This window comes from Achromobacter agilis, from assembly GCF_900496965.1.
Lineage (GTDB): Bacteria > Pseudomonadota > Gammaproteobacteria > Burkholderiales > Burkholderiaceae_B > Achromobacter > Achromobacter agilis.
The window spans coordinates 112,222-167,829 of record NZ_UFQB01000013.1; the positions used below are offsets into that span (position 1 = coordinate 112,222).

A 55,608-nucleotide genomic window follows, 5' to 3' on the forward strand; every position below is an offset into this window, starting at 1 on the left:
ACGCTGGCCTGGGCGCTGGACGGCAGCCAGCATGAGCGGACCCTGGCCGATGCCTTGGAAGGCCGCGATCTGGTCTACGGCTATCCCGAGGAACTGGCCAGCCAGATCGCGGACCGCATGGCGTTGTCGGGCGCGGGCCGGGTGCCCATTCTGGACCGGGAGAGCGGCAGGCTGGTGGGCATCGTCGGACGTAAGGACCTGTTCCGGTCGCGCGCCCGCCGGCTGCGCGAAGAAAGCCAGCGCACCGCCTATTTCCGCCGGCCGCCGCCTTCGGGCGCCTGACGTCCGGAAGCCTCGGGCTGCCCGCCCACGCCCGGATCGCGCGGATTGGCCGCGCGCAATTGCCACAGCACGTCCAGCACATGCTGCGTGGCCCGCTCGACCTGTCCGGCGCGATGCGCGATCCCCAGCGGACGCCATAACGCGGGCCGCAGCGGGCGCATGATGATGCGCGGATCGGGCTGAGGCGCCGTGGCTTCGTGCGGCAGCAGCGTGGCGCCGTAGTCCGCGGCCACCAGGCTTTTGATCGCGTCGTTGTAGTTCAGCTGGATGCGCGGGCGCGGATTCAGGCCGGCGGCGGCGAACCATTCGGCCGTCAGGCGCGACAGCCGCGTGCTGGCATCGTTCAGGATCAGGGGCCGCTCGGCCAGCCAGGCCGGGGCGATGCGCGCGGGCGCGCGCCAGCTGGCGGGCAGGAAGGCCATGACCGGGTCGCGCCGCCACGGCCGCAGCACCAGGCCGTTCAGGGGCGGCTGCGGCAGCGCCACCAGCCCCACGTCCAGGGATCCGTCGGCCAGGCGCAGCAGGGTTTCCTGCGACGTCAGCACGGCGACCTGCACGTCGATGCCGGGATGGTGGCGTCCCAGTGTTTCCAAGGCCTGCGGCAGCAGATGGGCGATGGCGCCGGTCGAGGCGCCCAGCCGCACGCGTCCGGCCAGGCCCTGTACCTGGCGTTGCACGTCATCGAGCGCCTGGTCGGCCTCGGCCAGCAGGCGGCGCGCGCGCTCGAGCAGCGTTTCACCGATGGGCGTGGCGCGGATCTGGCCGCGCTTGCGGGTGAGGAGCGGCGCGCCGATGCGTTCCTCCAGGTCAGCCACGTGCAGGCTGACGGTGGGCGGGGCCAGGTGCAGGACTCGGGCGGCCTCGGCGAAGGAGCCCAGGTCCGCGATGGCGACGAGGGTACGGAGGCGGTCCAGGCTGATTTCACGCATGGGGTCTCGATCGATCGTTCAGTAGAACTGAATTGAACGATCATGATATTCGACTTTTGTTATGTCGCGTATCGATCGATGATGGCGTCTGCCATCCGCACACCTCTCTGATCCAGGAAGATCGCGCCATGACCAAACCTCTTGTTTTCATCGACGGCGACCAGGGCACCACGGGCCTGCAGATCCATGAACGCCTGCACGGGCGAGCCGACTTGCAGCTGGTGACGCTGCCCGAGGCCGAACGCAAGAACCCGCAGCGCCGCGCCGAGGCCATCAACGCCTGCGACGTGGCGATCCTGTGCCTGCCCGACGAGCCGGCGCGCCAGGCGGCGGCTTCCATCGTGAATCCGGCGGTCCGCGTGATCGACGCCAGTTCGGCGCATCGCACGGACGCGGGATGGGTGTACGGCTTTCCCGAAATGAATGCGGACCAGGGCCGGCTGATTGCGCAGGCCCTGCGCGTGAGCAACCCGGGCTGCTATCCCACCGGCGCCATCGCGCTGCTGGGCCCGCTGGTCCGGGCAGGCCTGGTGCCGGCCGATTACCCGGTGGCGGTGCATGCGGTATCGGGCTATTCGGGCGGTGGGCGCGCCAGCGTGGACGCCTACGAAGGGCCCGGCGGACCGCAGGGGCCGGCGTTCCAGCTTTATGGGCTGGGCCTGGCGCACAAGCACACGCCGGAAATCGAACGGCACGCCGGCCTGACGGCGCGGCCGGTCTTCGTGCCCGCGTACGGCGCCTTCCGCCAGGGCATCGTCCTGACCGTGCCGCTGCAATTGCGCCTGCTGCCGGCGGGCGTGGACGGCCAGCGCCTGCATGAATGCCTGCATCGGCACTATGCCGGCGCGGCGCACGTGCAGGTGGTGGCGCCCGAGGACGCGGCGGGGCACACGCACCTGGATCCGCAGGCCTTGAACGGCACCAACGATCTGCGCCTCGCGGTATACGGCAATGCGCAATATGGCCAGGTCCTGCTGACGGCCGTGTTCGACAACCTGGGCAAGGGAGCGTCCGGCGCGGCCGTGCAGAACCTGGACCTGATGCTGGCCGCGATGGGGTAACGCCGGCAGGCCCGGGCCGGCTACCTGCCGGCGCCGGGCGTGCGGATCGCTTCCAGGCGCTGGGCCAGCGAGGCCGTGGACAGCTCGCCGACCCGTAGGCCGGTCAGGCGTCCCTGCGGGTCCAGGAACAGCGTGGCGGGCAGGCCGCGATTGCTCATCGCGCGCGACGCCTCGCCAGCGGGGTCGACCAGCACGTTGCGCAGCGTCGGCGCATGCCGCTGCAGGAAGCGCGCGATGTCCTCCGGCGATTCGGCCTGGTTCAGGAAGACGAAGTTCACGTCGGGATGCGCCGCCTGCGCCGCGGCGAACGCGGGCATTTCGCGCCGGCAGGGCGGGCACCAGCTCGCCCATAGATTGATCACCGTGGGCTTGCCCTGGAACGCGGCAAGGGTGGCGGGCGAGCCATCCAGCTGCTGCAGGGCCAGGGCGGCCAGTTCAGGCCGCGCCTCGGGCGCGGGCGCCAGCCAGCGGCCGCCGCCGATCCAGACGGCGCTGGCCAGCGCAAGCGCGCCAAGCAGCGCGGGCCGCGGCGCCTTGCGGCGGATCGCCGCCAGCAGCGCATAGGCCCAGGCCGCGCCCAGGCCGGCCATGCCGGTCCAGCCGCCGTCGCGCAGGTCCAGGATCCGCAGCAGGTTGGGCTGATAGTGTTCGCGGTATTGCCAGACGAAGGCAAGGCGCGCCACGGCCAGGCCGATGATCAGGGCCCGCCAGAGCACCGTGCCGAGTTCGGCGGAGCGTGCGCGGCCGAAAAGGCGCGCCGCCAGCAGCCCGGCCAGGGCGGCCGCGGCCAGCACCGCGAGTTCGGTGGGAAAAACCAGCGGTCCGATGCGGATGGCCGGGCTCATGCGCCGTCCTTGCCGGGCGCGGCGGTCCTGGCCGCCGCGCGGCCTGTGTCGTTGCGGTCGATATCGATGCCCATGGCTGCCGGTCGTGTCGTGAATCGACCGGCAAGCCTAGCATGGCCCGGCTACAGCGCCGCCACCAGCCTTTGCATGAAGGCATCGCACTCGGCCAGTTGCGCGCGGGAGATGTATTCGTCCGGCTTGTGGGCCTGCACGATCGAGCCCGGGCCGCACACGACCACGGGAACGTCCAGGTGACGGGTGAACAGCCCGCCCTCGGTGCCGAAGGCGACCTTGGTCTTGGCGGCGCCGGCCGGCAGCAGGGATTCGACGAAACGCACCGCCTCGCTGGCGAGGGGCGTGTCCAGGCCCGGGTAGGCGTTGACCTCTTCGATCCGGATGTCCGCGGCGGGCGCATGCAGGCGGGCCTGCTTGCGGATGTCGTCGGCGGCCTGGCGCAGCGGAGCCAGCAGGACGGCCGGATCGTCCTGCGCCAGGTGGCGGATCTCGAAATCGACCACGCATTCGTTGGGCACGATGTTCAGCGCGCGGCCGCCGTGGATGCAGCCGGCGTGGACCGTGGCGTAGGGCACCTCGTAGGCGGAGTCGCGCGCGCCGCGGGCCCGTAGGTCATCTTGCAGCGCGCGCATGGCGCCGACCAGGTCGCAGGCCAGGTGGATGGCGTTCAGCGCCCGCGGCGCCAGCGCGGAATGGCCCTCGAGCCCCAGGCAGAGGGCGCGCAGGGCCGCTTTTCCCTTGTGGCCGGTGGCGATGCGCATGGACGTGGGCTCGCCGACGATGCACAACGCGGGCCGGCCGGGCGCCATTTCCATGACCTCCAGCAGCCGGCGCACGCCGACGCAGCCGATTTCCTCGTCATAGGACAGCGCCAGCTGGAGCGGCCGGCGCAGCGTCCGCCCGCTGGCCTGCACCATGGCGTTGACCGCGCAGGCCACGAAGCCCTTCATGTCGGCCGTGCCCCGGCCGTACAGCAGGCCGTCGCGCGCCGTCAGCGCGAAGGGCGGCAGGGTCCAGGCCTGCCCGGCCGCGGGCACCACGTCCGTGTGCCCCGACAGCAGCACGCCGGGCACGCCCGCCGGGCCGACCGAGGCATACAGATTGGCGCGCGTGCCGTCGTCGCTGCGCACCAGGGTGGAAGCGATGCCGTGCGCGGCCAGCAGGTCGCGCACGGCTTCGATCAGCGCCAGGTTGGGCGTGAGCGTCACCGTGTCGAAGGCGACCAGCCGCGCCAGCAGCGCCTCGGAGGGAGTCGGCATGGCGCGATCCTCAGCCCGGAATGACGGCGGTGACGTCGATTTCGACCAGCCATTCCGGCCGGGCCAGCGCCGAAACGATGATGCCGGTGGAAACAGGGAATACGCCCTTGAGCCAGCGGCCCACGACGTTGTAGACCTCTTCACGGTAGCGCACGTCGATCAGATAGACGGTGAGCTTGCAGATGTGGGAGAGCTCGCTGCCGCATTCCTCAAGCAGCATCGCCACGTTGGCCATGGCTTTTTCGGCCTGGGCGGCGACGTCGCCCACGCCTACCGATTCCCGGGTATCCAGATCCTGGCCGATCTGGCCGCGCAGGAATACCGTGTTGCCGGCGACCACGGCCTGGCACAGGTCGTTGTCCAGCCGTTGTTCGGGATAGGTTTCGCGCGTATTGAATTTGCGGATGCGGGTGTGGGCCATGTCTGGATCCTGATGGGTGGGGGGCCGGGCGGTCGCCCGCCCGGGCGTCAATGGGGAAGAATCTTGGAAAGGAAGCGGCGGGCCTGCGGGCTGGCGGCGTCGCGGAAGAAGCGGTCGGTGGGGCTGTCCTCGATGATGGCGCCGTCCTCCATGAAGACCACGCGGTTCGCCACGCGGCGCGCGAAACCCATCTCGTGCGTCACGACCATCATGGTCATGCCTTCTTCGGCCAGTTCCACCATGACGTCCAGCACCTCATTGACCATTTCGGGGTCGAGCGCGGAGGTCGGCTCGTCGAACAGCATGGCCATCGGGTCCATCGACAGCGCGCGGGCGATGGCCACGCGCTGCTGCTGACCGCCCGATAGCTGCCCCGGATGCTTGCCCGCATGTGCCGACAGCCCGACGCGCTCCAGCAGCGCGCCGGCCTTGCCGCGCGCGGTGCCGACATCCCGTCCCAGCACGATCTGCTGCGCCAGCGTCAGGTTGCGCAGGATGTCCAGATGGGGGAACAGCTCGAAGTGCTGGAACACCATGCCGACCTTGGTGCGCAGCTTGGGCAGGTCGGTGGCTGCCGTTACGGAGGCGCCGTCGATCAGGATGTCGCCGCCCTGGATGGGCTCCAGCGCGTTGACGGTCTTGATGAGCGTGGACTTGCCGGAGCCCGACGGCCCGCAGACCACCACGATCTCGCCCTTGTCGACGCGGGTCGAGCATTGCTTGAGCACGTGGTGGGCGCCGTAGTACTTGTCCACCCCGCGGATCTCGATGATGGGTGCGGGCGCGTTCATTTGTCGTAGTGCCCCGCGCGGATGGAGGCGCCGATGAGGTTCAGGATCAGCCGGCCCGCCGTGATGCACGTAATCTGGTTCAGGTCTTTCTCGGGCTGGATCTCGACGATGTCCATGCCCACTACGCGGCCCTTGCGCACCAGCCCGTGGATCAGCTTGCGGGCCTGGAGGAAGGTGACGCCGCCGGGCGCCGGGCCCGCCACCGCCGGCATGATGGTCGGGTCCATGCCGTCGGCGTCGATCGTCAGGTAGTAGTTGCCGCCGTCGGGAATCCGCTCCAGCACGGCGTCCATGCCGATGTCGTGCAGTTCGTAGGCGGTGACCAGCTCGGCGCCGTAGGCGCGCGCGGCCTCCATTTCCTCGGGCCGGCCGCTGCCCTGGGCGCGCAGGCCGATCTGGATGATGCGGTCCACATGCGCCATTTCGGATGCGCGGCGGATCGGGCTGGACAGTCCGTCGCGCACCCCGTTGACGTCGTCGCGCCAGTCCAGGTGGGCGTCTATGTGGACCAGCGTGATCGGGCCCTTCTGGTCCAGGCCGCGCAGGATGGGCGTCGTGATGCCGTGGTCGCCGCCCAGCACGATGGGCACGGCGCCCGCCGCGGCGATGCGGCGCACGGCCGTCTCGGCTCGTTCGTAGTGTTCGCCGCGCGGCTTGGACAGGTCCGGGATGATGTCGCCGCAGTCCACGAAGCGGATGTCCTCCCGGCCCTGCAGCAGCGGGCCGTCGATGTCGAAATCGTAGTGGCCCGGGCGGCGCACGACGCGGTCGGTGGCCTGGCGGATCGCCGTCGGCGCATTGGTCTGGTCGTTGCTGAAGTCGGCGGCCGAGTAGGGCGAGCCGTAAGGCATGCCCAGGACGGCGATGTCGGCCTGCAGATTGTCCAGGTCGAGCGCCAGCGTGGAATACAGCAGGGTCGGGTGGCCGGTGCGGGGAGGGACCGTATAGGTGCTCATGTTCTCGTTTCCTTTGGGGGGTGAAGGGTCAGGCCTGGCGCGCGCCGCGGCGCGCCAGGGTTTCCAGGCGGCGTCCCGCGCCGGCCATCAGCACGCTGCACAGCCAGTAGATGAGCGCGGTCGTGCCCAGCACTTCGAGATAGGCGAAGGTGTTGGCCGTGAGCAGGTTGCTCTGGTAGGTCATTTCCGGCAGGCTCATCACCGAAAAAATCGCCGAGTCCTTGAACATCATGATGACCAGGCTGGTGGTGGGCGGGATGAGGAAGCCGAACAGCTGGGGCACGACGATGTGGCGCTGCGTCTGCCAGTAGGTCATGCCCAGCGACAGGGCCGCGCTGCTCTGGCCGCGCGGCACGCTCTTGAGCGCGGCGCGCAGGACCTCGCAGAAATAGCCGCCGGTGTAGAAGGCGGTGCAGCCGATGGCGACCGACATGGCCGAGGCCGGCACGCCCAGCTTGGGCAGCCCGAAAAACGACAGGTACACGAGGATCAGGTACGGGATGTTCCGCACCAGCTCCACGTAGGCCAGCGCCACGGGCCGCAGCAGCGTGTGGGATTGGGCGGCGTAGGCCGCCAGCGTGCCGATCAGGATGCCCAGCGGTATCCCGATGAGGCTGACCAGGGCTGTGATCCGCAAGCCTTTGAGAAGGACGGGAACGGATTGCCCGACGAGTGAGAAATCAATGGGCATTGGGCAGCATCCTCGACACGCGGCGCTCGCACAGGCGCGAGGCGGCCGACAGGCAGAAAAGAATGATGAAGTACACGGCGGCCGTCACCGTGAACACCTGCAGGGGCAGGTCGCTTTGCAGCGTGGCGTTGCGGGCCACGGTGGCCAGTTCCGGCACGGCGATGATGGACATCAGCGAAGAGGCCTTGAGCAGGATGGTGAGTTCGCTGGTCAGCGGCGGGATCGCGCGATAGAACACCTGCGGCAGCAAGACGTGGCGCCAGATCTGCCGGCGGCGCATGCCGAGCGCCCGCGCCGCCGCGACCTGGCCGGGCGACAGCGTGCCCAGCGCGCCGCGCAGGATTTCCACGATGTACGCGCTGGTGTTACAGGCCAGCGCGCCGATACCGGCCGCCAGCGGCGATACCGAGATTCCCAACACGGGCGGCACCACGTAGTAGGCGATCAGCATATGGATGAGCGCGGGCGTGCCGCGGATGGCGCTGACCCACAGCATGACCAGCCCGCGCAGCGGCCCGTAGGGAGACAGGCGCGCCAACAGCAGCGCGACGCCCAGCCCGGTGCCGATGGCGAACGCAGCCACGGATGCCGCGAGGGTGATCGCCGTGCCCGAGACGACGCCGTGCAGGAACGGCGCGAGCGCGCCGTTCTGATTCAGCCATTCCAGCATGGGGGTTCCGCTCAGATAGCGCCGTCAGGCAGATAGTTGGCGCGCGGCGTGTCCATGGGGGCGCCGAACCACTTCTTCTGCAGCTCCAGCAGCTGGCTGCTCGCGCGCAGTTCGTCGAAGGTATCGTTGATGAACTGGCGGATTTCGAGGTCTTTCGGGTTTGCGACCCAGGCCAGCAGCTTGGGCTGGCCGATTTCACCGGCGATGCGGAACGCGCCGGGCTGCTTGCGCATCTGGACGGCGGCGATGTTCGAGGGCATCAGCGCCACGTCCACCGTCTTGTTGGCCAGCGCGTTGGAGACGTCGGGATAGGCCTGGAACAGCTTGGTGTCGGCGTAGCCTTTGCCGTTCTTCTCCTTCAGCCGCTTTTCGAACTCCTCGGCGACTGGCTGGGAAGACGATCCCATCTGCGTGCCGATGATCTTGCCGGCGATGTCCATGTCCTGCTTGATGGACCCATCGTCCACCCGCACCATCAGCACCGAGCGGACCACGCCGACGGGCTGGGTGAAGGCGAAACGCCTGGCGCGTTCCGGGGTGATGCCCACGCTGGTCGCGACGAAGTCGAATTTGCGCGACATCAGGCCCGGCAGCAGGCCCTGGAACGGCAGGTTCATCTGTTCGAGCTGCACGCCGAGCTTGGCGGCCATCAGCTGGAGCACGTCGTGCCCGTAGCCGACCACCTGGCCGTTTTCGACGAATTCGAACGGTTCGTAGGCGGCCTCGGTGCCCACCGTCAGCTTTCCGCGCTTCTTGATATCGGCCAGCGAGCCGCCCTCGGCGAATGCCAGCGAGGGCAGGGCCAGCGTGGCTCCGGCTGCGAGCGTGGTCGCGACAAAACGCCTTCTGGACAGGTTCTGCATGATTTTTCCCTTGTATGTCGTCATGGTTGCCGCGCTGGGCCGGCGGGTCTCCGGAGAGCCGCCGCCGGGGTCTTCGCCCCTTGGCACCAGTGCTGGGCAAACTGTATCTGCCACAATGGGTTGTTAAAAATGATTTTTTTAGTGGTATGGTTTCAAAAACCGATACCTTTCAAAAAGAAACGATCTTGTCCCGTCCCGAGTTCACCGAACGCGACCTGCGCTCGCTGCGCATCTTCTGCGCCGTGGCGCAGGCCAACGGCTTCGCCGCGGCGGAAAAGCAGTTGCACATGTCCAAGGCGTCCATCAGCCGGCATGTGCGCGAGGTCGAGGAAACGCTGGGCGTGCGGCTGTGCGACCGCGGGCCGTCCGGTTTCGAGCTGACCCAGGCGGGCAAGGTTGCGCTGGAACTGGCGCGCGACGCGTTGAAGTCGCTGGAACGCATTCGCCCCGAGATCGACGCGATCCGCGGCGTGCTGTCGGGAACCTTGTCCATTGGCATGGTCGAGCACGTCATCACCGACGCCGCCTGCCACATCCCGGTGGCGCTGGCGGCCTTGCGGGAAGAGGCACCGGACGTCAAGGTGGAACTCACCGTCATGACGTTCAACGACCTGGATCAGGCGCTGCGCGAACGGCGGGTCCAGGTTGCCATTCGCGGCATGTACCGGCGCGAAAGCGGGTTCAATTACCAGCGCCTGTTCATCGAACGGCACCGGATCTTCGCCGCCCGCGGCAGCGTGCGCCACGCGCGCGGACTGCCGCTGGTATACCGGACCCATCCGTTCGTGCACGATGCGCTGGGCGCCTATGGCTTCACCCGCGGGCCCGAGGCCACGGGACTGGAGGCCATCGCCATACTGGTCTCGACCGGGCACTACGTCGGCCTGCTTCCCCAGCATTACGCGGATTCGGTGTCGCGCCGCCACGCCTTGACGCGCCTGCCGGGTGGGCCGGCGTACGAAAACACGATCTGCGCCATCACGGAGGTCTCGCGCCCCGCTTCGCGGGCGGTGGAATTGTTTCTGCGCCTGCTCGAGCGTTTCCACCCGCCGCAATAGCGAGCGGCGCCGGCGGGCCTCGATGCCTCAGGGCGGCGGGGAGGCTAAAATACCGGCTCGCGGCTTTTACCGGCCTCCCGGCTTTCTTCATTCCAGCGCCTCGGGCGCCCATAACTATGAAAAAACTGACTGCAGTTCTTCTCGTGTCCGCAACCGCGATGCTCACGGCTTGCGGCCCCGGCGACAACGCGCCCACCGCCGGCGCGCAGGCGCCCGCCGCCGCCAAGAAGGTCGTCGTCGGCCTGGACGACAACTTCCCGCCCATGGGCTTCCGGGACGCGAACAACCAGATCGTCGGTTTCGACATCGATATGGCCAAGGAAGCCAGCAAGCGCCTGGGCCTGGAAGTCGAATTCAAGCCGATCGACTGGAGCGCCAAGGAAGCCGAGCTGAACGGCAAGCGCGTCGACGTGCTGTGGAACGGCCTGACCATCACCGAAGAGCGCAAGAAGAACATCAGCTTCACGTCGCCGTACATGGCCAACCATCAGATCATCATCGTGGGCAACGCTTCCCCCGTGAAGCTCAAGGCCGACCTGGCGGGCAAGGTCGTCGGCGCCCAGGACGGCAGCAGCGCCACGGACGCCATCGCCAAGGACCCGGTGGCCGCGCAGATCAAGGAAGTGAAGAAGTTCGGCGATAACGTCACGGCCCTGATGGACCTGGCCGCCGGCCGCCTGGACGCCATCGTTGTCGACGAAGTGGTGGGCCGCTACCTGATCAGCAAGCGCGCGGGTGAATACCGCGTGCTGGACGAGAACTTCGGCACGGAAGACTACGGCGTCGGCGTGCGCAAGGACGACACCGAACTGCTGGGCAAGCTGAACACGACGCTGGATTCGATGAAGCAGGACGGCACCGCCGGCCGCATCGCCACCCAGTGGTTCGGCGCCAACATCATCAAGTAAGCGGCAGGAGACGCCCGCGGCCGGCCGCGGGCGTCTCGCCCTGTTTTCGCAGCCCGCCGCAGCGCCAGCGCGCGCCAGGCGGGCTTGCTCATGATTCCCTGTTGCCCTGGCGGCGCGAACCCACTGCATGGACTACGTACTCTCCCTATTGGGGCCATTGGCGCAAGGCGCGAAAGTCACCTTGACGCTGTTTTTCATCACGCTGGCGCTGGCGGTCCCGTTGGGGCTGGTGCTGGCGCTGGTGCGGATATCCAAATGGAAGCTGTTGAGCCGCCTGGTCAACGGTTATATCTGGCTCATGCGCGGCACGCCGTTGATGCTCCAGATGCTGTTCATCTATTTCGCGCTGCCGTTCGTGCCTGTGGTGGGCGTGCGCCTGCCGGACTTTCCGGCCGCCGTGGTGGCCTTCGCGCTGAACTACGCCGCCTACTTCGCCGAGATCTTCCGCGCGGGCATCCTGTCGGTGGACCGCGGCCAATACGAGGGCAGCAAGGTGCTGGGCATGACGTACCTGCAGACCTTGCGCCGCATCGTGCTGCCGCAGATGGTGCAGCGCGTGCTGCCGCCCATGAGCAACGAGACCATCACGCTGGTCAAGGACACCTCGCTCATCTACGTGCTGGCGCTCAACGACATCCTCCGCACGGCGCGCGGCATCGTGCAGCGCGACTTCACGACCACGCCGTTCCTGGTCGCCGCGGCCTTCTATCTCATCATGACGCTGGTTCTGACGTGGTTCTTCCAGCACATGGAAAAGCGCTATGCCAAATATGACCAGTAACCCGCGGCCGGCTGCCGGACGCCCCGTCATGATCGAGGCGCGCGACATCGTCAAGTCGTTCGGGCCCCACCGCGTGCTCGACCGCGTATCGCTGACGCTGGGGCAGGGCGAGGTAGTGGCGGTGATCGGCCCGTCCGGCTCGGGCAAGAGCACGTTCCTGCGCTGCCTGAACCACCTGGAAACCATCGACGAAGGCAGTGTCGAGGTCGAGGGCGAGACCCTGGCCCGGGCGGTCGCCGGCGGCCGGAGCCAGTACGCAGGCGACGCCGACGTGCGCCGCATCTGCCGCAAGATGGGCATGGTGTTCCAGTCGTTCAACCTGTTCCCGCACATGACCGTGCTGCAGAACGTCGTCGAGGCACCCATCACCGTCAAAGGCATGGCGCGCTCGGAGATCGTGCCCAAGGCGGAAGAACTGCTGCGCAAGGTCGGGCTGCTGAACAAGCGCGACAACTACCCGGGGCGCCTGTCCGGGGGCCAGAAGCAGCGCGTGGCGATCGCCCGCGCGCTGGCGATGGAGCCCGACATCATGCTGTTCGACGAACCCACGTCCGCGCTGGATCCCGAACTGACCGGCGAGGTGCTGCGCACCATGAAGCAACTGGCCGACGAACGCATGACCATGCTCGTCGTCACCCATGAAATGGGGTTCGCGCGGGAAGTCGCGCATCGCGTGATCTTCATGGACGAAGGCCGGATCATCGAGGAGTCTCCCTCGGCCGACTTCTTCCGCGCGCCGCAGCAGGCGCGCAGCCGCGAGTTCCTGGCGCATATGCTCTGAGCCGCGCGACCGGTCGACACCCGCCCATGCCCGCCGCTCCGTCCGACAAGCCGCTGCTCCGCCTGCGCGGGCTGTACAGCCCGCGGCTGTTGCCCGTCAGTCTGGACCTTGCCGCGGGCGAATGCGCGGCCGTCATGGGCCCGTCGGGAGCGGGCAAATCCCTGTTGCTGCGTCAGGTCGCCGACCTGGACCCGGGCCACGGCGAGGCCGAACTGGCCGGCCGGCCGCGTTCGCGCATGCGCGGCTTCGAATGGCGCCGCCAGGTCATGTACTGCCAGGCCGAGGCCGGCTGGTGGGAAGACCAGGTGGCGCCGCATTTCGCGGACCGCGCCAAGGCGGCCGCCATCATGGGCCGGCTGGGCTTGCCCGAGGACAAGCTGGACGCGCTGGTGAACGAGCTGTCCACCGGCGAGCGCCAGCGCCTGGGGCTGGTGCGCGCCCTGGCGCTCGATCCGCGCGTGCTGCTGCTGGACGAACCGACGGCCGCGCTGGACCAGGCGGCGACGGCGCGCGTCGAGGCGGAATTGCGGCGCTACCTGGACGGCGGTGCCGCCATACTCATGGTTACGCACAGCGCGGACCAGGCGCAGCGCATGGCGCGCCGCTCCTGGCGCATGGAGCAGGGCAGGCTGGAGCCGCTATGGACGTGATCAGGTTGCAGGCGCTGGATCTGGCGGTGGCGTCGTTGCTGGTGGTGCTGAGCGCGGGAATTTCCTTCGCGCTGCGCCTGAACATGCAGCGGCAGGTTCTCTGGGCGGCGGCGCGCACGGTGGTGCAACTGCTGCTGGTGGGCCATATCCTGCGCCTTGTGTTCGCGCACGCCGCGCCCTGGCTGACCGCGCTGGTGGTAGCGGTGATGATGGCCCTGGCCGCCCGCGAGGTGGCCTCGCGTCCCAAGGCCAGGCTGGCCGGCGGCGGCAATGGCTGGGTCGGGGCGATGGCGGTGGCGGGAACCACGGTCATTACCGTGCTGTTCATCCTGAATACGGCGCTGCGCCCGGACCCCTGGTACGACCCGCGCTACACGATCGCATTGATCGGCATCGTGCTGGGCAGCGTGCTCAACGCGGCCAGCCTCGCGCTGGACGGCATGCTGTCCGGAGTGCGCCGGGAAAAGCTGGCGATCGAGGCCCGGCTGGCGCTGGGCACGCCGGCGCGGCAGGCGTTCTCGTCGCTGCTGCGCGAGTCCGTGCGGCGCGGCATCGTGCCCAGCATCAATCAGATGTCGGCCGCCGGCATCATTACCTTGCCGGGCATCATGACGGGCCAGATCATCGCTGGCATGGATCCGATAGAGGCCGCGAAGTACCAGATCCTGCTCATGTTCCTGCTGTGCGGCGCGAGCGGCATGGCGGCGATCGGCGCGGCCTACGGGGCCATGCGGCGCCTTACCGACGAGCGCGGCAGGCTGCGCCTGGACAAGCTGCGGTAGGGCAACCGGAACGCGGGCGCGCCGAACCAGGCCGCGGCAAACAAAAAGGCCGGCAGCCCCACAAAGGGCTGCCGGCCTTTTCCATTGCTTCGCCGCCGTTTAGGCGATGGCGGCGAGCGCCTTGTTCAGCGTGGCGCTGGGACGCATCGCCTGGCTGGCGCGGGCTTCGTCCGGCTGGTAGTAGCCGCCGATGTCGAGCGGCTTGCCTTGGGCAGCCTTCAGTTCGGCCAGGATGGCGTCCTCGCCGTCGGCCAGGGCGCGGGCGGCGGCGGCGAACTGTGCAGCCAGTTCGCGGTCGTCGGTCTGCGCGGCCACGGCCTGGGCCCAGTACATGGCCAGGTAGTAGTGGCTGCCGCGGTTGTCCAGGCCGCCGACCTTGCGCTCGGGCGACTTGTTCTCGTCCAGGAACTTGGCGGTCGCTAGGTCGAGGGTCTTGGCCAGGACCTGCGCGCGGGCGTTGTCATACGCCTTGCCCAGGTGATCCAGCGAGGCGGCCAGGGCCATGAATTCGCCCAGCGAATCCCAGCGCAGGAAGCCTTCTTCCAGGAACTGCTGCACGTGCTTGGGCGCCGAGCCGCCCGCGCCGGTTTCGAACAGGCCACCGCCGGCCACCAGCGGCACGATCGACAGCATCTTGGCGCTGGTGCCCAGTTCCATGATGGGGAACAGGTCGGTCAGGTAGTCGCGCAGCACGTTGCCGGTCACCGAGATGGTGTCCAGGCCGGCACGGATGCGCTTGAGCGAGAACTTGGTGGCTTCGACCGGGCTGAGGATGCGCAGATCCAGGCCGCTGGTATCGTGGTCGTTCAGGTACTGCTTGACCTTGGCGATGACCTGGGCGTCGTGGGCGCGGTTTTCGTCCAGCCAGAACACGGCGGGCGTCTTGCTGGCGCGGGCGCGGGCGACGGCCAGCTTGACCCAGTCCTGGACGGCGGCGTCTTTCGTCTGGCACATGCGCCACAGGTCGCCGGCCTCGACGGCCTGCTCCAGCAGCACCTTGCCCGACGCGTCGGTCACGCGCACGGAGCCGGCGGCAGGAATGACGAAAGTCTTGTTGTGCGAACCGTATTCTTCGGCGGCCTGGGCCATCAGGCCCACGTTGGGCACGCTGCCCATCGTGACCGGATTGAAGGCGCCGTTGACCTTGCAGTCTTCGATCACGGCCTGGTAGACGCCGGCGTAGCTGCGGTCGGGGATGACGGCCTTGGTGTCCTGCAGTTCGCCGGCGGCGTTCCACATCTTGCCCGAGTCGCGGATCATGGCGGGCATGGAGGCGTCGACGATCACGTCGCTGGGCACGTGCAGGTTGGTGATGCCGCGGTCGGAGTTGACCATGGCCAGCGCGGGCAGCGTCTTGTAGGCGGCGTCGATGTCGGCGGTGATGGCGGCCTGCTGTTCGGCGGACAGGCTCTGGATCTTGGCGTACAGGTCGCCGATGCCGTTGTTGGGGTCGAAGCCGGCCTGCTTCAGCAGGTCGGCGTGCTTGGCCAGCACGTCCTTGTAGAACACGGAGACCGCGTGGCCGAAGATGACAGGGTCGGAGACCTTCATCATGGTGGCCTTCAGGTGCACCGAGAACAGCACGCCCTGGGCGCGGGCGTCGTCGACCTGGGCTTGCAGGAAGGACGTCAGCTTGGCGGCGGACATGACGGCGGCGTCGATGATCTCGCCGGCCTTGACCGGGGTCTTGTCCTTGAGGACGGTGACGGCGCCATCGGCGGCGACCAGTTCGATCTTCACGTCGCCGGCGTCGGCGATCAGCGCGGACTGCTCGGTGCCGTAGAAGTCGCCTTCGCTCATGTGCGCGACGTGCGACTTGGAGCCGGCGGCCCAGGCGCCCATCTTGTGCGGGTGCTTGCGGGCGTAGTTCTTGACCGACAACGGGGCGCGGCGGTCGGAGTTGCCTTCACGCAGGACCGGGTTCACGGCGCTGCCCTTGACCTTGTCGTAGCGCGCCTTGACGTCGCGTTCGGTGTCGTTGGCGGGGGCGTCCGGGTAGTCGGGCAGCTTGTAGCCCTGTTGCTGCAGTTCCTTGATGGCGGCCTTCAGCTGCGGCATCGAGGCGCTGATGTTGGGCAGCTTGATGATGTTGGCTTCCGGCTGGACGGCCAGGGCGCCGAGTTCGGCGAGGGCATCGCCCAGCTTCTGGCTGTCTTCCAGGTAGTCCGGGAACACGGCGATGATGCGGCCGGCGAGGGAAATGTCGCGGGTCTCGACCGTGATGCCGGCGGGTTTGGCGAAGGCCTGGACGATGGGCAGCAGCGAACGGGTTGCGAGCGCCGGCGCTTCGTCGGTGAGGGTATAGATAATCTTCGGAGTAAGAGACATGATCCTTGAATCTGTTCGGCAGGCGCTAGGCGCAAACCCGAACATGCTATGCGGCGCGAAGCCGGTAGATGTTGTCGAGAGTGGGTTCGTCTGGGCAGGCGCGCTGGCCGCGATCGCCTGTCCAACATGGCCGGCGCCCGCCCTTTTTTGTCTGGTTGGCCGGGTGGGGGCCGGTGATACCGGCCGGCTCCTGGTCCGCCTCTAGGGAGGTGCGACTGCCACGAACCTTCCATTGTAATACCGTGCTACGCGGGACGCGCAGCAAAACCGCAGGTTTTGGCCGGGACTTGACCACATCCGCAGGCAAATTAAATGGGGACGCATTAATTCCGGCGATTTGGGCCTGCGCGGGGCGCAGCCGGAGCGGGGCGCGAGCGGCGTTTGACAAAGCGCGGCGCTTGGAGGAAGCTACGCCCCATGCATTTCCGCGCCGTCCGCATTTCGCTGATTATTACCATCATTCCTGGAATGGTGGGTTAGCGCGCGACCGCAATAGTCACAGCCACCCGCCCCAAGAGGCGGGTTTTTTGTGGCCGCCTCTGCCGGGCAAAGCACACCGAAGCAGAGAGCCAGATGCACCATACCCCGCAAGCCCCGCACTCCACGCGAGCCCAGCCGCAGACCGCCGCATTCCAGGATGGCAAGGCCTCGCCGATGGAATACCTGAGGCAGATCCTGACCGCCCGGATCTACGACATCGCCCGCGAAACCGAGCTGGATCCCGCCCGCGGCCTGTCGGCCAGGCTGGGCACCCCGGTGTTCTTCAAGCGCGAAGACAACCAGCCGGTGTTTTCATTCAAGGTGCGAGGCGCCTACAACAAGATGCGCAATACGCCGCGGGCGGCGCTGGACCGGGGCGTGATCACCGCATCGGCCGGCAACCACGCCCAGGGCGTGGCCATCTCGGCCGCCAAGATGGGCGTGCGCGCCATCATCGTGGTGCCGCAGACCACGCCGCAGGTCAAGGTGGATGCCGTGAAGGCGCATGGCGGTCCCACCGTCACGGTGGTGCAGGCGGGCGATTCGTACAGCGACGCTTACGCCCACGCCCAGAATCTGGCGCGCGCGCAGGACCTGACCTTCATCCCCGCTTTCGACGATCCCTATGTGATCGCCGGGCAGGGCACGGTGGGCATGGAGATCCTGCGCCAGCACGCCGGCCCCCTGCATGCCGTGTTCGTGCCGATCGGCGGCGGCGGGCTGGCGGCGGGGATCGCCACCTACATCAAGGCGGTGGACCCGGGCGTCAAGGTCATCGGGGTGCAGACGGAGGATTCCTGCGCAATGTCCCTGTCGATGCAGGTGGGAGAGCGCGTCAATCTGCCCGAAGTGGGGCTGTTCTCGGATGGCACGGCCGTCAAGCTGGTGGGCGAGGAAACCTTTCGCCTGTGCCGGGAGTATCTGGACGAGATCATCCTGGTGGATACGGACGCGGTCTGCGCGGCGATCAAGGACGTATTCCTGGATACCCGCAGCGTGCTGGAACCGGCGGGCGCGCTGGCGGTGGCCGGACTGAAGAAGTACGTCCAGCGCGATGGCGCGCAAGGGTTGCCCATGGTGGCGGTGACCTCGGGCGCGAACATGAACTTCGACCGCCTGCGCTTCGTGGCGGACCGCGCCGAGGTCGGCGAGGCCCGCGAGGCGGTCTTCGCCGTGACGGTGCCGGAGGAGCGCGGCAGCTTCCGCCGCTTCTGCGGCGTGATCGGCCAGCGCAGCGTGACGGAGTTCAACTACCGCATCGCCGACGCCCATACCGCCCACATCTTCGTCAGCGTGCAGATCGCCCGCCGCGGCGACGCGGCGGAGATCATGGCGGCCTTGCAGGAGCAGGGGTTCTCGGTCGGGGACCTGACCAACAACGAGCTGTCGAAGCAGCATATCCGCTACATGGTGGGCGGCCGTTCTCCGCTGGCGAGGGGCGAACGCCTGTTCCGTTTCGAGTTCCCGGAGCGGCCGGGGGCGCTGATGAAGTTCCTGACCGCGATGGCGCCCAACTGGAACATCAGCCTGTTCCACTACCGCAACCAGGGCGCGGACTTCAGTTCGGCGCTGGTCGGCATCCAGGCGCCGCTGGCCGACAGCGGGGCGCTGGACGCGTTCCTGCGCGAGCTGGGCTACGCCCATTACGAGGAAACCGGCAACGAGGCCTACCGCCAGTTCCTGGCCTGAGCGCTCAGCCGGGCGCGCAGCCGGCCTTGCGGGGCAAGGCGGCCGCGGGCTGCAGGCGCAGGGTGGCGCGTCCGGAAGCCTGCGTCAGCTGCAGGGTGGCGGCGCGCCAGGCCGGCACGTCATCGAAGGCCACGTCGGGCGCGGCAGGCCTGGACTGGGCGTCCGGCCGGTCGAACTGGATGGCCGGCAGGCCCAGGCAGGTGTCCTTGAAATCCAGGCGCGCCAGTTCGCGGCCGTCGCTCATGCGCACGGCCCGGAACGCCAACGGGGCGCTCACGAACTTGGTGATGGCGGGCACGAGCTGCCGGTAGCCGTAGGCGTCCGTGACGTAATGGGTGGGTTCGACTTCGACCGCCTCGCGGCCGGGCGGGACGGCCAGGTAGGCCACACCGTCGGCCACGTCCAGCAGCTTGCCCGCGCCGATGTTCAGCGCCGTCAGGGGCGCATGGCGGATCATCACCGTTTCGTTCCAGGCCGTGTACACCCGCGTCCAGCCAGGCAGGCGCGCGTCCTCGAACCGGGTGCCGCCGATTCCGTCCCGCTTGGGGTCGCTGGACACGGCCAGCCGCGTCACGCGCAGCCCGCCATCGCCTGCCTGCAGGTGCGCCAGGGCGGTGCTGGCGCTGGAACTGGTGAAGAAGGCCAGCACGGCATCGGTTTCCAGCGCCTTGGCCGTGGAGGCGCAGAAGAAGGCGCGGGCGGCGGGACTCTTGCCGTCAGGATAAAGCAGGGCGCCGACATCCTTGCCGCAAAGCTTGGCGCCGCGATAGGTGATGGTGGTGCTTCGGGTGGTCTGGCGCTGGCCGGTGTTCCAGTCGCTGCGGCTGCCGGCGGCGGCGTCGACCACCAGGCCGTGGTTGTCGTAGACCACGGCGGCGCCGGCGGGCGCGGCAAGCAGACCAAGCACGAACGCGGCAAGGCGGTTCCTCGTCATTGGCGGGTTCCCTGGTATGGCCGGAGGGATGAATATATACCCTGCGCGGCCCGCCCGCCGCGGACGCCGGCTTACTGCGGGCCGAGCTTGCGGATCAGGCCGTCCAGCATGTCGAGTTCGGCGGGCAGCAGGTCCGTCAGCGGCGCGCGCACCGGGCCCGCGTCATGGCCGACCAGCTTGGCGCCGGCCTTCACGATGCTGACCGCGTAGCCCGGAACGCGGTTGCGTATTTCCAGGTAAGGAAGGAAAAAGTCGTCCAGCAGCCGGTTGGTGGTGGCGTGATCGCCCGCCGCGACGGCGCGGTAGAACGCCATGGCGGTGCGCGGCACGAAGTTGAAGACGGCGGACGAATAGACCGGCACGCCCAGCGCGCGGTAGGCGGCGGCGTAGACCTCGGCCGTGGGCAGGCCGCCCAGGTAGGAAAAGCGGTCGCCCAGCTTGCGGCGGATGCGCACCATGGCCTCGATGTCTCCCACGCCGTCCTTGAAACCGATCAGGTTGGGGCAGCGCTCGGCCAGTTGGGCGAGGCTGTCGGCCGACAGACGGGACTGCGCGCGGTTGTAGACGATGACGCCGATGCTGACCGATTTGCACACCTGTTCGACGTGCGCGGCGATGCCTTGCTGCGAGGCTTCCGTCAGATAGTGGGGCAGCAACAGGATGCCCTTGGCACCCAGGCGTTCTGCCTCTTGCGCGTAGGCGATCGCGCTGCGGGTCGGGCCGCCCGCGCCGGCCAGGATGGGTACCTTGCCGGCGCAGGTCTGCACCGCGGTGCGGATGACGTCGGCGTATTCCTGTGGAGCCAACGAGAAGATCTCGCCCGTGCCGCCGGCGGCGAACAGGGCGCTGGCGCCGTAGGGGGCGAGCCATTCCAGGCGCTGTGCGTAAGCCGGGGCGTTGAAATCGCCGTTCCGGTCGAAGTCGGTGACGGGAAAGGACAGCAGGCCGTCCGAAACGATGTCCTTGAGTTCCTGCGGGGTGGTCATGTTGCGTTCATCCTTGGGGCGGGGCGCCGCTGCGCCGTGGTTGCTCAGCGGCCGATATCGGCTTTAAGAGATCAGTCATCGTACAACATGAATGAACGGCCAACAAGCCAATTCTCATAGGTAATAGCCAGTGATTCAAGGGGAAACCCGGAATTTATTGTTCAGTGTTTTCAGCGTTATTCTTTACGTTGTACGATAACTGGCCGGATGGCGCTCGCGCTATTCAACGCGGGCCCGGCCGCTTGGCGGCCGCCGGCCGTCCCCGCGCCTCGCAATACACATAGAGAGGAGACAGCATGAACCCGAGCAAGAGACAGTTCCTGGGCAGCGCCGCGGCGCTTTGCCTGGCGCCGTGGGTGCCCGCATGGGCGCAGTCGTCCGACTGGCCGACGCGGCCGGTCCGCATCATCGTGCCTTATCCGCCCGGCGGCTCGTCGGACATCATCGCGCGCATCCTGGCGCCCCGCCTGAGCGATGCCTTGAAGCAGACGGTGGTGGTCGAGAACAAGCCCGGGGCCAACGGCAATCTCGGCGCCGGGCTGGTGGTGCAGGCCGCGCAGGAAGGCCACACGGTGCTGCTGTGCGATGTCGGCGCGTTGGCGATCAGCCCGTCCGTCTACACCAAGCTTTCCTTCGATCCCTCCAAGGACCTGCGCGCGGTCGGCATGCTGGCCTACTCGCCGCACGTGCTTGCCGTGCACCCGGACGTCCCCGCGCGGACGGTGCCGGAGCTGGTTGCGCTGTCGAAGCAGCAACGCCTGAACTTCGCCGTGACCGCCATCGGCAGCGCGCCGCACCTGGCGGCCGTGGCCGTGCAGCAGGCCACGGGCGCCCAATGGGAGTACGTGCCCTACAAGGGCGGCTCGCAGGCGGTGACCGACACCATCGGCGGACAGACCCAGATCATCATGAACGGGCTGCTGGCCACGCTGCCTCACATCAAGGCGGGCAAGCTGCGGCCCATCGCGATTTCCAAGCGCGAGCGCATGCAACTGGTGCCCGACATCCCGACGATTTCCGAGCAGGGCGTGGCCGGGTTCGAGTCCGGCACCTGGCAAGGGGTCATGGCCCCGGCCACCACGACGGATCCGGTCGCGACCCGGCTGTCGGCGCTGATGGCGCAGATCGTCAGCCAGCCGGACGTAAAGGCGCAGCTGAACGAGCAGGGCGCGGAAATCGTTACGCGCAATCCGGCGGAACTGGCGCAGTTCTTCAACAGCGAACGCGCGCGCTGGGCCGTGGTGGTGAAAAGCACGGATATCCGGCTGGATTGAGGGCAGGCCGGCGCGTCCCGGCTCCGCCTTCCTAGACAGGCCGCGCGCGGCGGGAGCACACTGGACCTGTCCCGCGTCCGCCCAGGCCCCGGCGCGATGCGGGCCGGCAGCCGCGGCGCCTTGGTAAGGGGCCGGGCATCCCAGGGGCGGAGCATGCAGTCATGAAAATCGCATGGGCGGCGGCGCTGCTGGCGGCCGCGTGCGCACAGGCAGCCGCGCAAGCCGGCACGTCCGCCACGCCCCGGCCCCCGCCTTCGGCCCGGGTCATTCCCGATTCCTGCGTCGGCGCGGCCTGCCCCAGGCTGATCAATCCGGGCGCGCCGGCCGAGCCCTGCCTGGGCACGGGCTGCGCCAGCGCGGGCAGGCCGCCCGGCCCCGTGGCGCCGCCATCCAGCGGCCCCAGTCGCCAGCCGGGCTGGGTCAGCCCGGCGCCGTCGCGTCTGCCATCCATGCCGGCGCCGCGGGGCCAGCCCTCGGGGCCGCTCACGCCCCCGCCGCCGCTGCCGGTGCCGCGCTGATGCCCGCATGTGCGCTTTGGCATAAAAAACGGAAAAAAAAGCGGAAAATATTTCTCTTAAAAAACGGTTGTGTATTAAACTAATACATGAATATCAATGATTTATAGATATAAAAGAGCGGAATAAAAACCGGAAAAATGTACGACTCCCCGCACCAGTTTTCGCCCTTGCTGCCAGCCGAACACGTGTTAGGGCCTTATCTCGAACGCGCGGCCTCGGTCGTCAACCAGGCTGCCGAACTTGGCGGACTGGCGCATTCGAGCACTCGCGCCACGCTGCACGAGCTGCTTCGGAACATGAATTCTTACTACAGCAACAGGATCGAGGGACAGAGTACAACTCCGAGGAATATCGACGCGGCGCTGCATGACAAGTATTCGGACCGGCCGGAAATCGCGCAATTGCAGCGCATCGCCGTCGCCCACATCGAGGCCGAAAGAGAGGTCGAACTTCAGGCAACGAAGGTTTCGCCACTGAACGCGGACTTTATCAAGATCGCTCACCACGCCCTATATGGCCGTCTTGCGCCAGCCGATCGCACGAGCAAAGACGGCCTGGTCGTGGAGCCGGAAATTCTGCGGGAAATCGATGTCGCCGTTGGCCGTCATCGGCCGCCTTCGTGGCAATCTCTCCCGAGATTCATGGAGGCGTTCTCGGAGCAATACGATCGGCGGCGAGCGAGCGATTCCCAACTTATTGCCATCGCTTGCGCGCACCATCGCATGGCTTGGATGCATCCGTTCGCCGATGGCAACGGGCGTGCCACGCGATTGCAGACCCACGCCGCCATGTTGCCGATTACCAGGGGCCTATGGTCGGTCAATCGAGGCTTGGCCCGAGGGGTGCGAGACTATTACGATCATCTGGCCGCGGCGGACGCGCCTCGGCAGGGAGATCTGGATGGACGGGGAAATCTCACGCAGAAGGGATTGGTCCAGTGGATCGACTACTTTCTCGGCGTATGTGAAGACCAGGTTTCCTACATGCGCAACATGCTGGCGCTGGACTCGATGAAGGCGAAGATCAACGCGTGTGTCCTCATAGAGACAGCGAGGGGGCGGCTGCGGGCGGAGGCTGTCTTGCCCATTTACCACCTTTTCGCGGCAGGCCCCGCCACGCGCGGCGAGTTCATTCAAATGACAGGCCTGAGCGAGCGTACAGGACGGTCTCTATTGTCGGCCGCATTGAAGTGCGGACTGATCGCGTCCGACAGTTCCCATGCTCCGGTCCGGTTTGCCTTTTCGCTGGAATCCCTGCCCATACTGTTGCCTGCGCTGTATGGCGCGGAATAGCGCCAGCTAGTCCGCCATCCGCATATACGGCCGGTAAGGCTCCGACAGCGTCATGGCCGCCAGCAATTCACGCAGGATGCCTTGCACGACCTTCACCGCCTGGGTCTGGGGCCGGCTGGAGGCGGTGGCCAGCATCAGGCGGGTGGACAGGCCCGGGTTGACGATCCTGCGGGCCACCAGTTGGCCGCAGGCCAGTTCGCGCACGACCGCGGGCACGCCCAGCACCGTGTGCGCCAGGCCGTCGAGCACGATTTCCTTCATCAGTTCCAGCGCGTCCATTTCGAACGCCACGTTCAGCGCCAGGTCCGCCTGGGCCGCGGCGTGCTCCAGGGTCCGGCGCAAGCCATGGTTGCGGGTCGGCAGCGCCAGCGGCAGGCCGCGCAGCTGTTCGAAATCGATGGCCTCCAGGGCCCGCGCGGCCGGCGACAGGCTTTGCGCGGGCGACACCAGGACCAGGTCCAGCTCGGCCAGCGGATCGACCGCGATGTGCTGCGAGCGGCGGGCGTCGTGCAGCACCGCGATGTCCACGCGGGCGTTGGCCAGCCATTCGTGCACATAGCCGCTGTAGCCGGTGATGACGTTCAATTGGATGCGGGGATGGCGTTTCCAGACTTCCGCCACCAGCGGCATGCCGACCATATGGCACAGCGTCGGGGTCAGCCCCAGCGTGACCTGGCCCGAGGGCGACTTCTGCTCGTCGTGGAATTCGGTGACCACGCGGGTCATCTGCGTCAGCAAGGGGCGCAGCTGGTCGAGGAGTTTCTCGCCTTCGGGCGTGAGCGACACGCCCCGGCCGTTGCGGTAGAGCAGGGCGCAGCCGCATTCGTCTTCCAGCTTTCTGACCTGCCGCCCCAGCGCTGACTGGGCGATGCCCAGCACCGAAGCGGCCTTGGAGAAGCTGCCCGAATCGGCGACGTGGATCAGGTTTTCGATCTTGCGTAGGTCCATCGCGGCGTATCGCGGCCCGCGCGGGCCGCCTGTCCTTGTGTGCGTTTTCCGTATATCTGATAGGCAGAGTATGCCTACATGGCGCCCCGCCAGCCACCCTAGAATTCAGGCGTATCCCTTCCGCGCGCCCGCGCTTGCCGTTCCTGCCAGGCCTTCCATGACACCGTCTTCCGAACCGACCTCGTCCGCCCACGCCTTGCTGGGGATCTTTGCCGCCAATGGCATCGACCGCGTATTCCTCGTGCCGGGCGAAAGCTATCTGGGCGTGCTGGATGCCCTGCATGATTTCCCGGATATCGACGTGGTGACCTGCAGGCATGAAGGCGGCGCGGGCTTCATGGCCTGCGCCGACGGCCGCCTGACGGGCCGGCCGGGCGTGGCGATGGTGTCGCGGGGGCCGGGCGCGGCCAATGCGTCCATCGGCGTGCATGCCGCGCAGCAGGACGGCGTTCCGATGATTCTGCTGATCGGGCAGGTTCCCCGGAAGGACCTGCGCAAGGAAGCCTTTCAGGAAATCGATTACCAGCGCATGTTCGGCTCGATCGCCAAATGGGTCCACGAAGTGGCTGCGTCCGAGGACCTGGCCTGGGCGGCCCTGAAGGCCCTGCGGGTGGCGACGTCCGGCACGCCCGGGCCGGTGGTGCTGGTGGTGCCGGAAGACGTGCAGCAGGCGGCGGTGCCGCGGCGGGACTGGGTGGCCGAACCGGCCAGCCCGACCCAACCGGCGCCTGCCACGCTTGCCCGAGTGCAGGCCCTGCTGGCCGCCGCGCGCCGGCCCCTGGTCATTGCGGGCGGCGCCTTCAACGCGCCGGGCGGCCGCGACGCGCTGCGCCGGTTCGCCGAACGGCATGGGGTGCCGGTGGCGGTGTCGTTCCGCCAGCACGACCTTTTTCCGAACACGCACGCGCTGTATGCCGGGGACCTGGACCTGGCGACGCAGGCCTCGCAGGTGGCGGCTTTCGACTCCAGCGACCTGATCCTGGCGCTGGGCACGCGCCTGGGCGACATTACGTCGCAAGGCTACACCTTCCCGGGCTACCCCAAGCCGTCGCAGACGCTGGTGCACTGCCATGGCGATGCGCATATCGTGAACCAGCACTTCACGGCCGACGTCGGCATCGTCGCGGATCCGGTAGCCACGGCGTTGGTGCTGGCCGCGCTGCCGGCCACGGGCGGCGATGCGGCCCGCGGCGACTGGGCGGCCTGGTTGCGAGCCATCCGCGAGCGCGCCGCGGCCTGGCCGGCGCCGCTGGCGGATGACGGCGTGCCGTTCGTATCGGTGGTGCGGTCCCTGGCGGAGCAGGCGTCCCGCGACATCATGATCTGCCTGGATGCCGGCACGTTCGCCGCGCCCGTGTACCGCCATTTTCCCTTCGTCTACCCGCAGCGGCTGATGGCTACGCAATCCGGCGCGATGGGTTACGGCACGCCGGCGGCGATCGCCGCGCAGCTGCGCTATCCGGACCGCAAGGTTGTGTGCATGGCGGGCGACGGCGGCTTCATGATGACCGGCAACGAGATGATCGCGGCGGCGGAGCGCGGTTTGCCCGTCTTTTTCATCGTTTCTAACAACAACTGCTACGGATCCATCCGCCTGCACCAGGCGCGGACCTATCCCGGGCGCTATGCGGGCACCAACCTCGCCAGCCCCGATTTCACGATGATCGCGCGCGCCTTCGGCATGGAGACCGGGCATGTCACGCGTCCGGACCAGGTGGACGCGGCGGTCGCCAGGGGGCTGGCCTCGGCCGCGCCGTACTTCCTGGAGGTCAAGACCAGCCTGGGCGCGATCCTGCCGGCCGGCGCGGACACGGCGGCCGGCATCGACCTCCTGCGGCGCGGCGCGCCGGCGCCAGCTCATTCCCGATAGCCGCGATCCTTCCTGTCCATCAGCCGCAGCATCGCCGGCCATTCCAGTTCGCCGAAGGGACGGCGCGTCGTCGGCTGGTACAGGTGCCACGTTTTTTCGATCACTTCCGGCGGCGGCAGGCAAAGCTCGCGGTTGGCCGACAGGGCGTCCACCTGCGCCTTGCACGCCATCTCCAGCCAGTACAAGGTGTTGAACGCTTGCGCGATGGTCGGGCCCACGGCCAGCAGGCCGTGGTTGCGTAGGATCATCGCTTCGGACTGGCCCAGGTCCGCCACCAGGCGCCCGCGCTCGTCCAGATCGATGGCGACGCTTTCGTAGTCGTGGTACGGAATCCTGGCGAACCGCATCGCGGTCTGGGTCAGCGGCAGCAGGCCGCACCTCAGCGCGGACACCGCCATGCCGGCCCGCGTGTGCGTATGGATCACGCACGCCACGTCGTGGCGCGCGCCGTGCACGGCGCTATGGATGACATAGCCCGCGGCATTGATCCCGTACTCGCCTTGGGGATTGCTCAGCACCTGTCCGTCGAGATCGATCTTGACCAGGCTGGACGCGGTGATCTCGTCGTACATCATGCCGTAGGGGTTGATCAGCAGGTGGCCGTCCGATCCGGGAATGCGGGCCGTGATGTGGTTGTAGATCAGGTCGCTCATGCCGAAGTGGGCGACCAGCCGGTAGCAGGCGGCCAGTTGGACGCGGGTGTCCCATTCCTCGGGGCTCATGCCGGAAGCAGTGCGCATGGTTGTCGTCTCCTCTTCAGTCTGTGGCTTTGACGTTGAAGTCGCGGACCACCTTGCCCCACGATTCATATTCGGTCTTCATCAGCGCGCCGAATTCGGCGGGCGTGGCGGTGGTGCGGACCTGGGCGCCCAGGTCCGCCAGCTTGTCGCGCACCGCCGGGTCCGCCAGCACGGCGTTGACCTCCGCGGCGAGCTTCTCCTGGATCGGGGGCGCGATGCCGGCGGGCGCGATCAGGCCCAGCCAGGCGCCCATGTCGAACCCCGGGAACCCCTGTTCGGCGACAGTGGGCACGTCCGGCAGGCTCGCCACCCGCTCGGGCGTGCTGACGGCGAGTGCCTTCAGGCGGCCGGCCTTCACCAGCGCCAGCGACGACACCATGGTGTCGAAGGTGGCGTAGGTCCGGCCGCCCACGATGTCGGTCTGCGCCTGGCTGCTGCCCTTGTAGGGCACGTGGATCATGCTGGCGCCGGCCTTCGCCAACAGGACCGAGGTCACCAGGTGGCTGGTCGTGCCCACGCCGGTCGTGGCGTAGGTGTATTGATTCGGCCTGGCCTTCACCGCCGAGAGGAACTCGGTCAGGTTGCGGGCGGGGTTGTCGGGGCTGACGACGAACAGGTAGGGCAACCAGGTCAGCAGGCCGATGGGCGCGAAGTCTTTGCGGGCGTCGTAGTTCAGGTTGGGATAGACGTGCGGGTTGATGGCTTGCGGCGCCGAGGCGCCGATCATCAGCGTATAGCCGTCGGGTTTGGCGCGGGCGCCCAGGCCCGCAGCGATGGAGCCGCCGGCGCCGGGCTTGTTTTCGACGATGAACTGCTGTCCCAGGCGCTGGGACAGGCGATCGCCCAGCATCCGGGCGACGGTGTCGGTCGCCGTGCCGGGGGGAAAGCCCACCAGGATGGTGACCGGCTTGGCGGGATAGGGGGCCTGCGCGCAGGCCGGGCCTGCCGCCGCCCATGCCGAGCCGGCGAGCAGGGCCGCCAGCGCGGCGCGGCGCCAGGATGGATAGGCCGCCGCGGGCGCGGATTGCCGGTCGCCTTGCGTTATCGCGTTGCGCATCGTTGTCTCCAGTCATTGTTCTGATGGCGGGAGAGCGCCTGCGTCTGCCCGCAACGGATTCCTGTCGGAAACCCCGTCGCCGTCCACGGTGGCACAAGGGCGGGCCATCTTCAATGATGCTGGCGGCCAAGCAGATAGCGCGAAATGGCATAGACGGCGGACGCCGGGCCAGCGTCCGCCGGAAGGGTCAGACCGTCAGGCTGATCCAGGTCGTCTTCAGGTCGCTGTACTTGTCCAGCGCGTGCAGCGATTTGTCGCGGCCGAAGCCGGATTGCTTGACGCCGCCGAAGGGCACCGTGATGTCCCCGTCGGCGTAGCAGTTGACCCACACCAGGCCGGCGCGCAGGCGGCGCGAGAGGCGGTGGGCGCGCGACAGGTTCGCCGTCCACAGTCCGGCGCCCAGGCCATAGACCGAATCGTTGGCCAGCCGGACCGCGTCGTCCTCGGTGGCGAAGCGCTGCGCCGCCAGCACGGGGCCGAAGATCTCTTCGCGCACCAGGCTGTTGCCCTGGTCGGCGCAATCGAAGATGGTCGGCTCGATGTAGTAGCCGCCGCTGGCGCCGAGGGCCTGGCGGCCGCCCAGGCGCAGGCGTGCGCCTTCCGCGGCGCCGGCCTCGATGCGGGCGAGCACGCCCCGCATCTGCCGCTCGTCCACCATGGCGCCCATGGCGGTGGCGGGGTCTAGGGGGTCGCCCGGCTGGAGCGCGGCGGCGTGGGCGGCAACCTTGGCCATGAAGGCGTCGTAGATGCCGTCCTGGACGTAGAGCCGGGATCCGGCGATGCAGACCTCTCCCTGATTGGAAAAGATGCCCAGCGCGGCGGCCAGGGCGGCGCGGTCCAGGTCGGGGCAGTCCTCGAACACGATGTGGGGCGACTTGCCGCCGCACTCCAGCCAGACGCGCTTGAGGTTCGACTGCCCCGAATACTCCATGAAACGCTTGCCGGTGGCCGTGGAGCCGGTGAAGGCGATGCAGTCCACGTCCGGGTGCAGGCCCAGCGCCTGCCCGGCCTGCGCGCCCATGCCAGGCACCACGCTGAAGACGCCCGCCGGAATGCCGGCTTCCTCGGCCAGCGCCGCGAGCCGGATGGCCGACAGCGAGGCCTGCTCGGCCGGCTTGAGGATGACGCTGTTGCCGGCCGCCAGGGCGGGCGCGACCTTCCAGGCGGCCATCATCAGCGGATAGTTCCACGGCACCACCGCCGCGACCACCCCGAGGGCCTCGCGGGTGATGGTGGCCAGCGCGTCCGGGCCGGTGGGCGCGATCTCGTCGTAGATCTTGTCGATGGCCTCGGCGTACCAGGCGTAGCACCGGGCCGTTTCCGGCACGTCGAAGGCGAGCGCGTCGCGGATCGGCTTGCCCATGTCCAGCGTTTCGAGCAGGGCGAGCTCTTCTCGGTGCGCGTCGATCAGCGCCGCCAGGCGCAGCAGGCGCGCTTTGCGCTCGCGCGGGGCCAGGCCGCTCCAGACGCCGGCCTCGAAGGCGCGGCGGGCGGCGCGGACCGCGCGGTCCACGTCGGCGGCGCCGCAGGCGGCCACGTCGGCCAGTTTGCGGCCGTCGATGGGGCTGGTGGACGCGAAGGTGGCGCCGTCCGCGGCGTCGCAATAGGCGCCGTCGATATAGGCGCGGCCATCGAACGACAGGGAGGCGGCCTTGGCGCGCCAGTATGCGGTGTCTTGGGTCATGGCTATGCCTGTTTAGCGTTGGCGCGCGCCACCATGGCGTCGAGCAGCACATTGCAGCCCGCTTCCAGGTCGGCGGGCTTGGCGTCTTCGATTTCGTTGTGGCTGACGCCGTCCTTGCAAGGCACGAAGATCATGGCCGTGGGCGTGACGCTGGCCATGTAGACGGCGTCGTGGCCGGCGCCGGTGACGATATCCATGGCGGCCAGGCCGCGGCGGGCCGCGCCGTCGCGCACCTTGCCCACCAGATCCGGGTCGAAGGGCGTGGGCGCGAAGTACTGCACGTCCTTGACGTCCACTTCTACGTTGTGGCGCTTGGCGATCTCGGCGCAGATTTCCTTCCAGCGCTTGTCCATCCGCGCCAGCGTGGCTTCGTCCTCGTGGCGCAGGTCGACGGTGAAGCGCAGCTGCCCCGGGATGACGTTGCGCGAACCGGGGTGCGCGTGGATTTCGCCCACGGTGCCGCGGCCGTGCGGCTGGTTGGCGTTGGCGATCTCCACCACCGATTGCAGCAGGAAACTGGTGGCGTAGAGCGCGTCGCGGCGGATCGGCATGGGCGTCGGGCCGGCGTGCATTTCCATGCCCGTGACGACGACGTCGTACCAGCGCAGGCCCAGCGAACCGGTCACCACGCCGACCACTTTTTCTTCATGCTCCAGGATGGGGCCCTGTTCGATGTGCGCCTCGAAATAGGCGCCCACCGGACGGCCGCCCACCGGGTCGGTGCCGGCGTAGCCGATCGCGGCCAGTTCGTCGGCCACCGATTTGCCGTCGCGGTCGGTGGCGGTAAGGGCCGTTTCGAGCGGGAACTTGCCGGCGAATACGCCCGAACCCATCATCACCGGCACGAAGCGCGAACCTTCCTCGTTCGTCCAGATCGCCACTTCCAGCGGGGCCTCGGTCACGACGCCGTGGTCATTCAGCGTGCGCATGACCTCCAGGCCCGCCAGCACGCCATAGCAGCCGTCGAACTTGCCGCCGGTGGGCTGGGTGTCGATATGGCTGCCGGTCATGACGGGCGGCAGCGTATCGTCGCGGCCGGCGCGCCGCGCGAAGATATTGCCTACTTGGTCCACGCGCAGCGTCAGGCCGGCCTCGCGCATCCAGCCGGTGACGAGGTCGCGGCCCTGGCCGTCCAGCGCGGTCAGCGCCAGCCGGCAGTTGCCGCCCTTGGGCGTGGCGCCGATCCGGGCCAGGTCCATCAGCGACCGCCACAGCCGCTGTCCGTCGATAGAGAGAGTCGTCGTCATGTCGAAAGTCCTTGCTTGTCAGTGGGCGGCGCGGGCCAGCGCCGCTTCGCGGATGCCCATTAGCGTTTCGCCCGGCGAGATGCCGTTGGCGTCATAGCGGATCTCCAGCAGCGCGGGCAGATTCTCGCGCTGCGCGAAGGCCAGCGCCCGTTCGAAGGCCGGGCCGAAGTCGGCGGTGCGTTCCACGGCCTCGCCATGGCCGCCGTAGCCGCGGATGATCTGGGTGAAATCGGGGTTCTCGAACGACAGGGCGATGGGGCGCGCCGGGAATTCGCGTTCCTGGTGGGCGCGAATGGTGCCCCAGATGCCGTTGTTGAATACCAGCACGACCACGCCCAGCCGGTACTGCAGCGCCACGCCCAGTTCCTGCATGTTCATCTGGAAGCAGCCGTCGCCGGCGTAGCACACCACGGTGCGGTTGCGGTCTTCGAGTTTGGCGGAAATGGCCGCGGGCAGCCCGTAGCCCATGGATCCCACGGTGGGCGTAAGGCTCGTGCCCGGCCCGGCGTAGCGGCGGTAGCGGTGGGGGTACAGCGCATAGTTGCCGGCGCCCACCGTGATGCAAGCGTCGGCCGGAACGTGGGCGTCGACGTATGCGGCGGCCTCGTCCAGGCTCATCGGGCCGGGCGAGGGCAGGGGCGCGAGGCTGTCGACGAGTTCCTGGTGCGCGGCGCGCACAGCCTGTCCGCGCGGCTCGGCATGGCCGGCGGCCAGCCCGGCCGCGGCGGCGGCAAAGCTCGCCACGTCCGCCACGATGGCCTGGGTCGGCGAGAACACGCGGCCCAGTTCGGCGGCGTCGGGATAGACGTGGATCAGCTTCTGCTTCGGCAGAGGGCTTTCGATCACGGTATAGCCTTCGGTCGTGGCCTCGCCCAGGCGGGTGCCGACCGCCAGGACCAGGTCGGCGTCGCGCAGGCGCTGGCGCAGCGCGGGCGTCATGGCCCAGCCCACATGGCCCGCGGCATTGGGATGGCGCTGGTCGAAGCACTCCAGGCGGCGCCAGGCGGTGCCGACCGGCAGTTCGAAGCGTTCGGCGAAGCCGGCGATCTGGTCGATGGCGCTCTGGTGCCAGCCGTTTCCGCCCAGCAGCAGGAACGGGCGCTCGGCCGCGTCCAGCAGTTGGGTCATGCGGGCCAGGTCGGCGGCGCCCGGGTGGCTGTGCACCCGGGGGTAGCGCGGCAGATCGGCCACGCGGGCGCGGCCCCACAACGTGTCTTCCGGCAGGGCCAGCACCACCGGGCCCGGCCGGCCGCTGGTGGCGACGGCGAAGGCCCGCGAGATGTACTCGGGGATGCGATCGGTGCGGTCGATCTGCGCGACCCACTTGGCCATCTGGCCGAACATGCGGCGGTAGTCGATTTCCTGGAAGGCCTCGCGCTCCATGAAGTCGTTGCCGACCTGGCCGACGAACAGGATCATCGGCGTGGAGTCCTGGAAGGCGGTGTGCACGCCGATGCTGGCATTGGTGGCGCCGGGGCCGCGCGTCACGAAACAGATGCCGGGCTCGCCCGTCAGCTTGCCGTAGGCCTCAGCCATGTAGGCGGCGCCGCTTTCCTGGCGGCAGACGATGGGCTCGATGGCATCGGTGTGCTCGTTGAGCGCGTCGATGCAGGGCAGGTAGCTTTCGCCGGGAATCATGAAGACGCGGCGCGCGCCGTGGATGCGCAATTGCTGCATCAGGATCTGGCCGCCGTTGCGTTCGGGGATTGCGGCTGGCGTCATTCGGAGTCTCCTTGTTGCGGGACGGCCTGCGCGCGGCGCTCGGCGGCCCAACGTTCGAATTGATAGTGGCGCGCCAAGAGGCGGCGCGCGGTGTTGTAGGTAGGCGGGTCGATGCGTTCGGCGTCGTTGCGGCCGGCGCGCTGCGCCTCGTGGCGCGACACGCAGTCGTGGGCGGCGGCGACTTCGTCGGGCGCGGGCGTGAATACGGCGTGGATCATCGGCACCTGTTCGGCCACCGTCGCGCACTTGGATTTGAGGCCCAGGCGGCGCGCCCAGCGCAGGTCGGCTTCCAACGCCGGCATGTCGCGGTAGTTGAACGGGCAGTCGATGGGCAGGACGCCGGCGGCCGTGCAATCCACCAGGAAGCGGGCGCGCAGGTGATGCAGTTCGATGCCGTCCTTGCCGCGTTCCGCGCCCAGGCTGGCGGTCAGGTCTTCGGCCGCCAGCAGGCAGGCGGACACGCGCGGGCTGGCGGTGAGGATGTCGTAGGCGCGGAGCACGCCCAGCGCGGATTCCAGCGTCGGTACGATCTCGGTGCTGCCGGCGGGCAGGCCCAGTTCGGCTTCCAGCGCGGAAATGGCCTGGTCCAGGGCCACGATCTGCGCCGCGCTTTCGGCGTGCGGCAGGAACACGGCGTCCGGCGCGCCCGGCATGATGCCGCGCAGGTCCGCCAGGCCGTCCTCGTCGAGCTTGTTGACGCGCACGGCGGCCACCACGCCTTCGGCGCGGCAGCGGGGGAACAGCGCCGCGATGCGGACGCGGGCGGCCGGCCGGTCGCCCGGCGCGGTGAACTCTTCCAGGTCGGCGACCAGGGCGTCGGCGCCGCTGGCCAGGGCGGCCGCTTGCGCGCCGGCGTCCATGCCGGGCACGAACATCCAGCTGCGGCGCAGGGCCGCGGGGCGCAGGGGGGATTTAGCAGGGATCATTGCACATGCCTCGGCAGGAACAGCACCAGTTCGGGAACGAAAGTCAGCAGCAGCATGACGGCCGTCATGGCCAGCATCATCCAGGACAGCGGGCGCAGGGTCTGCATCATGTTGATTCCGCCGATCTTGCAGGCGGCCATCAGGTCGACGCCGACCGGCGGCGTGTTGGCGCCGATAGCCATGTTGATCGACAGCAGGATGCCGAAGTGCACCGGATCAATGTTGTAGTGCGCCAGGACGGGCATGACAACGGGCGCGACGATGATGATGACCGGGATCGCCTCCATGAACGTGCCCAGCAGCAACAGCACCACCGTCAGGACGAGCAGCACCGCGACCCGGCTGTCGGTCCATTCGACCAGCAGCGTGGACAGCGCCTGCGGCACCTGTTCCGCCACCAGCACCCAGGCGAACAGGCCCGATGCGCCGATGATGAGCAGGATGGACGCGCTGGTTTCGCCGGTAGATTTGAGGTTGTCCCACAGTGACTTCAAGCTCAGCGTGCGATACCAGAAAAAGCCGATCAGCAAGGCGTAGACGATGGCGCTGGAGGCGGCCTCGGTGGCCGTGAAGATGCCGAACCGGATACCGCCGATGATCAGCACGGGCACCATCAACGCGGGCAGCGCGTCGACGGCGGCGGCTCGCAGCTCGGTCCAGCTGAACGGCTGCCCGCCGGCCCAACCATGTTTGCGCGACTGCCAGAGGGCAACGCCGATCAGCGACAGCCCCAGCAGGATCCCGGGGACGATGCCGGCCATGAACAGCTTGCCCACCGAGGTATCGGTGATGGTGCCGTACACGATCAGCACGATGCTGGGCGGAATGATGGTGGACGTGGCGCCCGCGCTGCCGACCAGCGCGCAGGAAAACCCCTTGTCGTAGCCGCTGCGCGCCATGGCGGGCAGCAGGAGGCTGCCGATGGCGACCACGTCGGCGACGCCGGAGCCCGACAGCGCGCCGAACATCAGGCAGGCCAGCACCGCGACGACGGCCAGGCCGCCCTTGATGTCGCCCACGATGGCGGCGCACAGGCGGACGATGCGCTGGGTCAGGCCGGCGCCGTTCATCAGCTGGGCGGCCAGGATGAAGAGCGGGATGGCCAGGAGCGTGAAGCTGTCCAGCCCCACCACGTACTGCTGCGCCGCGACCATCATGGGCGCGGAATCGTAGACGGCCAGGTAGGCCAGGCAGGACAGCACCAGGCCGAAAGCGATGGGCATGTCGATCAGCACGGTGATCGTGAACACGCCCATCAGGAAGAGAGCACCCGAAGACATTTTGTCAATCCTTTACTGCTGCGGCGGGGCCGGCGAGAACAGTTGCGCCAGATGCACAACCACGGTGATGGCGCAGGCGAAGGGCAGCGCCAGGTAGACCGTGCCGGCCGAGACGTCCAGCGCCGGCAGCGTCTGGTCCATCGTCAGGTCGGCCAGTTGCCAGCCCGCGTAGCCCAGCGCCGCCAGGCCGACGATGATGAGCGTCTGGTTGATGCGTTCGAACGCGGCGAGCACCCGGGGGTTGCGCACCACGAAAGGCAGCAGGCCGGCCATCAGGTGCGAGCGTTCGAAGCTGCACGTGACGCCGCCGATGAAGGCGGACCAGACCAGCACCAGGCGGGGCAGTTCCTCGGCCCAGTGCGGCGTGGTGTGGGTTACGAAGCGGGCGAACACCACGTAGGAAATCAGGATCGCCAGCAAGGCCACCGCCAAGGCGGCGAAGGCCTTGCTGATGCCCGACAGGATCGCGGACAGTCGGCTCAGCATTACTTGGCCTCGCGGTACTTCTGGACCAGCGCCATCAGTTCGGGGCCGTAGGTGGCCGAGTAGGTCTTCCAGACGGGTTCGACCGCGGCGGCGAAGGCGGTCTTGTCCACGTCGTTGACCTGCATGCCCTTTTCCTTGAGCTGGGCGATGAACTGCTGGTCGCCGTCGCTGATCATCTTGCGCTGGGCGTCGCGCCATTTGTCGGCGGCGGCCTGTACCACCTGTTTGTCTTCGGCCGAGAGGCGGTTCCAGACCGGCTTGGAAATGATCAGGTTGGCGGGGCCCCAGACGTGGCCGGTCAGGGACAGGTACTTCTGCACTTCGAAGAAGGACGAGGTGTAGATGATCGACAGCGGGTTTTCCTGGGCGTCGAACACCTTCTGCTGCAGGGCCGAATACAGTTCGCCGAAGGCCAGCGGCGCGGGGTTGGCGCCCAGCGCGGTAAACGTATCCAGGCGCATCTTGTCGGGCGTAACGCGGGTTTTCAGGCCGGCCAGGTCGGCGGGCTTGGCGACCGGGCCGCGGTTGTTCGTGATGTGGCGAAAGCCGTTCTCCCACCACGAGACGATGACCAGGTTCTTCTTGTCGGCCAGCTTGGCGAGCGCGGCGCCGAGTTCGCCGTCGTAGGCCTTGTAGGCCTGGGCGGCGCTGGACCAGGTGTAGGGCAGTTCCACGACGCCGAATTTCGGCTCGATCGGCTGCAGCGAGCCCGAGCCGATGATGGCCGCGCCCTGGCTGCCGATCTGCAGGCCTTCCAGCATGGTTTTTTCGTTGCCCAGCTGGCCGCTGGGGAACAGCACGAAGTTGACGCGCCCGCCGGTCTTTTCCTTCACTTCGGCGGCAAAGCCTTCGGCCGCCTTGTTCCAGCTGTGGTTCGGGGCCAGCACGTGCCCGAGCTTGATGTCCAGGGCGTGGGCCGACAGGGGCGCCAGGCCGGCCAGGGTGAGCAGGGCCGCGCCGAGCGAGGCGCGCAGGGTGTTGCGGGTAGCGAAGGTCATGGCAAGACTCCAGTAGCGAGAGAAGGCGTAGCGGTTTCAGTAAGACTGCGCCCGCATCGAGGCGGGGCGGCCGGGCAAAGCAATATGGGTGCCGGTATCGGTGAGACCGTCATCGCCGACGGCCAGCACCTGCATGTCCGAGGCGAGGAAGTTGCCGACGTAGAGGTAGCGGCTGTCGGAACTGAACGCGACGCCCTCGGGCAGCGCGCCGACCTCGATGGCCCCGGCGCGCGTGACGCGCCGGCCCTCGATGCGCAGCAGCACGATCTGTCCGCGCGGGTGGTGGAACCACTCGCTGGACGGGTTGTTCGAGCCCCGCACGATGGCGACCGCGGCAAAGCGGCCGTCGGGGCTGATGGCTATCCCTTCGGGGCCGTCCTCGACCATGATGCGGTCGATGACGCGGGGCGGCGTGGCGGCCAGGTCGACCACGCTGATGGAATCGGCGTGACCGTCGGAAGCGGTCGGGCTGCCCATGTCCACGACCAGCGCCAGCCCGCCGTCGGGCGACACGACCAGGTTGAAGGGAACGAGGCCAGTCGTCAGATCTTCCGCCGGATCGTGGCTAACGCGAGGCGTGGCGCCGCTTTCGTCGATGTGCAGCACGCCCAGGCGGTGCGTATCCGTCTTGACCACGAAGGCGCGGCGGCCGTCGGCGGAGAACGACACGGCCACCACGGGCGTGCCGACGTCCACTTCTGCGCACACCTCGACGCGGCCGCCGGCGATGCGCAGCACCGACACCGAGCGGCCCGCCTTGTTGGCCACCAGCGCCAGCGTGCCGACGCGGTTGATGGACAGGCCGGACGGCTGGAGGCCGACTTCGAGCCGTTGGGCGATCACCGGCGGGCGGGCCGCCAGATCGATGACGTGCAGGCCGCGGCCGGGCGTGGGCTGCCAGCGGGCGCCGTCGCCGTCGTCGCGCTCAGGCCAGGCCATGGAGTCGGCGATGAGGCCGAGCCGCTGGTCCGGCGTCACCGCCAGGTTGACCGGCGGGCCGAACAGGGAATTGGACAGGGGCAGGGTGGCGATCAGCGCCGGGCGGGCGGGGTCGGCGCCGGCATCGAAAATGCTCAGGCTGTCGTGACCGGGCGCCAGGAACTGGATCTTGCCGTCGTCCCAGTTGACCTTCTGGTCATTGCCGACGAGCAGCAGATGGGGAGAGCCGGCCGGGGTCATGCCGCCATCTCCTGGAGCTCGGGCACGGCCAGCGTGGCGCCGATGAGCTGTTGCGTATACGGGTGGCGCGGGTCGAAGTAGACCTGCTCGGCCGGGCCACGCTCGACCACGCGGCCGCCTTGCAGCACCACGATCTCGTCGGCGATGTGCTGCACCACGGCCAGGTTGTGGCTGATGAAGAGATACCCCAGGCCGCGTTCGCGCTGCAGTTCCATCAGCAGGTTGAGGATCTGCGCCTGCACGGACACGTCCAGCGCCGAGGTCGGCTCGTCGCAGATCACCAGCTGCGGTTCCAGCATCAAGGCGCGCGCAATGGCCACGCGCTGGCGCTGGCCGCCCGACAGTTCGCGCGGATAGCGCGAGGCGAAGGCGGGCACCAGGCCCACGGCGTCCATCATGCGGCGCACGGAAGCGGCGCGCGTGGCGGCGTCGCCGATGCCGTGTACCCGCAGCGGCGCGGTCAGGATTTCGTTGATGGTGCGGCGCGGGTTGAGCGAGGAGTAAGGATCCTGGAACACCATCTGGATGCGGCGGGCGCGGGCCCGGGCGGACAGGGCGGTCAGCGGTTGGCCATCCAGCAGCGCGCGGCCCTGGGTGGGCGCCAGCAGCCCCAGCATCAGCTTGGCGATGGTGGATTTGCCGCTGCCGGACTCGCCCACCAGGCCGACGGTCTGGCCGGCCGGCACCAGCAGGTCGATGTCGTGCAGGATGCGGGGCGCGGGGCGGCGCGAGAACAGGCCGGCGCGGCCGTACTGGAACGACAGATCGTGCAGGCTGACGCTGGCGCCGCGGGAGGAATGAGAGGTCATGCCAGGGCTCCGTGGCGCAGCGCGCCGGGTTTCACGCAGTAGCAGCGGTGGCCGCCTTCCTCGCGGGCCGCGAACGGCTGGCCGCAGCGCGGCTCGGCGACGGGGCAACGGTCGCGGAACGCGCAGCCGATGATGGCGGCATCCAGCGACGGCACGGCGCCGGCGATGGTGGGCAGCTCGGCGCGGGGCGCGGTGCGGCCCGGCTGCGGAATGCAGTTGAGCAGCATGGCGGTGTAGGGATGGCTGGGATGCTCCAGCACCGCCTGCACGCTGCCGGCCTCGACGATGTCGCCCGCGTACATCACGATGACGTGGTCGGCGATGCGTGCGACCAGGCCCATGTCGTGCGAAATAAACACCAGCCCCAGGCCGAATTCGGCCTGGATGTCGCGCAGCAGGTCCAGCAGTTCGGCCTGGACGGTTACGTCCAGGGCCGTGGTCGGTTCGTCGGCGATCAGCAGCTCCGGACCGCACATCAGCGCCATCGCGATCATCACGCGCTGGCGCAGCCCGCCAGACAACTCGAAGGGATACTGCCGCATGCGTTCCTGCGGGTTGGCGATACCGACGCGGCGCAGCAGGTACTCGGCGCGCTCGGCGGCCTCGCGGCGGCTGACGCGCTTGTGGCGGCGCAGCACGTCGATCAGCTGGGTGCCGATCGGAAACACCGGGTTCAGCGACGTCATCGGATCCTGGAAGATCATGGCGATGCGGGCGCCGCGCAGCTGCGCGAGCGCGGCGGGCGCAAGCGAAGCCAGGTCCTGGCCGGCGAACTCCAGCGCGGCGACGCGGCGGCGCGCGGCCGCCGGCAACAGGTCCAGCAGCGCCAGGGCGGTCAGCGACTTGCCGCAGCCCGATTCGCCCACGATGCACAGGGTCTTGCCGCGCTCCAGGGTGAAGTCCACGGCGCGCACCACGTGCTTGACGTGCGTGGCGGTCAGGATGTCGATGTGCAGGTCCTGGACCCGCAGCAGGGGGTGGCCGGTGGCGTTCATGTCAGCCCTTTTTCATTTGGACGGCGCGCAGCGACTCGCCCGCGCGGTTTACGCACAGCACCAGGACGAACAGCACGACGCTGGGGATGACCACCAGCGACGGCTGGAACAGCATGTTTTCCTTGCCCTCCGCGATCATCAGGCCCAGCGACGGCATCGGCGCCGGGACGCCCAGCCCCAGGAACGACAGCGAGGCTTCCAGCGTGATGGCCATCGCGGCGTCGACCGTGCCGATGATGAGGAGGTTGCCCACCAGGTTGGGCAGGATGTCGCGCCAGATGATCTGCAGGTGGGTGCAGCCCTGCAGGCGGGAGGCCGTGACGAATTCGGCGTTGCGCAGTCCGGCCGCCATGGTGCGCGCCACCAGCGCGTACCGTTCCCATAGCAGCAGGCCCAACACCAGCACGACCACGGTCAGCGAAGCGCCCACGACCGACACCACGGCCAGCGCCACCAGGATGATGGGCAAGGCCAGGCGGGCGGTGATGAGGAAGGACACGACGCGGTCGACATAGCCGCCGAAATAGCCGGCGGCCACGCCCAGCGTTGTGCCGATCAGGCCGCCCATCAGCGCCACCGACAGGCCGATCAGCGCGGACACGCGCACGCCGTACAGCGCGCGGGCCAGGATGTCGCGGCCCAGCTGATCGGTGCCGAGGACATGGTTCCAGTTGCCGTCCTCGCCCCACACCGGCTCCTGCAGGCGCGCCAGCAGGTCTTGCGAGTACGGGTCGTGCGGAATCAGATAGGGGCCGACCAGGCCGGCGAGCACCAGCAGCAGCAGGACGGCGAGGCCGGCGCGGCGGCCGTAGCGGGCCGCGCGTTCGCCGCGGGAGGGGGCGGGAAGGGTAGAGGCGATACTGCTCATGACGACACTCGCACGCGGGGGTCGAGCCAGCCGTTGATCAGGTCGGCGACCAGGGTCAGGACGATGTAGATGAGGGCGAAGATCAGGATCAGCGCCTGCATGGTGGGGAAGTCGCCGCGCAGGATCGAGGTCCAGGCCAGCAGCCCCGCGCCGTTGATGGCGAAGACGGTTTCGATGACGACCGAGCCCGCCAGCAGCGTGCCCATCTGCGCCGCTGCCAGCGACACCAGCGGCCGCAGGGCGTTGCGCAGCGCGTACTTGAGCACCACGCTGGGGCCGCCAAGCCCCATGGCGCGGGCGGTGCGGATGCAGTCGGTGGCCAGCACGGTTTCCATTTCCGACTTCATCAGCCGCAGCATCGCCGGCATGGCGAACAGGCCTAGCGCGGTCACGGGCATGATGTAGTGCTTCCAGCTGTCGAAGCCGGAGGCCGGCAGCCATTGGTTGCGCACGCTGAAGACGATGATCAGCAGGAAGGCCAGGCAGAACGGGGGCATGGCCTGGGCGCAGGCGGACAACAGCATGGTAGCGCGGTCGGCCAGCGAGCCCTTGCGCAGGCCGGCCAGCACGCCCAGCGGAATGGCCAGCAGCAGGGCGAACAGCATGGCGGCCAGGCCGAGCTTGGCGGTGGCGGGGAAGTGCTGGCCCAGCAGCTCGGCCACGGGGCGGCTGAAATACAGGCTGTCGCCGAAATCGCCGCGCGCCACTCCAGCCAGCCAGCGGCCGTACTGCAGCAGGATCGGGTCGTCGAAGCCGTGCAGCTGCGACAGGCGCGCGGCGTCGGCCGCGCTGCCTTCGCCGGCGAGGCGCGCGGCCGGGTTGCCCGAGGCGAACACCAGCGAAAAGCTGATCAGCGACACGAACACCACCAGCAGCGCGGATACGGCCAGGCGGCGAAACAGGAATGCAATCATGGGTCAACCTATGTCGGTGAGCGCCGGCGCCGCTCCCGGCGCGGCTGCGCCAGGGAGAAGCGCCACGCGGGCGCGGCCGGCAAACCGGATCAGTTCCAGGAGGCCTTGTAGAAACGCGGGAATTCGTCGCCGTCGACCGAGAAGTTCAGGTCCTTGGATTGCACGGCGTTGAGCGAGTGGTTCCACAGCGGCACCCAGTAGGCCTGTTCCGCCACGATCTTCTGCGCCGCGCCGTAGTTCTTGGCGCGCAGCTCGCGGTCCACCGTGGTGTCGGCGGTTTCCAGGTACTTGATGATTTCGGGATTGCGCGCCTGGTCGTCCGGCCCGCCGCGGAAGAAATTGCTGGTGGACAGGGCCGCGTCGGCGATGCCGTAGGAGCCCCAGTTCGACGACAGCATGGCGATCTTGCCGTCGCGCCAGTTGGTCATCGCCGTGCCGTACTGCTGTTCGACCAGGTTCAGCTTGATGCCGGCCTGAGCCATCTGCGCGGCGGCCGCGTCCAGGATGGCGCGCGGCGGCGCGGAGATCACCAGGTCCAGCGTGACGCCGTTGGGGTAGCCAGCCTGGGCCAGCAGCTGCTTGGCGCGGGCGGGGTCGTACTTGTAGGTCTGGACGTCGCTGGCGCAGCCGAATTGGGCCGGGTTGCAGGCCGCGTTGATCACCTTCGAGGCGCCGCCCACCAGCGCGCGGCGGATGGCCTCGCGGTCGATGGCATGGTTGATGGCCTGGCGCACTTGCTGCTTGGCGAGCGGCGACTTGCCATCGTCGAAGCGCGGGTTCAGCGAGATGTAGCTGATGCGCATGATGCTGCTGCTCTTGACCGTGACGGCGGGCTGCTTCTCCATGCGCTTGGCCACGTCGGGCGGCACGCGCCAGATCCAGTCCAGACCGCCGGACAGCAGTTCGGCGTACTGGGTGTTGGCGTCGGGCAGCACTCGCACCACCAGCTTCTGCACGGCGGGCTTGGGACCGAAATAGTCTTCGTAGCGCTCATAGACGTAGCGGCTGCCGGGCTGGCTTTCGACCAGGCGGTAGGGGCCGGTGCCGATCGGCTTGGCGCCCATGTCGGACTGGCTGGCCTCGTAGTATTTGCGCGGATAGATGGGCAGGTTCTCCGACAGCATTTCCAGCGCCAGCGGGTACGGCGTCTTCATCTTGATGCGCACCGTGTCGTCCGACACCTTCTCGGCCTTGGCGATCCACGCGACCTGGTTCTGGAAGCGGGCCTTGTAGCCCTCGGACGACACGAGGTTCAGCGTGTACAGCACGTCGTCGATGGTGAGCAGCGAGCCGTCGTGGAATTTCACGTCCTTGCGGATGGGCAGTTCGATCGTCGTGTCGTCCACGAACTTGTAGCCCGTGGCGATGGCCGGGCCGAACTCGCCGGTATCCTGGTTTTTCTGCAGCAGCCCAGAGAACACCATGCGCGCGAGCGCCAGGCCCGGACGGTCCGATTCCTTGTAGGCGTCGAGCGTGGCCGGGGCCGCGTCGAAGGCGATGTTGAGAGAGTTGTCGGCCTTGTTGGCCTGGGCGGCGTGGACGCCAAGCGCAAGTAGCGCCGCGCTCACTAGCTTCACGGTACGGGTCGGCTGCATGTTTTCACCTTGATATGTTGTAGTGGGGTACTGCGGGTGCTGCGGTACTGCGTATCGACAGGCAAGCCGCTCCCCTTGCCGCGGGCGGCGCCAGGGCGCCGGCGGTACATGCACTGTCGGTGGAGAGGCGGGCGTCTGCCGCCCGGCGGGGTTAGCGGGTCATCGTGTCATCGGATCCCAACGTTGCCGAAGTCTTCCCGCAGCCGCGCCAGGATGCCGACCAGATGGTCGTGCATGGCATGGCGCGCGCGGATGGGATCGCGGTCGACGATGGCCGCGAGGATGCGTTCGTGTTCCTGCTGGGCTTCGCTCCACACCTTGGTGGTCACGAAGTGTTCTTCCAGCCGGTGGAATACCGGGCTCAGCGTGCTGAGGTGCCAGATATGGGAGATCGCGGCGGCCAGCGCGGCGTTCCCGCAGGCCGCGCCGATCGCGCTGTGGAAGGCGCGGTCGTGCTCGCTGGGGGACTCGGTCAGGGACATGCCCTCGTGCGCCGCGCGGATCGCTGCGATCTGCGCCGGCGAGGCCTTCTGCGCCGCCAGCGCCGCGCATTCCGGCTCGATCAGCAGGCGGGTTTCCAGCAGGTCGAAGGGCCCGATGTCGGTGGCTTCGGTGCCGTCGGCGCGCGCGGGCGCCTGCGGCGGCTCCTGGTACTGGCCGTCTTCGCGCAGCGCATTGACGAACACGCCGGTGCCGACCCGCACTTCCACGTAGCCCTCGATCTCCAGCGCGATCAGCGCTTCGCGCACCGATGCGCGGCTCACCTGCAGCTGTTCGGCCAACTCGCGTTCGGCGGGCAGCCTGCCGCCGGCGGGGAAATCCCCCGCCTTGATGCGCGTGGCGATCTGGTCGGCAATCATGCGATAGAGGCGGGTAGAGGCTACGGCCTGGAGAGCGGTCATCGTTGCGTTGGGATGGTTGATCGGGACGTAGAGCGTAATGGGTCTGCCGAGTCTTGTCTTGCCTGGGCGGTTGCGCCGGAGGGCCTGGATATCCAGTGGCCCAGTGGTCAGGCCACTGGACGAAATGTACCGGAGGCATCCCGGCTTGTGAACCGGGCAGGGCGGCAATTTTTCGATTCCTAGGGAAAACCACTAGCGGGCCGGCGCCGCGTCAAGGCGCGCCGGCCGCGTGGCCATGAGGGCGTTCAGGCGGAGGCCAGGCCCGCGAAGAAGCGGGACGCGTTCGACTCCAGCCCCTCGATGTAGTAGCCGCCTTCCTGCACGATCACGCTGGGCAGTTTCAGGGCGCCGACTTCCCGGCCCAGCCGCTCGAAGCCGCTCTCGCTGACGGAGACCTTGGCCTGCGGGTCTTTTTCGAAGATGTCGAAACCCAAGGACAGCACCAGCGCATCCGGCTGGAACAATTCGATGGCGCGCCGCGCCTGCGCGAGCCGTTCGAAGAAGACGGATTCGGGCGAACCGTGGGGCATGGGCAGATTGATGTTGTAGCCGTAGCCTTCGCCCGCACCGTGCTCGTCCTCGTAGCCCGCGACGACGGGGTAGAAATTTCGGGGATCGCCGTGGATCGACACATACAGCACGTCGCTGCGTTCGTAGAAGATTTCCTGGATGCCCTGGCCGTGGTGCATGTCGGTATCCAGGATCGCCACGCGCGGAAACCGCGAGATCAGGCGCTGGGCGGCGATCGCGGCGTTGTTCAGGTAGCAGAAGCCGCCCGCGGCGTCGCGCCGGGCGTGGTGGCCGGGCGGGCGGCAGATCGCGTAGGCGTGGCGATCGCCCGCGAGCAGCGCGTCCGCCCCCGCGATGGCGCATTGCGCCGACCAGTAGGCGGAATGCCAGGTATGCGGGCCCACCGGGCAACTGCCGTCGGCCAGGTAGCGGGCCGCCTGCGCGAGCACGCCGCGCAGCGCATTCGGTTCACGCACGAACACGTTGGACACGACCTCGTCGCCCCAATCCTCAGGCAGCTGCTTCCAGTCGGCATGGGCTTCCTGCAGGAAGCGCAAGTAGTCCAATGTATGGATGGCCGAGATCGGGCCCGCGCCGCTGTCGGGCGGCGGCTGCACGTCGAAGCCCAGGCGGCGGGCGGCCTGCGCCAACGCATCCAGGCGGGAAGGCACTTCCTGCGGGGTGCGCATCTTGCCGCGTGAGAAATAGGTCTGCGGATGATGCAGTTTCTGATCGTCGTGGAAATACGCCTTCATGCTTGATGACCCTCGCTCTGAAAGTGGTTGCGATGATGCACTTATACGGCCGTGGCCCCCAGGCCGGCAATATCCAGGAGCCAGTCGATGAATGCCCGGACCTTTTCGCGTTTGGCTTCGCTTGTCCGGTAAGAGAGGAAATGCGTTTCCCTCTGGACCTCGGGAAACTCGCCGCGGCCCAGCTGCACCAGTTCGCCGCGCCCGATTTCCCTGGCGGCCAGCCTGGCGCTTTCCAGCACCACGCCCATCCCGTCGACGGCGGCGGCGATGGCCATCGCCGCCCGGTCGAACGACGGACGGGGCGTATCCGGCAGGCGCAGGCCGTTGGCGCCGAACCAGTCGTTCCAGGTTACCCGGCTGAGCTGCGAATCGATCAGGGTCAGGCGCGAAATCAGCTCCCGCGCGGGTACGCCGGCGCGCGCGAGCTCTGGCGCGCATAGCGGAAGGATGGGTTCGCGCCCGAGCGCCACGGTCTGCATGCCGGCGCGTTCCAGCGCGCTGCCATAGGAAACCGCCACATCGATTTCGTTGGCGCGGGTCAGGTCCAGGGGCTCGGCGCCCGTCGTCAGCCGGATCGTGATGCGGGGATGCGCCAGGGTGAAGTCGCTCAGGCGCGGCCCCAGCCATTTCGCGGCGAAGCTGGGCGCGCAATGCAGCGCAAGCACCTGCGCCTGCGGGGCCAGCGCCACTTCGGCGCAGGCGGCTTCGACGACGTCGAACACGCGGGTCAGGCTTTCCAGCAGACGCACGGCTTCGGGGGTGGGTTCGACGCGGCGGTTGCGGCGCAGGAACAGCTTGCGGCCGAAATATTGTTCCAGTTCCTTGACCTGATGGCTGATGGCCGACGGCGTCAGGTGGAGTTCCTGGGCGGCCAGCGCAAAGCTCTGCAATCGCGCCGCGGCCTCGAAGGCGCGCAGCAATACGAAGTTCGGAACGCGTCGCACGGGCGCGCCTTTTCAGGTGAATGAAATTCATCTTTCCATGAACAACCATCGTTTGTCAAAGGGTTAGGCCGCGCCGAACATAGCCCCTACTCAACAGCAGAAAGGAGCAGACATGTCGGCCGTATTGGAAAAAGCGCGTCCCGCCATCGACCTCAATGGCCGGATCTCGATTTATCAGCCGGAGCAGGAAGGGCTGATCTATCCCGAGTTGCCGGTTTTCGCCTCCCACGCGGAACATCGGCAGCATTTGAAAGAGCGCCTGGTCGCGGCCTGCCGCGCATTCGCGCTGCAAGGCTTCGACTACGGGTTCGCCGGGCACCTGACGGTGCGCGATCCCGAGCATCCGGGCGTGTACTGGACCAACCCGATGGCGGTCCATTTTTCGCAGGTGAAAGTATCGAACCTGATTCTGGCCGACCATGACGGCCGCGTGGTGGAAGGGCGCCACGCGGTGAACCGGGCGGGCTTCGTGTTGCATGCGGCGGTCCACGAAGCGCACCCGGACATCGTCGCCATGTGCCATGCACACACGGTCCATGGCACGGCGTTCGCGGCGCTGGGCAAGCCGCTGGAACCCATCAGCCAGGACGCCGCCGCTTTCTTCGAAGACCACGTCGTCATCGGCGACGAGGCCGGCCAGGTGGCGGTGGAGGTCAAGGCCGGCCACAAGGTGGCCAATGCGTTTCGCGGCGTCAAGGCGGCGATCCACCAGAACCACGGCCTGCTCACGGCCAGCCGCCACAGCATCGAGGCGGCGGCCTTCTGGTTCATCGCCCTGGAGCGTTGCTGCCAGCAGCAGATGATGGTCGAGGCCACCGGCATCAAGCCGCGCCTGGTGACCGAGGAAAGGGCGCGCTACAGCCGCGAACACGTAGGGAGCGAATACATCGGATGGCTGCATTTCCAGGCCATCTGGGACCAGTTGGCCGCGACCCAGCCCGACATGCTGGATTGATGCCTGGGCGCCATCCGGCGCCCGCCCGCGCCGCGTCAGACGGCGCGCAGACAATACCGACGGAGACAAAATCGCCATGAGCATTTCCAGCCACGCCGGGTATGCGCCCCGGTCTGAAGAGGTCCTCTATTCCAAAGTAATGTGGCGGCTGCTGCCGTTCCTGTTCCTCTGTTATCTCTGCGCCTACCTGGACCGCGTCAACGTCAGCTTCGCCAAGCTGCAGATGCTCAACGACCTGGGCATGAGCGAAGCCGTATACGGCTTGGGCGCGGGCATCTTCTTCGTGGGCTACCTGATGTTCGAGGTGCCCAGCAATCTCATCCTGCTGCGCGTGGGCGCCAGGCGCTGGATCGCGCGCATCATGGTGACCTGGGGGCTGATCTCGGCGGCGATGATGTTCGTGACCACACCCACCAGTTTCTACATCATGCGCTTCCTGCTGGGCGTGGCCGAAGCCGGGTTCATTCCGGCCATCCTGCTGTACCTGACATATTGGTTTCCCGCCAGCCAGCGCAGCAAGGTGACCGCGCTGTTCCTGACGGGCATTCCCATGTCGGGCGTGGTGGGCGGCCCCTTGTCGGGCTGGATCATGTCGTCGATGGGCGGCGCGCACGGGCTGGCGGGCTGGCAGTGGCTGTTCCTGCTGGAGGGCATCCCCACCGTGCTGATCGGCGTGGTGGCGTTCTTCTTCCTGGACGACCGGGTGGCCGATGCGAAATGGCTGACGCCGGACGAGAAGGCGCTCATCGAACGCAATCTGCGCGAGGACGGCGCCGGGCAGAACAAGCTGCATACGCTGCGCGACGGCCTGCTGAGCCCGCGCATCCTCCTGCTGAGCGCCATTTACTTTTGCTTCACCATGGGCCTGTACGGGGTGAGCTTCTGGCTGCCGTCGTTGGTCAAGGCGGCAGGCGTGTCCGACACGATGGATATCGGATTGCTGTCGGCCTTGCCGTATGCCGCCGCGACCCTGGCGATGATTCTGGTGGGGCAAAGTTCGGACGCGCGCGGCGAACGGCGCTGGCATCTGGCGGTGCCGGGCGTGGTCGGGGCTATCGCGCTGTGCCTGAGCGTGATCTACGCCAACAATACCGTGCTGGCCATGATCGCCTTGACCGCCGGCACCATGGGCGTCATGACCACCATCTCGCAATTCTGGGCGGTGCCGCCCGCAATCCTGGGCGGCGCGGCGGCCGCGGCGGGCATCGCGCTGGCCAATTCCGTCGGCAGTATTTCGGGCGTGATCAGCCCGTATCTGATCGGCTGGATGCAGACGACCACGGGCTCGACGGGCGGCGGTATCGTCGGCATTGCCGCCAGCATGGTGCTGGGCAGCCTGTTGACCTTCCTGGTCCCGGCCAAAGACGTCAATACCGCGCCGACGGCGCGTGCCTGAGGCCCCGGCGCGATGAACCCGTGCGCAGCCGCCGCCGTGGACCGCCGAAGCCGGGCTTCAGCGGTCTTCCAGGACCTCGCCCAGGCGTTCGACCAGGTTGCGGCGGGCGCGCTCGGCGTGCTCGTCGGACAGCGCTACGGCACGGGCTTCGTCGCCGGCATTGATGGCGTCGGCGATGGCTGCGTGCTCCTGCCAGATCGATTCGCGCTGCTCGGAGGATTGCAGCACCGCGCCCATGACGCGGCGCAGGTGCACCCAGTGCAGGTGTGCGCTGTCGGCGATCAGCGAGTTGCCCGACGCCTGGTAGACCGCGTTGTGAAAGGCGATGTCCGCATCGATCATCGATTTGACATTCTTGCTTCGCGAGGCCTTCTGGCCCTGCGCGATCAGGCCCTTGTCGATATGTGCGCCGCGCTGGACGGCCAGTTTGGCGGCCAGCGCGTCCAGCGCCCCGCGGACTTCGTAGAGTTTGCCGATCCACTCCAGGTCCAGCGGGGCGACCAGCACTCCGCGGCCCGGCGCGTCCTGCACCAGCCCGTCTTTTTTCAGCAGGCGCAGGGCTTGCAGGACAGGGGAGCGCGACACGGCGAACTGCTCGGCGATTTCTTCCTGCGTGAGGCGGGTGCCGGGAGCCAGCGAACCGTCGCTGATGGCGTCCAGCAACACCCGGTAGACCTCGTCCACGTAGTCGGGCCGGACCTGGATCTTGTCGAATTTGAGCGTCATAGGCGTGTGTCTTTGTACTTTGAATTCAGAGTACAGGCCGCCATGCCCAGCGTCAATCGCAGCCATTGATCGGTATTAACCCGGATGACCATGGCAGCGGAACCCCTTTAAAGTCTGTATACAGACTTCGGTATTCTGAGTTTTGTAAGTAATCAACAAGCGCGGCGCAAGCCGCAATCAGGAGACGAGACATGAGCAAATTGATGGATAAGCGGGACGGCACCACAGGCACCGGCGGCAGCGGCCAGGGCACGGTGAAGAAGCTGATCCCGTATGGCGGCTATTACACGAACAAGACGGTTGGCCACGATCCCGAGTTGACCGAGACCGGGCCGGGCACGCCCACGGGCGAGTACATGCGCCGCTTCTGGCATCCGATCTGCATGTCCATGGAATTGACCGACACGCCGCGCTTCTTGAAGATCATGACCGAAGAGCTGGTGGCGTTCCGCGACGGCAGCGGCAGGGTGGGCGTGCTGCACGCGCACTGCGTGCACCGCGGGGCCTCCCTGGAATACGGCGCCATCCAGGAGCGGGGCATCCAATGCTGCTACCACGGGATGGTGTTCGACGTGGACGGCACCTGTCTGCATGTGCCGTTCCCCGCCGGCGAAGAGGCCGAAGCCGAGAAATACGCATGCTCGATCCGCCAGGGCGCATACAAGGCCGTGGAACGCAATGGCCTGGTCTTCGCCTATATGGGCCCGCCGGATGAGGAGCCGCCGTTCCCCGAGTGGGAGGGTGACTTCACCGTGTTGCCGGGCGACGAGCTGGTGCCGTACAGCAACTTCCAGCACTGCAATTGGCTTCAGGTGCAGGACAACGCGGCCGACAACTATCACCCGACGGCCCTGCATGCCGGCAAGAACGTGGTGGGAGGACATTACCAGGGCACCACCTTCGACGAGGTCGGGGCGGCGTCGATGGAGGTGGCGCCCGACATGCAATTCATCCCGGTGCAGAACGGCCGGAGCCTGGCGTGCGCCGGCGCCCGCCGGGTCGACCGCGACCGGCTCTTCATCCGGGTCCAGCACCAGGCCCTGCCGAACCTGAGCCTGCACGCCTACACGTCGGAAGACGGCTCGCGGAAAAAGCTGTTCAGCCGCTTCCACATCATCCGCTGGACGGTGCCAGTCGACGACGAGAACAGCAAGATGATCGGGTGGCGCGTCATGGGGCCGGGCATCGATACGCGCGGCATCGGCAAGAAGGAATGGGTGGGCTACGAAAGCATCGACTTCCTGGAGGGCCAGGTGGCCATGCGCAGGCCCGAGCGTTTTGGCCAGTACACGATCGAGGACATGCCCCCGATTCCGCAGAACCATCGCGAGCGGGCCAACTACAAGGAAGCGCAGTACGCGCCCGGCGACTATGAGGCCATCATCAGCCAGCGGCCGATCGCGGTGCACGCGCTGGAGAACCCCACCAAGTTCGATGCCGGCCTGTACATGTTCCGCAAACTGCTGCGCGATGCAGTGCGGGGCTCCAACCCCGCGGCCAGCCCCGCGGGATTCGCCGAATGGCTGCGCTCGGTGGCGGGCGCGCCCAACAGCTATTGCTCGGGCAATGTCCTGGAGATCCCGCTGGCCGCGGATATCAAGGACGAGGTGGCGCAGCGCCGCCGCATTTCCAAGGGCATCGTCGCGATCCTCACGGAAGGCGAACACCTCAAGGGCGAGGAGCGCGCCGCGTGGGTGCGCGGGCGCCTGGAGGAACTGGAACAGTCGGCCCGCGGGGCCTGACGCGCGGCCAAGGCGGGACGGCGCGCCCCGCCATTCGGCGCGGGCGCGGCCTGGAGGAACGGTTGAGGAGACAAGAGGATGAAGAGCGAAACAGCGGCCGGTCAGGCGGCGGAACTGGAAGTGTTCCTGAAGCAGATCCGCTACGAAGGCAGGAATATCCATTCTTACGAATTCGTGGATCCGGCAGGGGCGGAATTGCCGCCGTTTTCGGCGGGGGCGCACATCGACATCCACCTGGGCCAGGGCGTGCTGCGGCAGTATTCGCTGTGCAATCCGCCCAGCGAAAGGCACCGTTACGTGATCGCCGTGCTGCGTGACGAGAAGGGGCGGGGCGGCTCCCAAAGCGTGCATGAACGGCTGCGCGTGCAGGACCGGGTGCGGATCAGCCGCCCGCGCAACAACTTCCCGCTGCAGCCCGGTGCTCGCAAGGCCGTGCTGCTGGCCGGCGGCATCGGCATTACGCCGCTCAAGTCCATGGTCCACGCCCTGCAGGCGCGGGGCATGGACTTCGAGCTGCATTACTGCGCGCGCGATGCCGGCGCGGCAGCTTTCTGCCGCGATCTGGAGGAAATGCTGGAGGCGGGGCGCCTGCATCTGCATTTTGACGACGGCGATCCGTCGCGGGGCCTGGACATCGCCGGCCTGCTGGATGGCGTGCCCGGCGCCGGCACGCACCTTTATTACTGCGGCCCGGCCGGTTTCATGGCGGCGTGCGCGAAGGCGGCCGCCCATTGGCCGCCCGGCACCGTCCATTGCGAGCATTTCAAGGCGCCCGAACGCGCTGCCGGGCCGGCGGCGTCGACCACGGACGGGCGCTTCCGGATTGAGATCGCCAGTACCGGGCAATGCCTGGACGTGCCGGCGGACCGCAGCATCGCGGACGTATTGCGCGTGGCGGGCATCGGCATCGAAACCTCCTGCGAGGCGGGCCTGTGCGCGACCTGCAAGGTGCGTTATCTATCCGGCGAGGTAGACCATCAGGACTACGTGCTGGACGCCACGGATCAGCAGGATTACCTGACCGTGTGCGTATCGCGCGCCAGGAGCGAGCTGCTGGTGCTGGATCTGTAGGGCTGCCGAGGCTGCGTCGCCCGCTGTGAACAGGGAGGGTTCCATGATCCTGGCCGATTACCTTACCGTGCAAGCCGGCGCGTCGCCGGAGTACGTCTTCCAGATGCTGGGTGAAACGGGCTTCTCGATGCCCGCGGCATCCTGTCCCTCGTCGCCCTTGCGGCACTGGCAGCGGGACGAGGCGCTGCCCCCGGCGGCTTGTCTGCTGCTGGAGCAAGGCTTGCACCTGTCGGGCATCTGTGGGCTGGTTCGGGCGGTGTCCGCGAGTGCTTCCGGTCCGGAGGCCGAGGCCGCCTGGATCCTGGCGCGCAGCGATCAGGGGCTCGTGTCCATCGTGGTCCGCGGCGCGGCCGGGGCCAGCGCGCGCCGGCTGCGCGAAGACGCCGCGCTGGCCTTGAGGCAGGCCGCGCGCTATCTGGCGGGATACGCGGTCGTGCTGGCGCAGGCCAGCCGGGGCGACGAGAGCATGGAGGGCTACCTGCGCTTCGCGGGCAAGCCGGGGCGGGAGCAGGTTCGGGCGGACACGCTGTACGCCAACCGCGATGCCGGGACCGGGACGATGTTTGCCTGCGCATGGCTGGGGCACAGCCTCACAGCCGCCGATTAAGCCGCAGCGCAAGGTTCTCCTGGGCGCGCGGCCGGGCGTTTACGCCGCCAGGCGCGGATTGAAGGCGTCGTTCAGCGCATCGCCCAGCAGGTTGAGCGAAAGCACGGTCAGCACGATGGACAGGCCGGGCAGCGCGGCCAGGTACCAGGCGGTGCGCAGCATCTCGCGCGCATCGCCGATCATGCTGCCCCACGACACGGCGTTGGGGTCTCCCATGTTCATGAAGGACAGCGCCGACTCGATGAGGATGGCGTTGGCGACCAGCACCGAAGTCGTGACGATCACGGGCGGCAGCGCATTGGGCAGGATTTCCAGGAAGGCGATGCGGAAATGGCCGAACCCGCTGCTGCGCGCCGCCTGCACGAATTCCGCTTCGCGCAGGGTGCGGAACTCGGCGCGCACCAGCCTCGCGACCACCGGCCACGATGCCACGCCGATGGACAAGGCGATCACCGGCACCGACGGCCGGCCGATGGCGACGATGACCACTACCAGCAGGAACGATGGGATGGTCTGCAGCAGTTCGGTGATGCGCATCAGCACGACGTCCGCCCAGCCGCCCGCATAGCCGGCCGTGGCGCCCACAGCGATGCCGATGGCCAGGCTCAACAGCGCGGCGGTCACGCCCACCGTCAGCGAAACCTGCGCGCCATGCGCCAGGCCGGCGGCGATATCGCGTCCCATCGTGTCGGTGCCCAGCCAGAACGCCGGATCCTGGCCGGGCCACAGGATGGGAGGCCCGACCATGTCGAGGGGGTCTTGCGGAAAGCTCCACGGCGCCGTGGCCGCGGCAAGCAGGATCAGCAGCAGCAGGACGGCGCCCGCCACGGCGCCGGGATTGGTCAGCAGGCGCCAAACGGCGCCTTGGCGCGGCCGGGGACGGCGGGTGGCGGCGGCATTGGGCAGGGAAGGGGGGGGCGCGGGCATGGCGTATGGGGCGATGGGCGCGTCAATGGACGCGGATGCGCGGATCGAGCAAGGCATGCAGCAGATCGACGAGCAGGTTGGCAAGGATCACGAGCAGGGAGGACAGGACCAGGATTCCCAGCAGTACGACGTAGTCGCGGGCCATCACCGATTCGTACGCCAGGCGGCCCAGGCCGGGCCAGCTGAAGACGGTCTCCACCACCACGGCGCCGCCCAGCAGCGTGCCGAAGTTCAGCCCCGCCACCGTGGTGACCGGGATCAGCGCGTTGCGCAGGATGTGGCGCCGCGCGACCGCCCAGGGGTTGAGCCCCTTGGCCCGGGCGGTGCGCACGAAATCCTGACGGCTGACTTCCAGCATGGAGGCCCGGGTCAGGCGCGCGAAGATGGCGACATAGAAGCCCGCCAGCGCCAGGGTCGGCAGCACCAGGTGGCGCGCGACGTCCAGCGCGTGCGCCAGGCCGGTGGCGGCCGAACCGATGGTCGATACGCCGCCCGGCGGCAGCCAGCCCAACTGCACCGAGAGCAGGATGATGGCCATCAGGCCCAGCCAGAACCCAGGGGTGGAGTACAGCAGCAGCGCCGCCAGCGACAGTACGCGGTCGGGCCAGCGGCCCACGAAGCTGGCCATGAGCGCGCCCAGCGCGATGCCGGCCGCCAGCGCGCAGCCCAGGGCGCTGAACATCAGCAGGACCGTGTTGCCGAGCCGGCTGAAGATCAGGTCCGACACCGGCAGGTTATAGCGGGGCGAGACGCCCAGGTTCAGCCGCGCCAGGTTGCGCACGTAAGCCTGCAGCTGCTGCAGCACGGGCTGGTCCAGGCCGAAGTGGCTGCGCATGGCCGCCATGCCCGCTTCGGTGGCGGAGCCCGATTCGGCGGCGATCACGTCGGCGGCGTCGCCCGGCACGGCCTGCAGCAGAAAGAAGCTGAGCAGGACGACGCCGATGACAGTGGGAACCGCCTGCAGGAGGGAGCGCGCAAGGGTCTGGACGGCGCGTAGGGATGTCATGGTGGCGCTTTCCGTGGCGGCTTATTGCAGGTACACGTCCGCCAGATTGGATTCCACCCCGTCGGCGGTCAGCGAATGGTCATGGACGCGCTGATTGGCGATGGTGATGAATTCCGGCTGGTACAGGTTGAGGTCGGGCACCTCCTGCGCCACGATCTGCTGGAACGCCTTGAACAATTCGACGCGGCGGACCGGGTCGTTCTCCACCGCGGCGGCTTCCAGCAGTTCGTCCACTTTGGGGTTCCGGTAGTGCGTGCCATTGGAGAACGGCACGCCCTTGATAAAGTTCTTCGACCAGTACAGGCGCTGCACGCCCACGGTGGGATCGAACAGGTTGCTGGCGCCGTTGGTGGTGAAGGCAAAATCGCGATCGGTATAGACGCGCTTGATGAAGGCGGAGGCGTCCTGCGACCGCACCGCCACGGCGATGCCCACGCGGGCCAGCGTGGTGCGCAGGTAGTCGGCCAGGCGGGCGCCGTCCGCGCCGATGGGGTTGTAGTCCAGCGGCACGCGGAATCGCACGCCGTCGGGGCCCTTGGGATAGCCGGCTTCGTCCAGCAGTGCGTTGGCGCGTTTCAGATCGTACGGATAGGGCGAGGGCGCCGGGTCGTTGTAGGTTTTCAGGCCCGGCGCGATCGGCGAATAGGCGACCTGGCCGACGCCGTAGTTCACCACCTTGAGAATCACGTTGCGGTCGACCGCGTGCGCGACCGCTTGGCGGACCTTTTCGTTCTTGAAGCGCGGATCGTCCAGGTTGAACTCCAGCCGCGTGACGTTGTAGGAATAGCTGTTGCCGCGGGTCTCGAAGCGCAGCGACGGCACGCCCTTCAGCCGCGCCAGGTCGGCCAGTGGCACGGGCGTGCGGTAGCCCAGGTCGACCGTGCCGGTCTCGAAGGCGATGGCGGCGGCGGCGGGGTCCGCCACGATGCGCACGATCAGGCGGTCGATGTAGGGCTTGGGCTTGTCCCAGTAGTCCGGATTGCGCTCATAGACGATATGGCTGCCGCGCACCCACTCCTTGAACTTGTAGGGGCCGGTGCCGATCGGCGCGGACGTAGCGGGATTGGTCAGCGGGTCGGTGCCGTCGTAGACATGCTTGGGAACGATGGGCGTCTCGGTGGCGACGAACGCGCGGATCAGGTAGGGCGCCGGCTTGGACAAACGCAGGACGACGGTGTGGTCGTCCGGCGTTTCGATGGCGGTCACGTTGGCGAAGGTATTGCGGCCGCGCGGGTGGATGCGCTTGAGCAGGTCGATCGAATACGCCACGTCCGCCGCGGTGAAGGGCTTGCCGTCGTGCCACGTCACGCCCTGGCGCAGCGTGAAGGTGTACACGGTGCCATCCGGGCTGATTTGCCAGCCGGTGGCAAGCTGGGGCTCGGGCTTGAGATCGTAGCCGTACTTGAGCAGGCCTTCGGTCACCTTGGCGCTGACGCTCAGGATCGGGGTGGCCACGTTGCCGACGGTCACGAGGGCGGTGGGCTCGGACGGCAGCAGCAGCGTCA

At 68.0% G+C, this 55,608-nt stretch carries 52 protein-coding genes and 1 pseudogene (2 of these 53 cut by a window edge); 18 read left to right on the top strand and 35 right to left on the bottom strand.

Features of this window, described 5'->3' with window-relative positions; genetic code table 11:
• Positions 1-282: the 3' end of a chloride channel protein gene (locus tag AGI3411_RS16580; protein WP_129528465.1), read on the top strand. 1,506 nt of this gene lie to the left of the window's left edge; only the last 282 of its 1,788 coding nucleotides appear in the window; the start codon falls outside the window, past its left edge; it ends in the stop codon at positions 280-282.
• Between the two features lie 47 nt (positions 283-329).
• Here AGI3411_RS16580 and AGI3411_RS16585 read toward each other — a convergent pair.
• Positions 330-1,211 (bottom strand): annotated as a pseudogene (locus AGI3411_RS16585) (LysR family transcriptional regulator); the annotation flags it as partial.
• A 128-nt stretch (positions 1,212-1,339) separates the two neighbouring features.
• On the opposite strand from AGI3411_RS16585, the gene argC reads away from it, so the two are divergent.
• The gene (gene argC / locus AGI3411_RS16590) at positions 1,340-2,272 is read left to right on the top strand and encodes an N-acetyl-gamma-glutamyl-phosphate reductase (RefSeq protein ID WP_129528466.1); all 933 of its coding nucleotides are present in this window, start codon (positions 1,340-1,342) and stop codon (positions 2,270-2,272) included.
• Between the two features lie 20 nt (positions 2,273-2,292).
• On the opposite strand, the gene AGI3411_RS16595 is transcribed toward argC, so the two are convergent.
• The 8 genes from AGI3411_RS16595 to AGI3411_RS16630 all read right to left on the bottom strand — a co-directional run bounded on the left by AGI3411_RS16595 (position 2,293) and on the right by AGI3411_RS16630 (position 8,783).
• A complete protein-coding gene (locus AGI3411_RS16595; protein WP_129528467.1) occupies positions 2,293-3,117 on the bottom strand; it encodes a TlpA family protein disulfide reductase in 825 nt (274 codons plus the stop codon).
• Between the two features lie 122 nt (positions 3,118-3,239).
• Complete coding sequence (gene argE, locus AGI3411_RS16600; RefSeq protein WP_129528468.1) at positions 3,240-4,391, bottom strand: acetylornithine deacetylase; 1,152 nt, start codon at positions 4,389-4,391, stop codon at positions 3,240-3,242.
• Between the two features lie 10 nt (positions 4,392-4,401).
• Positions 4,402-4,812: a RidA family protein gene (locus AGI3411_RS16605; protein WP_129528469.1), complete on the bottom strand. Its 411-nt coding sequence runs from the start codon at positions 4,810-4,812 to the stop codon at positions 4,402-4,404.
• A 47-nt stretch (positions 4,813-4,859) separates the two neighbouring features.
• Positions 4,860-5,603: an amino acid ABC transporter ATP-binding protein gene (locus AGI3411_RS16610; protein ID WP_129528470.1), complete on the bottom strand. Its 744-nt coding sequence runs from the start codon at positions 5,601-5,603 to the stop codon at positions 4,860-4,862.
• On the bottom strand, positions 5,600-6,559 hold the full coding sequence (locus AGI3411_RS16615) for an agmatinase (protein WP_129528471.1): 960 nt from the start codon (positions 6,557-6,559) through the stop codon (positions 5,600-5,602). Before AGI3411_RS16615 ends, AGI3411_RS16610 begins: the two co-directional genes overlap by 4 nt.
• Positions 6,560-6,587: 28 nt before the next feature.
• Complete coding sequence (locus AGI3411_RS16620) at positions 6,588-7,250, bottom strand: amino acid ABC transporter permease (RefSeq protein ID WP_129528472.1); 663 nt, start codon at positions 7,248-7,250, stop codon at positions 6,588-6,590.
• Positions 7,240-7,920 carry an amino acid ABC transporter permease gene (locus AGI3411_RS16625; RefSeq protein WP_129528473.1) on the bottom strand — a complete coding sequence of 227 codons (681 nt, stop codon included), beginning with the start codon at positions 7,918-7,920 and terminating at the stop codon, positions 7,240-7,242. The genes AGI3411_RS16620 and AGI3411_RS16625 overlap by 11 nt, the downstream gene beginning before the upstream one ends.
• Positions 7,921-7,931: 11 nt before the next feature.
• Complete coding sequence (locus tag AGI3411_RS16630) at positions 7,932-8,783, bottom strand: transporter substrate-binding domain-containing protein (RefSeq protein WP_129528474.1); 852 nt, start codon at positions 8,781-8,783, stop codon at positions 7,932-7,934.
• 146 nt (positions 8,784-8,929) lie between these two features.
• Here AGI3411_RS16630 and AGI3411_RS16635 point away from each other — a divergent pair, with 146 nt between their 5' ends.
• The 6 genes from AGI3411_RS16635 to AGI3411_RS16660 all read left to right on the top strand — a co-directional run bounded on the left by AGI3411_RS16635 (position 8,930) and on the right by AGI3411_RS16660 (position 13,743).
• Positions 8,930-9,841, top strand: coding sequence for a LysR family transcriptional regulator (locus AGI3411_RS16635; RefSeq protein WP_129528475.1), 912 nt, complete (start codon positions 8,930-8,932; stop codon positions 9,839-9,841).
• Between the two features lie 116 nt (positions 9,842-9,957).
• Entirely contained in the window at positions 9,958-10,749 is a 792-nt protein-coding gene (locus AGI3411_RS16640; protein WP_129528476.1) for an amino acid ABC transporter substrate-binding protein, read from the top strand.
• A gap of 127 nt (positions 10,750-10,876) precedes the next feature.
• Positions 10,877-11,530, top strand: coding sequence for an amino acid ABC transporter permease (locus AGI3411_RS16645; protein WP_129528477.1), 654 nt, complete (start codon positions 10,877-10,879; stop codon positions 11,528-11,530).
• Between the two features lie 28 nt (positions 11,531-11,558).
• Positions 11,559-12,311: an amino acid ABC transporter ATP-binding protein gene (locus AGI3411_RS16650; RefSeq protein ID WP_129528522.1), complete on the top strand. Its 753-nt coding sequence runs from the start codon at positions 11,559-11,561 to the stop codon at positions 12,309-12,311.
• Positions 12,312-12,337: 26 nt separating this feature from the next.
• On the top strand, positions 12,338-12,961 hold the full coding sequence (locus tag AGI3411_RS16655) for an ABC transporter ATP-binding protein (RefSeq protein WP_129528478.1): 624 nt from the start codon (positions 12,338-12,340) through the stop codon (positions 12,959-12,961).
• On the top strand, positions 12,952-13,743 hold the full coding sequence (locus AGI3411_RS16660) for an ABC transporter permease (RefSeq protein ID WP_129528479.1): 792 nt from the start codon (positions 12,952-12,954) through the stop codon (positions 13,741-13,743). The genes AGI3411_RS16655 and AGI3411_RS16660 overlap by 10 nt, the downstream gene beginning before the upstream one ends.
• Before the next feature lie 99 nt (positions 13,744-13,842).
• On the opposite strand, the gene AGI3411_RS16665 is transcribed toward AGI3411_RS16660, so the two are convergent.
• Positions 13,843-16,071, bottom strand: coding sequence for an NADP-dependent isocitrate dehydrogenase (locus AGI3411_RS16665; RefSeq protein ID WP_129528480.1), 2,229 nt, complete (start codon positions 16,069-16,071; stop codon positions 13,843-13,845).
• A gap of 573 nt (positions 16,072-16,644) precedes the next feature.
• Here AGI3411_RS16665 and ilvA point away from each other — a divergent pair.
• The gene (gene ilvA / locus AGI3411_RS16670) at positions 16,645-18,240 is read left to right on the top strand and encodes a threonine ammonia-lyase, biosynthetic (protein ID WP_129528481.1); all 1,596 of its coding nucleotides are present in this window, start codon (positions 16,645-16,647) and stop codon (positions 18,238-18,240) included.
• A gap of 4 nt (positions 18,241-18,244) precedes the next feature.
• Here the strand turns inward: ilvA and AGI3411_RS16675 are convergent, their stop codons facing one another.
• Both AGI3411_RS16675 and kdgD read right to left on the bottom strand, forming a co-directional pair.
• Positions 18,245-19,174 carry a hypothetical protein gene (locus AGI3411_RS16675; protein WP_129528482.1) on the bottom strand — a complete coding sequence of 310 codons (930 nt, stop codon included), beginning with the start codon at positions 19,172-19,174 and terminating at the stop codon, positions 18,245-18,247.
• A gap of 71 nt (positions 19,175-19,245) precedes the next feature.
• Positions 19,246-20,160 (bottom strand): 5-dehydro-4-deoxyglucarate dehydratase, encoded by a 915-nt coding sequence (kdgD, locus tag AGI3411_RS16680; protein ID WP_129528483.1) that lies wholly within the window; start codon positions 20,158-20,160, stop codon positions 19,246-19,248.
• A gap of 296 nt (positions 20,161-20,456) precedes the next feature.
• Between kdgD and AGI3411_RS16685 the strand changes: the two genes are divergently transcribed.
• The 3 genes from AGI3411_RS16685 to AGI3411_RS16695 all read left to right on the top strand — a co-directional run bounded on the left by AGI3411_RS16685 (position 20,457) and on the right by AGI3411_RS16695 (position 23,244).
• Complete coding sequence (locus AGI3411_RS16685; RefSeq protein ID WP_129528484.1) at positions 20,457-21,434, top strand: Bug family tripartite tricarboxylate transporter substrate binding protein; 978 nt, start codon at positions 20,457-20,459, stop codon at positions 21,432-21,434.
• A 161-nt stretch (positions 21,435-21,595) separates the two neighbouring features.
• Positions 21,596-21,952 carry a hypothetical protein gene (locus AGI3411_RS16690; RefSeq protein WP_129528485.1) on the top strand — a complete coding sequence of 119 codons (357 nt, stop codon included), beginning with the start codon at positions 21,596-21,598 and terminating at the stop codon, positions 21,950-21,952.
• Between the two features lie 137 nt (positions 21,953-22,089).
• Positions 22,090-23,244, top strand: coding sequence for a Fic family protein (locus tag AGI3411_RS16695; RefSeq protein WP_129528486.1), 1,155 nt, complete (start codon positions 22,090-22,092; stop codon positions 23,242-23,244).
• A 6-nt stretch (positions 23,245-23,250) separates the two neighbouring features.
• Here the strand turns inward: AGI3411_RS16695 and AGI3411_RS16700 are convergent, their stop codons facing one another.
• Positions 23,251-24,192: a LysR family transcriptional regulator gene (locus tag AGI3411_RS16700; protein ID WP_129528487.1), complete on the bottom strand. Its 942-nt coding sequence runs from the start codon at positions 24,190-24,192 to the stop codon at positions 23,251-23,253.
• A 157-nt stretch (positions 24,193-24,349) separates the two neighbouring features.
• Here AGI3411_RS16700 and AGI3411_RS16705 point away from each other — a divergent pair, with 157 nt between their 5' ends.
• The gene (locus tag AGI3411_RS16705; RefSeq protein ID WP_129528488.1) at positions 24,350-26,062 is read left to right on the top strand and encodes a thiamine pyrophosphate-dependent enzyme; all 1,713 of its coding nucleotides are present in this window, start codon (positions 24,350-24,352) and stop codon (positions 26,060-26,062) included.
• Here AGI3411_RS16705 and AGI3411_RS16710 read toward each other — a convergent pair.
• The 18 genes from AGI3411_RS16710 to AGI3411_RS16795 all read right to left on the bottom strand — a co-directional run bounded on the left by AGI3411_RS16710 (position 26,050) and on the right by AGI3411_RS16795 (position 45,673).
• On the bottom strand, positions 26,050-26,802 hold the full coding sequence (locus tag AGI3411_RS16710; RefSeq protein WP_129528489.1) for a class II aldolase/adducin family protein: 753 nt from the start codon (positions 26,800-26,802) through the stop codon (positions 26,050-26,052). The genes AGI3411_RS16705 and AGI3411_RS16710 overlap by 13 nt on opposite strands.
• Positions 26,803-26,818: 16 nt before the next feature.
• A complete protein-coding gene (locus AGI3411_RS16715) occupies positions 26,819-27,859 on the bottom strand; it encodes a Bug family tripartite tricarboxylate transporter substrate binding protein (RefSeq protein WP_129528490.1) in 1,041 nt (346 codons plus the stop codon).
• A gap of 187 nt (positions 27,860-28,046) precedes the next feature.
• Positions 28,047-29,543, bottom strand: a complete 1,497-nt coding sequence (locus AGI3411_RS16720) for an aldehyde dehydrogenase (protein ID WP_129528491.1) — start codon at positions 29,541-29,543, stop codon at positions 28,047-28,049.
• A 2-nt stretch (positions 29,544-29,545) separates the two neighbouring features.
• Positions 29,546-30,790 carry a Zn-dependent hydrolase gene (locus tag AGI3411_RS16725; RefSeq protein WP_129528492.1) on the bottom strand — a complete coding sequence of 415 codons (1,245 nt, stop codon included), beginning with the start codon at positions 30,788-30,790 and terminating at the stop codon, positions 29,546-29,548.
• 18 nt (positions 30,791-30,808) lie between these two features.
• Positions 30,809-32,512, bottom strand: coding sequence for a thiamine pyrophosphate-binding protein (locus AGI3411_RS16730; RefSeq protein ID WP_129528493.1), 1,704 nt, complete (start codon positions 32,510-32,512; stop codon positions 30,809-30,811).
• Positions 32,509-33,438 carry an HpcH/HpaI aldolase/citrate lyase family protein gene (locus AGI3411_RS16735; protein WP_129528494.1) on the bottom strand — a complete coding sequence of 310 codons (930 nt, stop codon included), beginning with the start codon at positions 33,436-33,438 and terminating at the stop codon, positions 32,509-32,511. Before AGI3411_RS16735 ends, AGI3411_RS16730 begins: the two co-directional genes overlap by 4 nt.
• The gene (locus AGI3411_RS16740) at positions 33,435-34,718 is read right to left on the bottom strand and encodes a TRAP transporter large permease (protein WP_129528495.1); all 1,284 of its coding nucleotides are present in this window, start codon (positions 34,716-34,718) and stop codon (positions 33,435-33,437) included. The genes AGI3411_RS16735 and AGI3411_RS16740 overlap by 4 nt, the downstream gene beginning before the upstream one ends.
• Positions 34,719-34,730: 12 nt before the next feature.
• Positions 34,731-35,204: a TRAP transporter small permease gene (locus AGI3411_RS16745; RefSeq protein WP_129528496.1), complete on the bottom strand. Its 474-nt coding sequence runs from the start codon at positions 35,202-35,204 to the stop codon at positions 34,731-34,733.
• On the bottom strand, positions 35,204-36,202 hold the full coding sequence (locus AGI3411_RS16750; RefSeq protein ID WP_129528497.1) for a TRAP transporter substrate-binding protein: 999 nt from the start codon (positions 36,200-36,202) through the stop codon (positions 35,204-35,206). The genes AGI3411_RS16745 and AGI3411_RS16750 overlap by 1 nt, the downstream gene beginning before the upstream one ends.
• A gap of 36 nt (positions 36,203-36,238) precedes the next feature.
• The gene (locus AGI3411_RS16755; protein ID WP_129528498.1) at positions 36,239-37,381 is read right to left on the bottom strand and encodes a YncE family protein; all 1,143 of its coding nucleotides are present in this window, start codon (positions 37,379-37,381) and stop codon (positions 36,239-36,241) included.
• Positions 37,378-38,190 carry an ATP-binding cassette domain-containing protein gene (locus AGI3411_RS16760; protein ID WP_129528499.1) on the bottom strand — a complete coding sequence of 271 codons (813 nt, stop codon included), beginning with the start codon at positions 38,188-38,190 and terminating at the stop codon, positions 37,378-37,380. The genes AGI3411_RS16755 and AGI3411_RS16760 overlap by 4 nt, the downstream gene beginning before the upstream one ends.
• Entirely contained in the window at positions 38,187-39,185 is a 999-nt protein-coding gene (locus AGI3411_RS16765) for an ABC transporter ATP-binding protein (RefSeq protein WP_129528500.1), read from the bottom strand. The genes AGI3411_RS16760 and AGI3411_RS16765 overlap by 4 nt, the downstream gene beginning before the upstream one ends.
• A gap of 1 nt (position 39,186) precedes the next feature.
• Complete coding sequence (locus AGI3411_RS16770) at positions 39,187-40,053, bottom strand: ABC transporter permease (protein ID WP_129528501.1); 867 nt, start codon at positions 40,051-40,053, stop codon at positions 39,187-39,189.
• Positions 40,050-40,967, bottom strand: coding sequence for an ABC transporter permease (locus AGI3411_RS16775; protein WP_129528502.1), 918 nt, complete (start codon positions 40,965-40,967; stop codon positions 40,050-40,052). The genes AGI3411_RS16770 and AGI3411_RS16775 overlap by 4 nt, the downstream gene beginning before the upstream one ends.
• An 89-nt stretch (positions 40,968-41,056) precedes the next feature.
• Positions 41,057-42,562 carry an ABC transporter substrate-binding protein gene (locus AGI3411_RS16780; protein ID WP_129528503.1) on the bottom strand — a complete coding sequence of 502 codons (1,506 nt, stop codon included), beginning with the start codon at positions 42,560-42,562 and terminating at the stop codon, positions 41,057-41,059.
• A 167-nt stretch (positions 42,563-42,729) separates the two neighbouring features.
• Positions 42,730-43,464 (bottom strand): FadR/GntR family transcriptional regulator, encoded by a 735-nt coding sequence (locus tag AGI3411_RS16785; protein ID WP_129528504.1) that lies wholly within the window; start codon positions 43,462-43,464, stop codon positions 42,730-42,732.
• Positions 43,465-43,709: 245 nt separating this feature from the next.
• A complete protein-coding gene (locus tag AGI3411_RS16790) occupies positions 43,710-44,729 on the bottom strand; it encodes a histone deacetylase family protein (protein ID WP_129528505.1) in 1,020 nt (339 codons plus the stop codon).
• A 41-nt stretch (positions 44,730-44,770) separates the two neighbouring features.
• Positions 44,771-45,673: a LysR substrate-binding domain-containing protein gene (locus tag AGI3411_RS16795; RefSeq protein WP_129528506.1), complete on the bottom strand. Its 903-nt coding sequence runs from the start codon at positions 45,671-45,673 to the stop codon at positions 44,771-44,773.
• A gap of 112 nt (positions 45,674-45,785) precedes the next feature.
• Here AGI3411_RS16795 and AGI3411_RS16800 point away from each other — a divergent pair, with 112 nt between their 5' ends.
• Entirely contained in the window at positions 45,786-46,628 is an 843-nt protein-coding gene (locus AGI3411_RS16800; protein WP_129528507.1) for a class II aldolase/adducin family protein, read from the top strand.
• 76 nt (positions 46,629-46,704) lie between these two features.
• Entirely contained in the window at positions 46,705-48,024 is a 1,320-nt protein-coding gene (locus AGI3411_RS16805) for an MFS transporter (protein WP_129528508.1), read from the top strand.
• A 57-nt stretch (positions 48,025-48,081) separates the two neighbouring features.
• Here the strand turns inward: AGI3411_RS16805 and AGI3411_RS16810 are convergent, their stop codons facing one another.
• Entirely contained in the window at positions 48,082-48,750 is a 669-nt protein-coding gene (locus AGI3411_RS16810) for a GntR family transcriptional regulator (protein WP_129528509.1), read from the bottom strand.
• A gap of 191 nt (positions 48,751-48,941) precedes the next feature.
• Here AGI3411_RS16810 and AGI3411_RS16815 point away from each other — a divergent pair, with 191 nt between their 5' ends.
• The 3 genes from AGI3411_RS16815 (at position 48,942) to AGI3411_RS16825 (ending at position 52,170) form a co-directional block, all read left to right on the top strand.
• Positions 48,942-50,492: a Rieske 2Fe-2S domain-containing protein gene (locus AGI3411_RS16815; RefSeq protein WP_129528510.1), complete on the top strand. Its 1,551-nt coding sequence runs from the start codon at positions 48,942-48,944 to the stop codon at positions 50,490-50,492.
• 78 nt (positions 50,493-50,570) lie between these two features.
• The gene (locus AGI3411_RS16820; RefSeq protein ID WP_129528511.1) at positions 50,571-51,563 is read left to right on the top strand and encodes a PDR/VanB family oxidoreductase; all 993 of its coding nucleotides are present in this window, start codon (positions 50,571-50,573) and stop codon (positions 51,561-51,563) included.
• 43 nt (positions 51,564-51,606) lie between these two features.
• A complete protein-coding gene (locus AGI3411_RS16825; protein ID WP_129528512.1) occupies positions 51,607-52,170 on the top strand; it encodes a hypothetical protein in 564 nt (187 codons plus the stop codon).
• A 39-nt stretch (positions 52,171-52,209) separates the two neighbouring features.
• Here the strand turns inward: AGI3411_RS16825 and AGI3411_RS16830 are convergent, their stop codons facing one another.
• The 3 genes in view from AGI3411_RS16830 to AGI3411_RS16840 are tightly spaced (at most 22 nt apart) and all read right to left on the bottom strand, a layout consistent with a single transcriptional unit that may run on beyond the window.
• Positions 52,210-53,097: an ABC transporter permease gene (locus AGI3411_RS16830; protein ID WP_129528513.1), complete on the bottom strand. Its 888-nt coding sequence runs from the start codon at positions 53,095-53,097 to the stop codon at positions 52,210-52,212.
• A gap of 22 nt (positions 53,098-53,119) precedes the next feature.
• Positions 53,120-54,103 (bottom strand): ABC transporter permease, encoded by a 984-nt coding sequence (locus AGI3411_RS16835; protein WP_129528514.1) that lies wholly within the window; start codon positions 54,101-54,103, stop codon positions 53,120-53,122.
• Positions 54,104-54,124: 21 nt separating this feature from the next.
• Positions 54,125-55,608, bottom strand: partial view of an ABC transporter substrate-binding protein gene (locus tag AGI3411_RS16840; protein WP_129528515.1) — the 3' portion only. Its footprint extends 100 nt past the window's final position; 1,484 of the gene's 1,584 nt are visible here — the last part of the coding sequence; its start codon lies beyond the right edge, outside the window — the gene reads right to left on this strand; its stop codon occupies positions 54,125-54,127.

Coding starts and splice junctions, on each gene's coding strand:
- argC (WP_129528466.1), top strand. CDS start 1,340: ATGACCAAACCTCTTGTTTTCATCGACGGCGACCAGGGCACCACGGGC.
- AGI3411_RS16595 (WP_129528467.1), bottom strand. CDS start 3,117: ATGAGCCCGGCCATCCGCATCGGACCGCTGGTTTTTCCCACCGAACTC.
- argE (WP_129528468.1), bottom strand. CDS start 4,391: ATGCCGACTCCCTCCGAGGCGCTGCTGGCGCGGCTGGTCGCCTTCGAC.
- AGI3411_RS16605 (WP_129528469.1), bottom strand. CDS start 4,812: ATGGCCCACACCCGCATCCGCAAATTCAATACGCGCGAAACCTATCCC.
- AGI3411_RS16610 (WP_129528470.1), bottom strand. CDS start 5,603: ATGAACGCGCCCGCACCCATCATCGAGATCCGCGGGGTGGACAAGTAC.
- AGI3411_RS16615 (WP_129528471.1), bottom strand. CDS start 6,559: ATGAGCACCTATACGGTCCCTCCCCGCACCGGCCACCCGACCCTGCTG.
- AGI3411_RS16620 (WP_129528472.1), bottom strand. CDS start 7,250: ATGCCCATTGATTTCTCACTCGTCGGGCAATCCGTTCCCGTCCTTCTC.
- AGI3411_RS16625 (WP_129528473.1), bottom strand. CDS start 7,920: ATGCTGGAATGGCTGAATCAGAACGGCGCGCTCGCGCCGTTCCTGCAC.
- AGI3411_RS16630 (WP_129528474.1), bottom strand. CDS start 8,783: ATGCAGAACCTGTCCAGAAGGCGTTTTGTCGCGACCACGCTCGCAGCC.
- AGI3411_RS16635 (WP_129528475.1), top strand. CDS start 8,930: ATGGTTTCAAAAACCGATACCTTTCAAAAAGAAACGATCTTGTCCCGT.
- AGI3411_RS16640 (WP_129528476.1), top strand. CDS start 9,958: ATGAAAAAACTGACTGCAGTTCTTCTCGTGTCCGCAACCGCGATGCTC.
- AGI3411_RS16645 (WP_129528477.1), top strand. CDS start 10,877: ATGGACTACGTACTCTCCCTATTGGGGCCATTGGCGCAAGGCGCGAAA.
- AGI3411_RS16650 (WP_129528522.1), top strand. CDS start 11,559: ATGATCGAGGCGCGCGACATCGTCAAGTCGTTCGGGCCCCACCGCGTG.
- AGI3411_RS16655 (WP_129528478.1), top strand. CDS start 12,338: ATGCCCGCCGCTCCGTCCGACAAGCCGCTGCTCCGCCTGCGCGGGCTG.
- AGI3411_RS16660 (WP_129528479.1), top strand. CDS start 12,952: ATGGACGTGATCAGGTTGCAGGCGCTGGATCTGGCGGTGGCGTCGTTG.
- AGI3411_RS16665 (WP_129528480.1), bottom strand. CDS start 16,071: ATGTCTCTTACTCCGAAGATTATCTATACCCTCACCGACGAAGCGCCG.
- ilvA (WP_129528481.1), top strand. CDS start 16,645: ATGCACCATACCCCGCAAGCCCCGCACTCCACGCGAGCCCAGCCGCAG.
- AGI3411_RS16675 (WP_129528482.1), bottom strand. CDS start 19,174: ATGACGAGGAACCGCCTTGCCGCGTTCGTGCTTGGTCTGCTTGCCGCG.
- kdgD (WP_129528483.1), bottom strand. CDS start 20,160: ATGACCACCCCGCAGGAACTCAAGGACATCGTTTCGGACGGCCTGCTG.
- AGI3411_RS16685 (WP_129528484.1), top strand. CDS start 20,457: ATGAACCCGAGCAAGAGACAGTTCCTGGGCAGCGCCGCGGCGCTTTGC.
- AGI3411_RS16690 (WP_129528485.1), top strand. CDS start 21,596: ATGAAAATCGCATGGGCGGCGGCGCTGCTGGCGGCCGCGTGCGCACAG.
- AGI3411_RS16695 (WP_129528486.1), top strand. CDS start 22,090: ATGTACGACTCCCCGCACCAGTTTTCGCCCTTGCTGCCAGCCGAACAC.
- AGI3411_RS16700 (WP_129528487.1), bottom strand. CDS start 24,192: ATGGACCTACGCAAGATCGAAAACCTGATCCACGTCGCCGATTCGGGC.
- AGI3411_RS16705 (WP_129528488.1), top strand. CDS start 24,350: ATGACACCGTCTTCCGAACCGACCTCGTCCGCCCACGCCTTGCTGGGG.
- AGI3411_RS16710 (WP_129528489.1), bottom strand. CDS start 26,802: ATGCGCACTGCTTCCGGCATGAGCCCCGAGGAATGGGACACCCGCGTC.
- AGI3411_RS16715 (WP_129528490.1), bottom strand. CDS start 27,859: ATGCGCAACGCGATAACGCAAGGCGACCGGCAATCCGCGCCCGCGGCG.
- AGI3411_RS16720 (WP_129528491.1), bottom strand. CDS start 29,543: ATGACCCAAGACACCGCATACTGGCGCGCCAAGGCCGCCTCCCTGTCG.
- AGI3411_RS16725 (WP_129528492.1), bottom strand. CDS start 30,790: ATGACGACGACTCTCTCTATCGACGGACAGCGGCTGTGGCGGTCGCTG.
- AGI3411_RS16730 (WP_129528493.1), bottom strand. CDS start 32,512: ATGACGCCAGCCGCAATCCCCGAACGCAACGGCGGCCAGATCCTGATG.
- AGI3411_RS16735 (WP_129528494.1), bottom strand. CDS start 33,438: ATGATCCCTGCTAAATCCCCCCTGCGCCCCGCGGCCCTGCGCCGCAGC.
- AGI3411_RS16740 (WP_129528495.1), bottom strand. CDS start 34,718: ATGTCTTCGGGTGCTCTCTTCCTGATGGGCGTGTTCACGATCACCGTG.
- AGI3411_RS16745 (WP_129528496.1), bottom strand. CDS start 35,204: ATGCTGAGCCGACTGTCCGCGATCCTGTCGGGCATCAGCAAGGCCTTC.
- AGI3411_RS16750 (WP_129528497.1), bottom strand. CDS start 36,202: ATGACCTTCGCTACCCGCAACACCCTGCGCGCCTCGCTCGGCGCGGCC.
- AGI3411_RS16755 (WP_129528498.1), bottom strand. CDS start 37,381: ATGACCCCGGCCGGCTCTCCCCATCTGCTGCTCGTCGGCAATGACCAG.
- AGI3411_RS16760 (WP_129528499.1), bottom strand. CDS start 38,190: ATGACCTCTCATTCCTCCCGCGGCGCCAGCGTCAGCCTGCACGATCTG.
- AGI3411_RS16765 (WP_129528500.1), bottom strand. CDS start 39,185: ATGAACGCCACCGGCCACCCCCTGCTGCGGGTCCAGGACCTGCACATC.
- AGI3411_RS16770 (WP_129528501.1), bottom strand. CDS start 40,053: ATGAGCAGTATCGCCTCTACCCTTCCCGCCCCCTCCCGCGGCGAACGC.
- AGI3411_RS16775 (WP_129528502.1), bottom strand. CDS start 40,967: ATGATTGCATTCCTGTTTCGCCGCCTGGCCGTATCCGCGCTGCTGGTG.
- AGI3411_RS16780 (WP_129528503.1), bottom strand. CDS start 42,562: ATGCAGCCGACCCGTACCGTGAAGCTAGTGAGCGCGGCGCTACTTGCG.
- AGI3411_RS16785 (WP_129528504.1), bottom strand. CDS start 43,464: ATGACCGCTCTCCAGGCCGTAGCCTCTACCCGCCTCTATCGCATGATT.
- AGI3411_RS16790 (WP_129528505.1), bottom strand. CDS start 44,729: ATGAAGGCGTATTTCCACGACGATCAGAAACTGCATCATCCGCAGACC.
- AGI3411_RS16800 (WP_129528507.1), top strand. CDS start 45,786: ATGTCGGCCGTATTGGAAAAAGCGCGTCCCGCCATCGACCTCAATGGC.
- AGI3411_RS16805 (WP_129528508.1), top strand. CDS start 46,705: ATGAGCATTTCCAGCCACGCCGGGTATGCGCCCCGGTCTGAAGAGGTC.
- AGI3411_RS16810 (WP_129528509.1), bottom strand. CDS start 48,750: ATGACGCTCAAATTCGACAAGATCCAGGTCCGGCCCGACTACGTGGAC.
- AGI3411_RS16815 (WP_129528510.1), top strand. CDS start 48,942: ATGAGCAAATTGATGGATAAGCGGGACGGCACCACAGGCACCGGCGGC.
- AGI3411_RS16820 (WP_129528511.1), top strand. CDS start 50,571: ATGAAGAGCGAAACAGCGGCCGGTCAGGCGGCGGAACTGGAAGTGTTC.
- AGI3411_RS16825 (WP_129528512.1), top strand. CDS start 51,607: ATGATCCTGGCCGATTACCTTACCGTGCAAGCCGGCGCGTCGCCGGAG.
- AGI3411_RS16830 (WP_129528513.1), bottom strand. CDS start 53,097: ATGCCCGCGCCCCCCCCTTCCCTGCCCAATGCCGCCGCCACCCGCCGT.
- AGI3411_RS16835 (WP_129528514.1), bottom strand. CDS start 54,103: ATGACATCCCTACGCGCCGTCCAGACCCTTGCGCGCTCCCTCCTGCAG.